The organism is Trichococcus sp., from assembly GCF_055118575.1.
This window is the reverse complement of sequence record NZ_JBSQPW010000022.1, coordinates 1-45,474: the sequence shown is the minus strand read 5'-3', so window position 1 is coordinate 45,474 and position 45,474 is coordinate 1. Positions and strand designations below refer to the sequence as shown.

Below are 45,474 nucleotides of genomic sequence, written 5' to 3'. Positions count from 1 at the left end.
ACACCCTTGTCATTCGCTAACAGTTCCTACTGCAAAGCCTGTAGTGGACTTTCACCACCAAGTTATCACCCATGCCGGGCGCACATCAAAAAAAGCGGGAATGCATAATGCATCCTCGCTTTTTTGGCAGTTGTAAAGTTGATTAAGTTAATGACATTGCTATTTCAGCACCACGTTTTTTGCAATCAAATTTTCGGTTCAGTTTGGACAGCCTCGTTCGCTCTCGCTGGTTTTGATTTCAGCGTCAACAGGAACACAGTCGACAAGATCAAGGCAATGCCGATCAGATCCGTCAAATGCAGACTGGTCCCGAGCCAAAAAACGGAAAGGAAAGTGGCGGAAAGCGGTTCGGCCGATGAGAGCAGGCTTCCGACCGTTGCTCCGATGCGATGTACCCCTTCCAGATAGAGACTGAAGGAAATGACCGTCCCAAAGAGGATGATGACAATCAAGGCAGCAAATGCCGCTAGGTCCCAAGTGCCGATGATCCGCCAAGGCTGATACACTATTGCGAGCAGCACGCCCCCGATCAGCATTCCCCATCCCAACGAGAGCAGCGTCCCATAGGTTCTGATCAGTCGGGCAGGCTGGAGATTGTAGATGACAACGGACACAGCCGATAATAGTCCGTACAGCAACGCTTCCTGCGATATGGCCAGACTATCGAACCGACCATGTGTGGCCAATAGAAAAATACCGACGACCGCAAAAATGATGGCCGCCATTTCAGCTGGCCGCGGTAAATGTTTATTTTTGACAGAAAGATAAACCATGATCAGAACAGGGGCCAAAAATTGCAGAACTGTAGCCGTTCCTGCATTCGAATGGCTGATGGTCGCAAAATAAGTGTATTGGCAAAAAGACAGTCCCAAAGCTGCGAAAAGCACCAAATCTCTGCGGTCCTGCTTGTCTTTCCAGACGCGGAAGATGGCGTCCTTTTCTTTTTTGTAGCATAGCAACAACAAAATCAAGCCAGCCATCAGCATCCTGACGGCAACCAGCCAGCCGGATGTCAACCCGCGTTGTTGCAGTAGAAACTGTCCACTGGTCCCCGAAATCCCCCACAACAGGGCTCCTACAACGGTGAACAACACACCGGATTTATATTGAGACATTCCATCTCTCCATTCCTTATCATTTTTCAAATAAAATCATTATATGCGATGGCACGGCAAATAGAAAGCTGATAATTTTACTTTGTCCGAAGAGCGATTTTGTGGGATACTGATAAGCGTGAAAACAAACGGAGGTAGAACAATTTGATACGCATTAAAGAAGCCATTTTACACATTTTGGACATCAATACGAATGAACCGATTTTTTCCTATGCCGGTCTGGATACATCAGAACGCATGATGATTGAATACATCGAAGCGATGGTCGCAAAGGTAGAAGATTCCGACAGCATGAAGGACGGGATCCTGGAGGAGGACAATCCGCTGGCTGCCCTGTTCAAGAATTGCCAGAGCGATTTCGTTGAAGGCACAAAAGCCTTGGCGGAAAAGTTCTTCAACCTGACGAAATTGAATCCCGAAATCCCGCCTGCGGATCTGCTGATCGCATATTTTGAATTGGATGAAGTACCTTGTCTTGGGGTGTTCAAGCTGAATTACTCGGACAGCTATACGCACTTCGTTTCCTACGAAGGGGACCTTTTGACCAACCAGATTATCTTGAATCGCGCCATCCTGCCTTCGCAAAGACAAGCTATTCAGGAAGGCCTTGTCGTGAATCTGGAGCAGATGGTCTACCATGTCATCGAGAAAAAACACATGATCGCCGAACTGGGCGAAAAGGTGAATTACTTCACGGAGATGTTCCTCGAAGACACGCCGAAACCGAGTCTGAAGGAGAATATCTCGATCATCAAAAAGGCTGTCCAAAAGACAAGTAAAGCCTTCAACGACGAGGAATTCCAGGTATTGGCCGAAACGAAGGAAGCCATCGTCACGAGCATGCAGGAAGACAACCTCATCGACAACGAAAAAATCGCTGAAGCCTTGTTCGGCGATAACTTCGCCAAAAAACAGAAGTATTTCGAACAGGTCGAGGAACTGGGCTACGTCGACCGGGCCCCTGCGGAAGCGGCAGTCGCCGGTCCGAAATATTCCAAACAAAAATTCCGTCTCGACAACGGCATTGAAATCAGCATTCCGCTTGAGCTTTACAAAGACCCGGATGTCGTGGAATTCATCAACAATCCCGACGGCACAACATCCGTGATCATCAAAAACATCGAGAAAATCAAAAATCTTTTCTGATCAACAAAGAACCGATGGCCTCGCATGGAGTGCCATCGGTTCTTTGCTTATTTCGCTTTTCTGGAGATGTTCAGGATAGACAGCCCGTAAAGCACCAATGCCGTTCCGATCAGGATGAGGATGCTGGTGAAGGGGGTCACTGCGGATTCCCCGAAGCGGATAGTATGGCCCATCATCAGTTTGAAAGCATCCACCCCTTCAACCGGAACACCCTCGAACGAGATTTTCAAAGGTTCCTCCATCATCACTTGCCTCATCAAGGAAGCTGAATAGGTCATCGGAAAAAGTTTGATGATTGTCTGCACACTGTCCGAGAACTGTCCGATCGGCACATAGACCCCGGCAAGGAAGCCGATGATGGTGCCGAGGATTGTGCTGGCGGTCGCGAAAGCGTTTTGACTTTTGAAGAAGGAAGTCAGGAAATAGACCATCGCACTGCTTGTCAACACGGTGAGCAAGATCAGTCCGAGCATCTTCAGCATAGCAACCAGAGCCAGCAATTCTCCACCGTTGAGGAAGATATAAGCTTCGGCCAACACGAACGTGACGAGGCTCATGATGAAGCCCACAACCACCGAACTCAGAATATAGGCTGCCGCCAATTTGCTTGAACGGATCGGCGATACCGTAAAGTCCTTCAATATTTTATTGGCCCGGTCATCGATCATGACAGCGAATGCCCCCATCGTCGTTGTCACACCAGAAACCGAGATGACACCGGACATGATCCAGCTGTCCATGACGTACTGCGCACCTGGCGAATCCCCTAAACCACTAGTCAAATTCTTGCCCAGGAAAAAGACGTAGAGTCCGATGATGATCAGCACTGCCAACAAGGAAAAGAAGACGTTCGCCTTATCCCTGAAAAATATTTTAATGTTGCGTCCGACAATCGGTATCATTCCTGCACCTGCTTTCCTGTGATCGCAATGAAGGCATCATCCATCGAACCCGCCACCACTTCAAAATAAGTAAGGTAAGGTTTGCATTGCGCCAGAATGGGTAGGGCCTCCAATGTTTTGCCTAATTTCACACGGAAAAGATCTTGTTGCAGCTCATACTGCATCTGATGCGCATCCAAAATACGGCTCACTTCGGAAATAGCTTCCGTCCGCATCTTCAATACGTCAGAGCTGTACCTTTCCCGCAACGCATCCGGGGTCCCTTCCGCGATGATTTCGCCTTCATCGATGATGACGACATAATCTGCGCTGGCCGCCTCCTCCATGTAATGGGTCGTCAGAAAAATCGTCATCCCGTGTTCCGCTTGGAGTTTCCGGATCGTATCCCAAACATTCTTGCGGGTTTGGGGATCCAATCCAGTCGTCGGTTCGTCCAAAAAAAGAATCTTTGGCGTATTGATCAAGGCCCGCGCGATATCCGCGCGCCGCTTCTGGCCCCCGGACAACTTTCCGTAGGGCCTATCCAAAAACTCCGTTACTCCTGCAGCCTGCGTTGCTCGAAGAAAAGCCGGCTCCCAATCCGATTTGGACAGTCCGTAAAAGCTCCCCCTCACCACAAGGTTTTCCTTGACCGTTAACAGTTTATCCAACAAATTTGTTTGGAAGACGACGCCTATATCGGACCTGATCGCAAAGTCATCCTTCCCCAAAGTATAACCGTTAATCCTGACTTCACCGCTGTCCGCCTGCAGCAGCGTGCAGATGATATCGATTGTCGTTGACTTTCCTGCCCCATTCGGTCCCAAAAAAGCAAAAAGCTGACCGGCATTCACGTGGAAATCGATATCCTTGACCGCCTGCACATCTCCGAAACGCTTTGATAAGCCTTTGACTTCAATTATTTTTCCCAACTGAAAAACACCCTCTCTGATAACACAGCGCTGCCCATCCAGAATATAAGAAACTTCTTTATGTTCAGTGTATCAGAATGGAGAATGAAGACAAAATAATTGTCTGTTGGAGGACGGTATTCATTTTTTGATGTGTGCTCCGGCGAGCGGAGGCTTCGCCGGAGTTCGGCCACATTCTGAGTTGTTTCCTCCGATGAAAGAAGCCTCTCCGGAAGTGCGGCTGAAAGCTACCGATCAGCTCCGGGCTGGGGCCCTTCGCCGGAGCTGAGGGTGCTTACCCAGAGATTGTCCGATAACCCGACTGAATCGACCTGAGACCGGTATGATCGCTCTCCTCGCAAAAAGAGGGCCATCTCACATGAGACCAGCCCTCTCTTCTATTATTTTCGTCATATGCTCTCGCAAACGCGTTCTGATTCCCAGAAATCTCCGCCTAAGCTGATATTACGTCACGGCCAAAAAACGGCCGTTCTCGTAATATCCTCTTAGTGCTCGATTTCTACCCGGGATTCATCACGCTCTCTCGTAAACGCGTTCTGGTCTGCAGGGGGTTGCGCTTAAGCTGACAAGCGCACATGGTCAAAAAGCGACCACTTTGCGCTTGTCCTCTTAATGCTCCCCCCTACCGCAGACCATCACGCTCTCTCGTTCTATCTGCTCTTAACCAATAGGTTGATTGCTTGTTGAACGCTTTCTTCTTTGGAAATATTGTCTTTTTCCTGGTCATTGACACAGGAAACCAGATTTTCCGCAACGATGATGCCCATTGCGCGGTCGATGCTGGATCGGACTGCTGACAACTGTGTCACAACGTCGGAACAGTCCTTTCCGTCCTCCATCATGGCAAGGATGCCGCGCATTTGTCCTTCCGCCCGCTTAATGCGGTTGATTATATTTTTGTTGTATTGATTCACACAACTTCACCCCTCCAGGCCGAAATGCCTCCCATCACGTTCGTCACTTTGTAGCCCTTTGAAGCAAGATATTGGCAAGCTGCCGTTGAACGCGCACCGCTCAAGCACATAACATAGTAATTTTCATCTTTTTCCAGTTGATCTGCAGTGTCTTCCAGACCGCTTAAAGGCATAGAGATGGCGCCATCGACGTGCGCATGTGCAAATTCATCTGCTTCTCGTACGTCCACTAGTTTGACAGGAGTTTTTTTCCATAATTGTTCGAATTCCGGCATTGTAATTGATTGATACATATTATTTTACCACCTTTTCTGGTCTGACGGTTGCATATAAGCTAAATGCACCATCTAAATTTTTTACTGTAAAGCCATTTTGCTTCAAGATACGTTCAGCGATGTAGCTGCGCAATCCACTCAGACAGCTGACGATGATTGGTGTTTCTTTTGATAATTCCCCGATTCGTGCACGCAAGTCGTCGACAGGGATATTGATGGCGCCATTCAAGGCACCTAATCTGTCGATTTCAGCCTCACCGCGGACGTCCAACAATTGATAGCCTGCTTCCTGCATCTTTTCCAGTTCATACCATTGGATGGATTCAGAAACACCTTCGATGATGTTCGTGGCAGCATATCCAGCCATGTTGACCGGATCTTTGGCTGATCCGAACGGCGGTGCATAAGTGAATTCCAATTCTGGTAAATCCTGGACCGTCAAGTTGCCTTTGATTGCTGTAGCGATGATGTCGATGCGTTTGTCTACGCCATCCGCACCAATAGCTTGCGCTCCAAAGATTTCACCTGTTTTCGGATGAAAAATCAATTTCAGGACGATTGCGGATGCGTTAGGATAGTATCCGGCATGGCTCTTTCCTTGGACATGCACGACTGCGTACTCTTTTCCTGACAGTTGCAGTTGGCGTTCGTTCAGGCCTGTGGAAGCCCCGGCCAAACCGAACACACGCACGATTGCGGTTCCGATGCTGCCTTTATTTTTTCTGTTCAAGCCGCTGATGACGTCAGCTACTTGGCGTCCTTGGCGGTTCGCAGGCGAAGCCAAGGCAATCATGGTGTCTTCACCGGTGATCTGTTGCTTCACGATGATTGCGTCTCCGACTGCATAGATGTCTTTTTTGCTTGTTTCATAGTTTTCATCCACCAGAATACCGCCGCGCATGCCTGTTTCAATGCCCGCGGAAATTGCCAAGCTATTTTCAGGTTGGACGCCTACTGACATGATGGTCAAGTCGCTTTCAAGTTCTACACCGTTTTCCAGGATAATTGTTTTGCCTTCATTCTGGAAAGCTGTAGCCGCAACGCCTGTATACAGTGTCACGCCATTCGCTTTCAACTCATCCGCCAAGTAGGCAGCCATTTCTTCATCGAAAGGAGGCAACACATGCGGTGCTTTTTCGACGATCGTCACAGCCAAGCCGCGGTGCGCTAAGCTCTCAGCCATCTCAAGACCGATGAATCCTGCTCCAATAACAACCGCTTTTTTCGGTTTATGTTCAAGGATGAAACCTGTGACAGCATCCACATCCGGCACATTGCGCATCGTGAAGATATTTTTGGCTTCAGACAGACCTTCTGCTGGTGGTACGAATGGTTTCGCGCCTGGGGATAAAATGACTTTATCATATGCCAGTTGGTATTCGCCCTCTTTTGAACGGACTGTCACTTCTTTTTTGTCCGGATCGATTGCGATCGCTTCGCTGAAAGGACGGACATCCAAATCAAAACGAGCGCGCAATTGCTCAGGAGTTTGTACCAAAAGATCGCTGCGTTCTTGGATATCGCCTGAAACGTAGTAAGGCAAACCGCAGTTCGCAAAGGAAACGAAAGGTCCTTTTTCCAATACGATGATTTCTGCATCCTCATTCAATCTTCTCAAACGTGTTGCAGCGGACATGCCGCCTGCCACTCCACCGATAATAACAATTTTCATCATAGTTTTCCTCCTCTTGTAGTACCTGACCATGCGGACATGCCACCTTTGACATTGACTACATCGTAGCCTTTAGATTTTAAGATAGTCGCTGCACGTTTGCTGCGAGCACCTGATTGGCAAATTACATAAACTTTACCCTTAGGGGTATATGATTCCACTTTTCTCAACGGAACATTTTTTGCTCCCGGAATATGTCCTCCGATGAATTCGTTCGGTTCACGGACATCGATTATTTGTGGTTTTTCGGTTAATTTGGCTTCCAATTCCTTTGTGGAAACGGAAGGCATACTGTTGAATAAGTTAAATAGCATACTTGGCTCCTTTTTTGTAAGTAGTATCAATCGCTTATGGACTTATAATACCCTATGGGGTATATTTTGTAAACCATTTTTATTCAAAAAATATAAAAATGTCCAAAATTCCTGATACATAACCATTTCCGACCCAAGCAAGGTACAAAAAAGACCGCAAGAATTGCTTAGGAACGCAACTCTGCAGTCTTTCTACTTATTGATTGCTTTTCTTCTCTGCACGTAGGCGTTCGATAAAGCTTTTAATGTGTTCGAATGCTTCCTTCAGCTCTTCGATGGAATAAGCGTAGGAAATGCGGATAAAGCCCTCTCCGCTCTCTCCGAAGGCGGATCCGGGCACAACAGCCACTTTCTCCTCCAAGACCAAGCGGGTAGCAAACTCTTCAGAAGTCAGGCCGAATTCGGTTATGTTCGGGAAGATATAAAAGGCGCCGTAAGGTACAAAACACGGCAATCCCAAATCTTTCAGAATTTTCATTAAATAACGGCGACGTTGATTGTAGCTTTCGCGCATCTCGGCAACATTGTCATCGCAGTTCCGCAACGCAACGATACCGGCGTATTGGCTTGTTGTCGGTGCGGCCATGATGGCGAATTGATGAATTTTGATCATCTGCTCCATAATGACTGGCGGAGCAGTTGCGTAGCCCAAACGCCACCCCGTCATCGCGAACCCTTTCGAGAATCCGTTGATATATACGGTCCGTTCCTTCATCCCCGGTAAAGAGGCGATACTGACGTGATCTCCATTGTAGGAAAGTTCACTATAGATTTCATCCGTGATGACGAAAAGGTCATTGGCGATTATGACTTCGGCGATTGCTTCCAGATCCTCTTTGGACATAACGGCGCCGGTTGGATTGTTGGGATAAGAAAGGATCAGTACTTTTGTTTTCGGTGTAATCGCCGCTTCCAATTCTTCTTTTGTCAAACGGAATTGGTTTTTCTCCTGCAGCGGGATGGCGACGGGAACCCCATCAGCCAGCACGATGCACGGAAGATAGGAAACATAGCACGGTTCCGCATAAACGACTTCATCACCCGGATCCAACATGGCACGTAAAGCCAAATCGATGGCTTCACTTCCGCCAACCGTAACGACCGTTTCATCTTCGGGGGAATAGTTCAAATTGTAGCGACGTTCCAGATAGCGGCAGATTTCTTGGCGAAGTTCTGCCAGTCCGGCATTTGCAGTGTAGAATGTACGCCCTTTTTGGAGGGTATACATGCCTTCATCACGCACAATCCAAGGGGTATCAAAGTCGGGCTCACCTACCCCCAAAGAAATTACTCCAGGTATCTCATTCGCAATATCAAAAAATCTCCGGATGCCGGAAGGTTTGATTTCCCGCACCTTAGCATTTATCGGATTTCTCATGGAGTCAGCACCATCCGTTTGTCGTCACCCTCATCCACGAACAACGTGCCGTGATCTTTATAACGTTTCAATACAAAATGAGTAGTGGTTGATTGTACTTCATCGATGACAGATAGGCGTTTTGCGACAAACAGCGCAATTTCCTTCATCGGTGCTTTTTTCAATTGCACCATAAAATCGAAACCGCCGGACATCAGAAAAACGGTCTCCACTTCCGGGAATTGATAGACTTTTTCCGCAATTCGGTCAAAGCCGGATCCTCTTTGTGGATTTACGCGCAGCTCGATGATGGCAGAAACTTCGTCATCGCCGGTTTTGTCCCAATTGATCAAAGTATGGTAGCCGCAGATGATTTTGTCCGCTTCCAGCTCTTTAACTGCAATCGCCACTTCTTCTGTGTCAACACCCAACATGACCGCCACTTCTTCGTCAGTTAATTTGTTGTTTTTTTCGATAATCTTCAGAATCTTTTCTTTCAATTCATTATTCATCGTTTTGCCTCCTCTGGCTTTACGCATTCGGGCCGTTTCCAGGCTCTATTATTCATTTTTTGCTAAATGAATTTGCTTTCATTTTATCACCACTGCCATGCACTTGCAAATATGTTTTCAGGAATGGAGGTTGGCGGGACAGTGCATCAACACTAAAAAAAACTCCACAGGCCCGCGGAGCGCGAACTTGTGAAGCTTTTACTTATCGATTAATAACGCGTATCCAAGAATCCGCAGAACGCGTCAACTGGAGAGACGCCAGTGAATTCGGAACGGCCAACCATTTTATTGACTAAGGCTTGCAAAGTGAAGTCTTTGCTGTCGTAAGTATTGATGTATGTTTGTACTTGCGGCACGTCAGCCAAATGGTTCGGTGCTTGGACAGAAACAAAGATTGTCGGGATTTCATGGACATAGAAAGGAATGTCCGGTGTCCCTTTTGAAGCAGGCCATTGAATGCGTTGATCCGTGTTCGGTTGAACAGAAGCTACGTTGATTACCAAATCGTAAGCCGCAATCAAATCTTTGATCGGACGTTTTTGAGCGTACACGTTCGCAACGGCAGCGGCCCTTTCTTCTTCCGGCAATTTGTTGATGCGTTCTTCTGTAGATTCCCAGATAGAAACTTCAAAGCCTTCCGCTTCCAGGATGCCTTTCAATGTATCGACAGGGCGGACAGCTTCTCCGCCGATCATTGCGCCGAATCCGCCTTTATGGCCTTCAACATTGACCAAAAGGACACGTTTTGTTTTTTCCGGCGAAATCGGGAAGATATTTTGGTTGTTTTTGACCAAAGTGATCGCTTTGTCGGCAACCTCAACTGCAATTGCTTTATTTTCAGGCAAACCGATTTTAGCCATCGCTTCTTCTTTGGAAGGCAAGATTTCTGTTTTCGCTTTTTTGTGCAAGCCCAGAGCAGCTTTTGTGCCCAAGATACGCGTTAAAGCTTCTTCCAAACGCTCGTCCGTGATGACGCCGTTTTTGTAGCCATCCAACATCCATTGGAAATCTTCGTCCGGATCGTTGAAGAACAAGAATAAGTCAGAACCTGCTGCGATAGCTGTCGGCAGCATATCTTGACGTTTCATGGCGGAAGTCATCGCAACCATGTGGCTGGCATCGGTAACCACAAGACCGTTGAAGCCCATTTTATCGCGCAACAGATCAGTGAGGATGTATTTGTTCAAAGTAGCCGGCATAATTTGTTCTTGAACGGTAGCTGCCGGATTGAAGTGTTTCACGTATTCAGGCAAGGAGATGTGACCAGCCATGATGGAAGGCAAGCCGGCATCGAACAAAGTGCCGTACACTTTACCGAAAGTAGCGTCCCATTCTTCAGTGGAATATGGATTTACGCTGAACGATAAATGTTGGTCGCGCTCATCGATTCCGTCCCCAGGGAAGTGTTTTGCCGCTGGTGCAATGCCGCTCTCTTGGATACCTTTCATGTAAGCCAAAGACATTTCGATGGTTTTGTCGACATCGCCGCTCCATGTGCGGGTTGCGATGATCGGGTTGCGCCAGTTGCGGTTGATGTCCACAATCGGAGCGAAACTCCAGTTGCAGCCGATAGCAGCAGCTTCAACGCCGGAGACGCGCCCCATTTCATAAGCATACTTCGTATCATTTGTGGCAGCGATTTTCACTTCAACACCGACATACGTGCCGTCTTTACATGCGCCGTTGCCGCCTGCTTCCGTGTTGGCAGCAATCAACAAAGGAATTTTGCTGTTTTCCTGCAGAATTTTATTTTGCTCATATACTTCTTCTGCCAAGCCTGGATTGTAGCGGACTCCGCCGATGTGATAGTTATTCAATACGCCCGTCAAATATTCCTCCGTGCGTTCTGATCCCATGTTGATGAACAATTGACCAATCTTCTCTTCGACAGACATGCCGGCAATCGTATCTTTGACCCACTTGATTCCCTCGGCATCCAAGTTGTAAGGTTTAGTAGTTAAATCGACTCTCATGATTTGTCCCCTCTCAAAATAGTTCTGGAACAGATCGATACTGTAGCGCGTTGGCGTCAGCACCGTCTTTCCTACAAAAGCAAGTATAGGCATTTTATCAAAAAAAATGAAGGCACTTACAGCCAATTTTCAAAAGGTTCGGATTCTGTTCAAAATTGAACTGTTGGACAAAACCAGGCAGTGGCAAGCCCTATTTCTGCTCACAAATCGCGCTGTGAAGCCATTTCGATTGATCAAAAACCACTTTCTAAAATCCCGATGAATCTAAAGAAAGCCTTCTTGGATTGTCATTTTTTTGTCACAGTATCCGATCAACAAGAAAACGGAGCTCTCTATACGGAAGGCTCCGTTTTCACTTCAAGATTCTAAAAATCACTCGACAAACTCGCCAACAATCGGCAGGCCCTCAAGAACCTTTATGCCATGAGGGGACTGGTTGGTGATTTCTTCTGTCCATTCATTCCCGGCTGTCAGCCCCTGTTTGTGTTCACCGTCTTTCCAAGCCTCCACGTTTGTGACGTCATAGACTACCCCATCGACGGCTACATAAGCCGGCTGCCCATCCTTACCGTTGTATTGGCTGAGTTCCTCAAGCGTGAAAGTGCGCATTTCCATGGCGGAACTTCCGCTGGCCGACTCTTCAGCGGAACTGCTTATTGATACGACTTCGGAGCTCGTTGATGCACTGTCTTCGACAGTGCCAGGTGCGCATGAGACCAACAGCAGGCCGGCTATCCCAGCTTCCAGCATCAAGCTCAATTTTCTTCTCGACATGGTCGATTCCTCCTTCATCATAAACCAAATGTTTCATAATGGATGCAGTCTTTGGAAACATCTTTTTTAAGCAAAGCTGCTTCGACTGCATTCATGAATGGCGGCGGTCCGCACAGAAGGTATTCTGCGGCCTCAAAGCGGATCTCATTGTCCTGGAGAATTTTCTCGATTTTCCCTTCATCCAAGAAGCCGCTCTCATTGGCAAAGAAAGGCACTAGGCGGAAATCAGGCAGCTTTTCCTTGAGCGCTTGCAATTTTTCGCTAAAACCATACTCATCTTGATTTTTCAGGCTCCAGACCAACACCATCCTGTTCGGGAATTGCAAGCGTGCGCTGTTTTCCAATACCCCCAGCATCGGCGTGATTCCGATGCCTCCCGCAAACATGACCATACTGACAGCTTTATCGTGCATGCCTTCCTGGACGTGCCACATGCCGCCGTATGGGCCTTCAAGCGAGGCTTTGACTCCTGGCTGCAGCGTTTGGAACTGGTGGGTGTAATCCCCGGAATCCTTGATGGCCAGCGCGACTTCATCGCGATCCTGTGGGGCGCTGATCAACGAGAACGGATGCTCTTCCGATGAATACTGGGCGTCATAGAGGCGCAGAAAGATAAACTGTCCGGCTTGGTATGGAAATACTTCGCCGTTATCCGGCTTCAGATGCACTTCCAGAACATTGCCTTTTTCGGGCTTTGTGGCGGTTACGGTGAACAAGTTTTTCTTAAGTCTGGCGGGTTTGATGAATTTGTGGTTGGCGTACAGGCTAAACGCCAAAGCGAAATAGCCTCCGAAAATGGCTGCGGCCAGATAATCCTCCTGCACAATCACAGTCATGGTCAAGACATGGATAGCCAAAAATGCGGCAGCGAGTATATTGAAATTATGGACGACTTTCATCTTCTCATAGTTGGCGATAGGATATTTTTTGAGGGTTGTTTTGGCCGTTTTGACAATTTTTTTTCGCCCGAACCAGTTCGTCATGATGAGGGCAGAAAGGACAGCGATGGTCAAAAAAAAGGTGATGGCCAAGTCCCCGAAGATGGTCGAGAACCGATAAGCCCAGCCCCAAAGAGCAGTTACCCATAATTTATGCGTGACTCCGATCGCCAAGGCAATGATGGCCATGATGGCATGGAATCGATTCAGTTTATCCAGACTGAAGTAGTGCTCGATAAATCTCGGCCGGGATGCGATGATGACTCCCATCAAAAGCCAGGTATAGGACACGATCCCCAAAAAAGGCGGACCTGCGGAAAGGAAGTTCCTGTTCCTGAGGGATACTGCGGCGATAAGCACAGGGAGAAGAATATAAGCGACAACAATCAGCATGCGCATCAGTTTTCTGTTCATTGCGGAGACCTCTTTTCTTCTGTTGGTTTCGGCGGACAGATGCAAGCAGCGTTTCCTTCGGGTAGGAATCCAACCTCTTGAGTCCATTTTATAACGTTATGCAAACGGTTACAAATCGGAGCTCCTGAACAACAAAATGCAAAGGCAGCAGGAAGTCACTATCAAATCCGAAAGCTATGATACAATGGATAAAATAATACAAGCAAGGAATGATACTATGGACCAGACAAAAACAGAACTGACCTGCAACCAGACGCGGAACGTCCGCACAGCGTTCGTGTCCTACAGCGATTTGAACGATAAAGATACCCTGTTTGGCGGCGAAATCATGTCGCACTTCGACTCAGCCTGTGGAAGAGCCGTATTCAACTTCGTCAAGCGGCCTTCCTTCACCGCGACTGTCGATTTAGTCGCATTCATCCAGCCTGTCCGAAAAAATGAAGCCATCTATGTGGAGGCGTATGTTTCTGGCTGCGGAAATACTTCCGTGGAGGCCTTCGCCAAGCTGACCGCCACAGATGTCCGCACAGGCGAAAGCCGCATCTGCGCATATGCTTTCCTGACTTTCGTCATTACCGAAAGCTCGGATCCGGACTTTGTGATGCCGCTGATCCGGCCCGAGTCGGATGAAGAAAAGATGATCTGTTCCGGCTACGATGAGCGCAGAATCAGTAATCTGGCCAAACGCAATCAGAACAAACAATTGCTTTCAGGGCTTTCCACCAAACAGATTTGGGACGCTTGACAAAGGATGCGGATCAGAGCCCAACTTGCCGGCTATCCGGAGAAATGCAAATATTTCAGGATCTGAAGCAATAAAAGCTCCAAGCGCACCGATAAGGTATGCTTGGAGCTTTTATTTCATTTCGGATGCTTATTGCACATCGATGGATACTTCGATTGTCTGCAACGGAACATCGTAGAATCTGTCTTCTCTGCGTCCCAGGAAGTCTTTTGCTTGTTGCGGGAACAAAGCATACATCAATACGTCTTCCGTGGATTTAGCGTATTGACTGATCTCTTTTTCAAATGTAGGCATTTGCGGCAAGATCAGATCGGCAGGTCTCACTGTTGTGATGCCTTCGTTGCCGATGATTTTTTTCGTGATTTCAGCAGAAATCGCTACTGGCGGTTTGCCGTATTGACCTCTTACATATTCCTTGATTTCGTTGGGCACAAGCTTGTAGCGCTCGCCTGAGATGACGTTCATCAAGGCTTGTGTACCGACCATTTGCGATAACGGGGTAACCAACGGAGGATAGCCTAAGTCCGCACGCACTTTCGGAACCTCTGCCAATACATCGTCATATTTGTCCTGCAGGCCTTGTTCCGTAAGTTGGCTCAATAAGTTGGAAAGCATACCGCCCGGCACTTGGTATAGCAAGGTTTTCGGCTCAACGTCCTTCACTTTCGGGTTCAGGATGCCCTCGTTACGGAAGCGATCCCGGATCGGTGCAAAGTGATCGGCAATTTCTGCTAGTTTGGTCATATCAAGTTGAGTGTTGTAGCCCAACCCTTCCAACGCGATTGCGACGGATTCAGTAGCCGGTTGGCTTGTGCCGCCAGCAAACGGAGAGATGGCTGTATCGATGATGTCAGCACCGGCTTCAACAGCTTTCAGGTATGTCATTTCAGCGATTCCGCTGGTCGCATGTGTGTGGACTTCCAACGGCAAATCAACAGCTGCTTTGATTTTGCTTACCAGTTCGAAAGCGACAGCTGGCGTCAAGACGCCTGCCATGTCCTTGATACAAATGGAATCTGCACCCATTTTAGCCATTTCTTTCGTCAAGTTGACGAAATAGTCGACCGTGTGGAATTCGCTGGTTGTATAAGATATGGCAGTCTGGCAATGTCCGCCAGCTTTTTTGGTGATATCGATGGCTGTCTTCAAGTTGCGCAGATCATTCAATGCATCGAAGACACGCACAACATCGATACCGTTCTGGATTGATTTTTCGACAAATGCGCTGACGACATCATCGGAATAGTGTTTGTATCCCAATAAGTTCTGGCCACGCAAAAGCATCTGCAGTTTTGCATTTTTGACTTCTTTACGGATCGTGCGCAGACGTTCCCAAGGATCCTCGTTCAAATAACGGATACAAGAATCAAAGGTAGCGCCTCCCCACATTTCTATCGAATGGTACCCTGCTTCATCCATGCTTTTGATGATCGGTAACATATCTGATAGTGGCATACGTGTTGCAATCAAACTTTGTTGACCATCACGCAAGACCGTTTCCATAAAACGGATTTCTTTAGTCATGTAATTGGTCACTTCCTTCTTGTATTATGTTAGAAATAGTATGTTGCATTTCTTCAATGGTATGGCGACGGCTGCGGCCGCAATCTTTTGCATCACGATTACAGATGAAGCAACGCCTTGTATTCAGGCCTAATTCCGTTCGGCTGATACTCTTAAGATCATTGCCTTCCATCCAAAGAACATCCAAGTCGAACAAGCGGCCAAAAGGATGCGTTTCTTCAATCATCACCATTTTTTCCTTCAGCTGTGCAGGCGTCAATGGCGAAAGTAAAAAATATTCCGCCCCTGTCTTCAAATTCCGGTAGAGGGAAGCTTGCGGCAGATCATTGCCCAACACTTCTTCGATGCGTTCCAGAACTTCAGTAAAAACTGCTTCCAATTGTGGATTGTTTTTTATCGGGCCCGGGATATTCATGAGTGCCATCAAAAGACTGTCCTCTTTCTGGCTGCTCAATAATTCCCTTTGGATGGCGACACGTTTTTCCCGCACAGCCAACATTTCTTCCAGAGTGACAGGTTCTCCTTCATTAAATAGGGCTAGTTTAAACATTTTTTACCACATCGATTATCGTGCCATCACGGTATTCAATCAAAGCAACGACCTTGTCGCCGTATTCGATCGGATCCGGAGATCCTACGATGGAATAGGCGATATCCTTCAGTTGATTGATCGTGAATTGAGGAACATCCAATGTCTTAAAGTGTTTGATCAAGTCCTCTCTGGCAGGGTTGATGGCGATACCTAATTCGGTAACGACTACATCGACGCTTGACCCAGGTGTGACTACCGTATTCACAGTATCAACGATTGTCGGGATACGGCCACGGATCAGCGGAGAGATGACCAAGCTCATTTTGCAGGCAGCACTTGTATCAGAGTGGCCGCCGGAAGCGCCACGGATAATGCCGTCGGAACCAGTGATGACGTTTACGTTGAAGTCTGTATCGATTTCCAAAGCAGATAAGATAGCTGTATCCAATTGGTTGATGACAGAACCTTTGCTTAATGGAGACGCGTACATGATTGCATCGATTTCATAGTGGTTCGCATTTTTTCCCAATGAAATAGCAGATGGGTGATCGAAATCCTGCACGTCGATGACTTTCTCGACAAGGCCTTCTTCAAGCAGTTCTACCATTGCGTTCGTGATGCCACCCAAAGCAAAACTTGCCGTGATGCCGTCCTCGATCATGGACTCTTTCAAGAAACGGGATACTGCCAATGAAGCACCACCGGTACCGGTCTGGAAAGAGAAACCTTGTTTGTAGTAGGGAGAATTCGTAATCACTTTTGCAGCATATTCCGCAATCAAAAGCTCTTTAGGGTTTTTCGTGAAGCGGGTTGCACCTTTAGCGATTCCTTCAGGGTCACCGATTGCGTCAACGACGACTACATAATCCACATCCGTTTGCGGGATGCTGATCGGAGTATTCGGGTAAGGCATCAAGGAGTCGGTGATGACGACGACCTGGTCTGCGTACTTCGCATCCACCATTGCGTATCCCAATGAACCGCAAGCTGTTCTGCCGTGAGATCCGTTCACATTGCCGTATTCATCGGAACTTGGTGCTCCCAGGAAGGCCACGTCGATATGGATATCTCCGCGTACGATTGCCCGTGCGCGTCCGCCATGCGAGCGGATGACAACCGGGTTGTCCAGAATGCCTTCAGATATAGCGGCACCGACTTTGTCACGCAAACCGCTTGATGTGATGTTTGTGACAACGCCCTTTTTGATGTGGCCGATCAAAGGTTCGTGGATGTTGGCGATCGAACTCGGCGCGATCGATAGGTTTTTGAAGCCCATTTTAGCGATTTCTTCCATAACCATGTTGATGACGAAGTCGCCCTCACGGAAATGATGGTGGAAAGAAATCGTCATGCCGTCTTTCAAGCCTGTTTTTTCGATCGCTTCGCGCAAGCTCCCAAGCAATTTCTTGTCGCGCGGTTTCACCGGATGGATTTTGCGTGTGGACTCTTGGTAGTCATTGATGTTCGCTAATTCTCCATTGAAGACACCGTATTGCTCCGCATACATTTCAGGTATATCTTTACCAACTTTATTGACAGTCATGATTAAATATCCTCCTCGCTAATAAGTTTTGCGGCCTTAGCTAAAGCTATGACGCGTTCAGCGCGTTCAACAATCGGTTTATCGACCATCTTACCCTTCAAGGAGATGACGCCTGAACCTTTCTCTTCAGCTTCTCTGATAGCCCAAATAACTTCTTTAGCATGTTGAATTTCTTGTTCGGTTGGTGCGTAAATATGGTTGACGATCGGGATTTGACGCGGGTTGATGACAGATTTCCCGTCGAAACCAAGCTGTTTGACAAGTTCGACTTCGCGAGCGAATCCGCCGACGTTTTCAACGTCCGAGTAGACCGTATCGATTGCTGCGATGCCGGCTGCACGGGCGGAGTGAAGAATATAGCTTCTTGCGAAGAACAATTCCTGGCCGTCAGGGTAGCGCTTTGTTTTCATGTTGGTTACGTAGTCTTCCGCACCTAAGGCAATCCCGATCAAGCGAGTGGATGCTTTGGCGATTTCGCGCGCGTTCAGTACGCCTTCAGCGGATTCGATGGCAGCCATCATTTTTGTTCTGCCGACTTCGATGCCGTATTTTGTTTCTACTTCAGTGATCGCTTCATCCACATCCACGATGTCTTGCGCTGTTTCCGTTTTCGGAAGACGGATAACATCCACGCCTGCCAAAACCATCGCTTCGATATCCAATTTACCGACTGTTTCCAAGCTATTGATACGTACAACTGTTTCGGACTTGCTGTAATCAAATGTCCGCAATGCGAAATGCACCAATGTGCGGGCAGAATCTTTTTCTTTCAGGGAAACAGCATCCTCCAGGTCAAACATGATCGAATCCGCACCATACAGGGGTGCATCCCTAAGCATTGCCGCATTTGCGCCAGGGACGAACATCATCGTTCTTCTTAAACGTTCCATGAGTCCATCTCCTTCCAGTTGTAGTCGTCTTTTTCGGCAGCACGGTGGATGGCCGTTACTGTGCGCGCTTCGATTGTGCAATCCAATGCGCCTTTGTCGACAGCCGATACTTTCGCGCTTGTGATGCCCAGATTTTTAAGTGTTGCGATGATGACTTCTTCGATACGATCGCCATATTGTTTTTCTACGCTTGAGTTAAGAGTCACTGCGACTTCATTGTTATCGCTAGGTTCAACAACGATCATGATATCACTTGATTCAGTCGTTCCAGCCACTGCATATTTTTTAATTTCCACTTTTTTCACCTCTAAATTTGTCTTTTCCATAATTTTCTGCCAAATAAATATAAGTTGTTGGTGGTACAAGTTTTTTAATTGTTTGAAAATCATCTTCTTTCAATGCTTTTCGTACACGTGTAGCACTGATGACCTGACCGTCCAGTTCAATCCGGGGAACGACCTGAATGGCAAGCGTATCAGAAAAAATCTTACGCATACTCTCGTTATAGACCTCTGTAACGGGGGATAAGGGTTCTTCCCCTACAAAGCGCGTTTTGATTTGGAGAGCAGGCGCGATCCTCTCTTTGAACAAGGTTGCATCCAGTGTTGCCTGTACGCGGGCTATGCTTTCTACCGCCTGATCCTTCAGAAAGTAGGCTGGGAAAGTAGCGGATGACACTTGATAATCCCTTGTGGGGAGGATGACCACATTCGGAAGGTGCTGTGTGCCCGCCTCGACAAGTTCCGACCGCTCTGTCGTTGAAAATTCGGAGCGATCATCGGATAGGACAAAAAGATAGAGAACATCAACTTGCGCAGCAGCCCTTTCGACTAAATACAAATGACCTTTTGTGAATGGATTAGCATTCATTACGATAGCCCCGGCATGGTTGGCCGACTTTTTGCGGCTCTCAAGCAGGGCCAGGTAATCCGAAAAATCGGGAGAGCCTTGCTCCATGAAGAGAATCGTGTCTGTGCGGATGATTTCTTTGAAACCAAGAGAGGCAAAGGAAACCGCCACGCAGGGTTTCGTGTACAAAAAGAAGTGGATAATGCCGTCATCGTGAAACTTGGAAGATAGGGCCATCACGATTTTTGTCAATAAATTTTCGCTTTGATACTCAGGATCGACAGCAACCAGTTTAATGATGTTTTGATAAGTCGATCCGGTAGCGACTAATTTGTTTCGGTCATAGAGGCCTACTGTATAGTCGACTTGCTCGTCCGGGACCAGTCCGCCTAAGGATAGTAGAGCTTCCCAAGCTTTTTTGTCCGCTGGAACACGGGTTATCCAGATTCTTTTCAGTTCATACATAGATAAGCCTTCTTTGTCTTAGTTTTAGGCCGGAAAACGTTTGATCAACACAATCGACACAACATACAGGAGGAATAGCACCAGGAAGATGCCGCCCATACCGAAAATCATCAGTTCAAATGCAATTTTTAAAGCTTCTGGATCAAAAACCATAATTATATCTCCTCTCAATGAACCTTCTTAACTGAAGAAGGCAAGTACTAGACCACCAGCGATAACAGATGCAATCTGTCCGGATACGTTCGCACCGACAGCATACATTAAAATAAAGTTTTGAGGATCTTCGTCAGTAGCCATCTTTTGGATAACACGGCTTGACATTGGGAATGCGGAAATACCGGCACCACCGATCATCGGATTGATTTTTGTGGTTCTGAACAGGTTCAGGAATTTGGCGAACAACACGCCGCCGACAGTATCCATGATGAAGGCAACCAAACCAAAAGCGATGATCATCAATGTTTGCAGATTCAGGAACAGATCAGCCTGCATTTTGACGGAAATCGTAAGCCCCAACAGGATACTGATGATGTTTACCAATTCGTTTTGGGCAGTCAAGGAAAGTCTGTCCAGAACGCCACATTCGCGCAACAAGTTACCGAACATCAAGAAACCTACCAGCGGAAGAGAAATTGGTGCGATAAAACCGGCAACGATCGTAATGATGATCGGGAAAAGGATTTTTGTCATTTTGGATACGCCTTCCGCTTTATAAGTCATGCGGATGCGACGCTCTGCTTTGGTTGTGACAGCTTTGATCGCAATCGGTTGGATGATCGGAACCAGTGCCATGTAAGAATAAGCAGCTACCGTGATCGGTCCCAGAAGATTAGGCGACAATTGATTGGATACGAAGATGGCTGTCGGGCCATCAGCTGCACCGATGATACCGATTGAAGCTGCTTCCCGGATGTCGAATCCGAAGAAGATGGCGACAACGATCGTAAAGAAGATACCGAATTGAGCGGCTGCACCGAATAATAACATGAATGGGTTTTGCAACAGCGGTCCGAAGTCGATCATGGCTCCGATACCGATGAAAATAAGCAATGGGAACAGCTCAGTGCTGATACCTGCTTCGAAAAGAACATCCAAAACACCTTCTGATTCAGATCCGTTGACCATTTGCGTCAGAACACCTGTACCTGGGAAGTTGACTAGGATGGTACCCAGTCCCATAGGCACTAACAATGTAGGTTCGTACTCTTTTTTGATTCCTAAATAAATCAGGACAGCCCCGATGAGCATCATCACGATTTGGCCCATCGTAATGGATGTAATTCCTGCTAATAATGTCTCCATTTATTCACTTCCTCCTAAATATAATAATTATGCGATGGTGATTAATGCATCGCCGGCATTTACGACTTGACCTTGGTTCACATGGATTCCAGCTACTTTACCAGCGTGGTTTGCCACAACTTCATTTTCCATCTTCATCGCTTCAAGGATCATCAATGGCTGGTTTTCTTTTACTTCATCGCCGATGTTCACTAACACTTTTAGGATCGTTCCTGGCATTGGGGATGTCATTGCGTCTCCTGAAGCTGCGGAAACTGGCGCTGCAGTTGGTGCAGGTGCTGCCTGTTCTGCTGGTGCCGCTACTGGAGCTGCCGGTGCTGCTGCAACTGGTGCTTGAACCGGTTGTTGCACGCCGCCGATTTCTTCCATTTCCACTAAGTATTCCTTACCATCGATTGCGATCTTGAATTTTCTTAACATTTATAATTCCTCCTTATTATTTAACCTGACTTATTTTTTTTACGACAAATTTACTTTCAGGCATAGTGCCTGCCGCAAGGCTTGCGGAAATCAGCGAAACAAGATGAGCCTCGGGATTACGCTTCATAATATTCTTTACCACAAACTGCGATTTAGGATGATCTCCTGCAGCGATAGCTGTCGCGATGACACTGACTAATTCATATTCATTCGGATCAGTGGGTATAAAAGCTGGAATTTCAATCAGGTCATTCACGGGTGCATTTGCAGAAACAGTTGCTGACGGTACTAGCGCGGGTACTATTGTGTCCTTTTTCCCAAAGAAACCTTTGAAAAAAATCATTTTCTCACGTCCTTTCTATGGATTTAATCCCATTATAGAAATTTCTCTCATTAAAAACAGACCATTAAGTCTGTTTTATTGTTTTTTTTATGTTCTCAAAATCGAAAAAACACCAAAACCATTGTTACATCAACGTTTTCGGTCATTTAAGTCTTTTTTAATATTTGATTAAGCTGCATTTAAGAAAGCGTTTCAATTCCGATGTTTTTTTTGTGTGTTTTAAAAGTAACGGCTTTCAATTGACTTGCAAAGTAACTATTATTGCTTTTAGAGAGACACCCAAAGCAACTTCGGGATTTTTAAATTAGAAAAAATGTGAATTGATTCACTTTCTCCTTTAATTACCGAAGCGTAAAGGCGCTCTTAAAAAAACTTTTTTATAGTCGGAAGGAGAAAGAAAATGTTACTAACAGTTTTATCTTATGCAATGATTGCGATCTTCATGTTCGTTATCATGAAGAAAAAATTATCACCGTTCACCGCATTAGTTATCATCCCGCTTGTTTTTACGCTCATCGCTATGGCAACGGGTGTTACCTCAGGAAACATCGGTGAATTTGTTTTGGAAGGGGTAAACACAACCTCTAAAACAGGTATCATGTTATTGTTCGCAATTCTATACTTCTCAATCATGTTGGATACCGGTCTATTCGACCCTATCACAAAAAAAATGATCCACTTCGCTAAGGGCGATCCAATGAAGGTCTTGATGGCAACTGCTGTTGTCGCTGCCACTGTTTCCCTGAATGGTGACGGAACAACAACAACTTTGATCTGCGTTTCAGCGTTTCTTCCTATCTACAAGAAATTGAACATGAACGTAATGAACTTGGCTGTGCTGATCATCTTGCAGAACACAATCATGAACTTGCTTCCATGGGGCGGCCCGACTGCTCGTGCGATGGCTGTTCTGGAAGTTGATGCAAGTATCCTGTCTTACCTGGCTCCTGGTATGGTTTTGGCTTTACTGTATGTTATTTTCTGGGTTGCTCCACATATGGGCCGCAAAGAACGCGCTCGTCTGGGCGTTAAAGTCCTGACGGATGCGGAAATCGATGAAATGACGACTGTAACGGATCCTGAAACACAAGAAATCCGTCGTCCACAAAACTTCGTATTCAATGCCATCCTTACAGTAGGACTGATTGCATGGTTAGTGTCCGGATCATTCATCGAAGCTATCTCAATGCCGCCATTGATGTTGTTCTTGGTTGGTACGTGTATCGCTCTGATGGTGAACTACCCTGCTCTTAAAGATCAATCTTCCCGTATCGGTGCAAACGGCGGCGACGCTGTTCAAGTAGTTATCCTGGTATTCGCAGCTGGCGTGTTCATGGGCTTGTTCCAAGGTTCCGGAATGGCTACTGCTTTGGCAGAAAGCTTCGCAACTATCATTCCTAAACAATTGGCAGGTTTCTGGGGAATCATCATCGCCCTTATCTCTGCACCAGGTACTTTCTTCATCTCCAATGATGGCTTCTACTTCGGTGTCTTGCCTGTATTGGCTGAAGCTGGTCGCTCTTACGGATTCACAAACATGCAGATGGCTTTAGCTTCCCTGATGGGTCAAGCATTCCATTTGTTGAGCCCACTGGTTGCCTTCATTTACCTGTTGCTTCGTTTGACTGGTTTGGATATGGGCGCTTGGCAGAAAGAATCTGCAAAATATGCGTTGGGAATTTTCGTGATTTTCTTAGTGACAATCGTATTGTTCGGCCAAATGCCGCTTTACATCCCACAATAAACAGACGTATACTCCTTATAAGAAATCAAAAAGCCGAGCAGATTCGCTCGGCTTTTTGATATAAAGGCATTGGCCTCATGAATTGCTAACCAAAAATTAATCAAAAGATAATAGGATGAAGGGGAAAAAGATGAGCACTATAATCAAAGCAGTCAGCAAAAATTTGGACCTTAGTCAAAACATGCCACTTAAAGACCTGATTTACGAAGCTTTCCGCAAGACCATCATTTTAGGCGAGATTCCGGCTGGAGAACGCATCAACGAAAAAGAGTTCTCCGAGAACATGAACATCAGCCGCACACCCATCCGCTACGCTCTGAAAAAGTTGACCGAAGAAGATCTAGTGAAACATGTCCCCGGAGTCGGCGTCGTGGTGAGGGGAATCAGCATTAAAGATGCTTATGAAATTTATGATATCCGCAAAGCGCTGGATACCCTCGCGACAACAACAGCCATGAAGCTGATGACAGCCGAGGATTTCAAAGCGATGCGCTTGCATTTGGAACTTTGCGAAGTGCTGAATCAAGAAGATAAAGTAGAGGAACTGCAGCAGAAATTTTTTGAATTCAACGATTTCATATACGATAAAAGCCAGATGCAACGCTTGAAGTCCATCGTTTTGAAACTTTCGGAATATCTGATGTACTTCAGGGACATCTCGATCAGTTCGAAGGAACGGCGTGATTTTGCACTCGCGGAACACTGGTTGATTTATCGCGGGATGAAGACACAGGATGCGCTCCAAATCCAACTCATCACCCACGAGCATTTGGACCGTTCGCTGAATTTTATCGTCAAAGAAATGGAGAAACGTAAAATTGACTTTGAAACCAATGAATGAGTTGCTTGTCGAAATTGCCGGACAAGCCGAGAGAGCTCTCCTTTATGAAGTAGCATTGACACCCAAACCCGGTCTGGTGGACCGCAACAACAGCGGCGCCCATTCAGACATGGACTTCTTCACTTTTATGGACAGCATCGTCAGCCTGAGCCCTTACCTGTACCAATATGTAAAATTAGGGATCGAGCATGATGGAACCGCGAAAGAGTTGTTCCAGAAAGTCCGTTCGATGGGCGTCCACGCTGAAAAGGCGATGCTGGCTGCCACCAAAAATGTCAATACGCATAAAGGAGCCAATTTTTCATTTGCTGTCCTGTTGGGGGCGACCGGTGCCTGCATCGGTTGTGGTCTGCAGCCTCCTTTCACACAAAATGATACGCAAGCAGTGCTTTCCTATGCCCAAAAAATGAGTCATGGATTGGTGACGGATGATTTTGCCGATCTCGCTGCCAAAACCTCCTTGACATATGGAGAAAAATTATTCCTCAGTTATGGCATCTCCGGCATCCGTGGCGAAGCCGAAGCCGGCTACCCTGCCTTGGGCGAACTGCTTTTGCCGTTTTTCCGGGCGAATCAGGACCGGCCAACAGAAGTCGTTTTGCTTGAGGGACTCCTGCTGCTGATGGGCGCAGTCGAAGATGGCAACATCATCCATCGCGGCGGTATCGAATCCTGGCAGACTGTCAAATCGGAAGCAAAAAAACTCCTGCAGGCTTCAACGGAAGACAACCTGAAAGAGTTGATGTACAGCTATGACTTGGTGTTGATAGAAAGACATTTGAGCCCTGGCGGAGCTGCCGACCTTTTATCCTTAGGTATCTTTTTTGCAAAATTAGAGAATCTGTTCTGATTTTTTATTCGCCGTCGGGGCTGAACGTATAGCCAATTCCCCAGACAGTCTTCAAATAGCGCGGCTTTTTCGAGTCGTCCTCGATCTTGTTACGCAAGTAGCTGATGTAGACCATGATCAGGTTGTTGTCTATTTCCCCATCGTTCCAGACATTCGCATAAATCTGTTCCTTTGAAAAAACTTGATTCGGATTTTCCAGGAAAAACAGCATCAATTGAATCTCTTTGGATGAGAGGGCGATATCCTGCCCTCTTTTTTGCAGCTGATACAGATTTTTGTCGAAAGTAAAATCACCCACTTTGATGGTGCGACTATTGGGATTTGTTTTTTGTGACTGAATGGTCTTCATTCTTTGTAGGGTACTCAAAATCTGAGCCCGCAAAAGATTTGGCGAAAAAGGCTTCGTAATATAATAGTCCGCACCTGTTTCGAGACCATTGATGATATCGGTCTCGCTTTTTTTGCCGCTTATAAATATAATAGGGGTCAATGGGTAATCAGCGCGGATAAGCTGAGCCAAATGATAGCCGTCATTCTCATATTCCAGACTGATATCCAACAGAAAAAGATCAAACGTCACACGGGTCATGATATCCAGTGTTTTTTCAATGGAATCACTTTGGTAAATAAGAACGCCCGTTGATTGCAACGACTTCCAGATAAGACGCCGGATTGCGATATCGTCATCAACGACAAGTATTTTTTGATTGTTCATATTTTTCCTCCTCAATGTTCTCTAGTTTCGCAAGCAGAACATCGTTTTGTCAAGTAATTATTTTGATACTACGCACTTATCCAGAAAGGGTTTTCAAGATGGAAAACAAACCGACGACACGTATCATCAACATCATCATGACAGGATTATTCATCATCATCGCGATTACCTTGATCACAATTGCGGGCAGCTTCTACACTGTGGAACAGAATGCAAAAAAAAGCGGTCAGGAACAATTGATGCGCACCTTGAATTATGTGACCAACAACCTGAAGCTTGTCATCGAAAACCGGTCCCTGTCGCTTCAACATTTCTCCCATGAGCTGACTTCCGATAATCACCCGGAAGCGTCACTCTCCGAAGCCGATAAAGAGGCGATCATCGCCGCTTACTTGGAGTCCCATGAAGATCAGACAAATCTTTTGATCCAGCTTGACAGCTCAGGTGTTTTTGCGCAAGGTTGGCAGATCAATGACGGCATCATTCAGGACCTTTCTGAAGAAAGCGCCGAAACTTATCTGCAAGCGGACCCTAGTCTGGAATCATTACGCACCAGCGGCTCGCTCATCCAAAACAGCAGCGACTATTTTCTGGAGAACCAGTCTTTCGTCAATCTTTATTCCCCCATCGTTGCGCTCGATGGCCAAATCACTGGTTATTTCATCGCACCATTGAATCTTGAAAATATGTTCAAGGCGGAAATATTCAGTGACACGAGCGACTACAGCGGCTATCCATTGGTGAAGAATGCCGATATGGAAGTCGTCATCCATCCTGTCGAGAGTCAAGTCGGTCTTGATATCATCTCTGGCCGCCAAGAACAGTTCCCAAAACTGGATCTTTCCGATTTAAGACGCTTGGAAGAAGCCCAACTCACCCAAGAAGAAGGTACGCTCAGCTACTATTCCTATTGGTGGGATGAAGAAAATCCGACAAAGGTACTGAAACTGGGTGCCTTCGAGTGGATCGACATCGGCGCAGCCCACTGGGTCGTCGCCCTGAACTCGGATTTCTACGAGCACAACCGCGTCCCTATTCAAAACAATTATATCCTATTGAGTTTGTTATTGCTGATTTCTGCCATCATTCTCATTTTTATTCTGTTGATAAGAGGCTACAACAAGAAAAATCAGGCTTATGAAGAAAGCCAGCGCCTCATCGAAAAACAAAAATTCGAAAATGAGCGCCACCAACTGGAAAAAAGGATCCTGAAAGAAAGCAAACTGGAAGCCATTGGCCTTTTGACCACGACCATCGTTCACGACATGAACAATTTCCTGACGCCTATCCTGGGGAATGCCCAGTTGTTGATGGAAGACTATGCTGAGAATGAGGAATTGGTCAGCGAACTGAAGGAAATCTACCTTGCGGCAGAAAAAGGCAAGGATCTCTCAACAAACGTATTGCGTTTTTCCAAAGTCAGCGAAGGACAACAAGATACCGCGCACAATCTTTCAAAGGTACTCCAAGACACTATTTCCGAAATCACGATCCTGACACCGAAAAGCATCAAGGTTGAGAGTGATATCGCTCCCGGCATTTTGGTTGAAGGCTTCGACAAGCAGGACTTGCAGGTGGTCCTGTATAACCTTCTGACAAACGCCTTCCAAGCAATCGACAAGCGTCCCGGCCATGTCTCGATCAGACTGAAGAAAGCGGACGCTGAATGTAATGCCGAACTGCAGAAGCGCTCGATTGTGACCAAGGACAAGAATTTCGCGGTCTTATCCATCACTGATGATGGCCCCGGAATCGCGGAAGAATTGGAAAGCACTAACTTATTCGATCCCTTCTTCACCACAAAAGGCAGCAACGGATCCGGATTGGGATTGTTCGTGGTTTCTTCCATCGCCGACAAATATGACTGGCAAGTCAGACTGGACAGAGCCCAAAAAGGTCTGACTGTCCTGGTCAACATCCCCCTCCAGAAAAACTGATAACGCAATAAATGAAAACCAACAGCATTAGTCCTGATTCACGGGGAAAATGCTGTTGGTTTTTTCGTTTTAGAATTTGCGACACTTACAAAGACTGGACAACCCGATCAAACGCATGGATGGCCTCATCCGGAAGCGGATAGTCCGGGTTTTCTTGGTTGAACGTCTGCAGGAACGCCATGCGCATCGCCATCCGTTCCTTGACCAGCTTTTTGTAGTTTTCTTCTTCCAACGGTGGTTCGTAGCCAGGAACCTCCAGGTACGCCAATCCGGTCCCATCCCCGAAAGCTTTGAACGTAGCAGTCTCTTCGACGATGCTTTCGATCACGCCTAGAGTAACGTCTTTGGTGATGTCTTTATCCAGGAATGCTCCGGTGTTGATGATATAACAGTCCACGGCCTCTTTGCTCAGCAAAGCCCGGAAGTCTTCGTAATCTTCGATCAACGGATAGACGCGGAAGGGATTGGCATACGGTTCGATAACCAATCGATCCCGGTCCTCGCCCTTTCTTGCCGTTTCCGCAGTCGACCGCTTCGTCGCCAATGTCGCTCCGAAAGTGGCGGCAAGGATCGGATCCTCGATTCTGACGAGCGGCGGTAAGGAATCATCTTTCATGATCCAGTAGATGCCCTCGATCGGCGAATGGAATTTGTCCACTCTGTCCGGCGTCACATAACGCGACTTGACGGTGCGGCCATTCCCGTTTCGGATATCCTCCGTCACCAAGACCCGTTTCCCCTCCATATCCTTCGTCACGCCTACGTTCTGTGCCGTCAGGAAATATTCCTGTTCCGGATGATCAGCCGGATAATCCTGAGTCTTGTCGAAATAAGCCGGTTCCAATGCAATCGATGAACCGTCGAGCAGATCGATGATGAAGGCATCATCATGCAATACCTTCACTTTGTATTTTCCGTTGTGCTTCGAATGCGTCAGGGTCGATTTCCCTGAACCGGACAAGCCGAAGAACGCAAAGACGCGCTTCTTGTCTTCCAATACAAATTTCTTCAGACCACCATGGCAGGAAGCATAGCCGTTGCGATGCGCGGTCCCCCAAGCCAAAGATAGCGTGCCTTTTTTGAATTCCCCAAAATACTGCATGCCCAAAATGCAGGCAACGTTGTGATCGGGTTCAAAGTAAGCCAGGCCCAGCGGATAATCAGGATGGCGCCAATCGGGATCCGTATAGATGTAGATATCCCCTTCATCGTATTTTTTTGAATGCGCGTACAATTCATTGTACATATCATTGGCCCACTGGAAGTTCAACAACCAGGAATAAAGATTATTTTCGTTCCCTTCCGGAAAGGCGATATGCGCTTTGATGATGAACTCTTCATCCAAGCCGACATAGCCGATAGTCTGATGGTATTTCTTCGTACGGTTCTCGTAGATGACCTCACGGACAATCGCAATCAATTGTGCATCTTCCGCCTTGTCCTCGCCGACGATCCTTCTTGCTTTAGCGGTCCGGCCGACTATTTTGCCGCCGTTCTCGACCAGCACTTTGGCATCTTCAGGCAGACCCAGTTTTTCCGTCTCCTTGATGGGAAGGTCGGTTACGATGACCCCAGGGGATGCTTTCGCCAACTCATAAGCTTCGGCAAGCGTTTTTACTTCATGCATATTGCTGCCGTAGAAAGCAGTTTCGACTGTCGTGCGTAATTTGGTTAACAATGGATTGTTTTTTTTCAATGCGACTCTTTGATATGTTTCGATTGTAGCCATATGCGACCTCCGTAATTTTTATGCTTTCATTATAGTACGCTTTTCTGTATTTGTGCCGATTACAAGGTGTACTTATGCTGTGCTTCACATTTAAAACATAAAAAAAACACTAGCCTGGTGTGTGGCATCTTCGACGCCTTATCAGTGTTTTTTCTCTGTACTATGTCTGAGAGTACACAAAAGAAACACCACAGCCTTAAAACTTAATGCTACTATATATTCAACTAAACAAGTAACAACGGAGGGACAAAACATGCTTACCGTAGCCGAAGCAGTCAAAATACTCAGCAAAAAGAATATTACTCATTCAGAAGAAATGGTGCGCCGATGGATCCGCAAAGGAAAAATCAAGGATGCCGTGAAATTCAGCAATAAAGAGGGGTGGTTGATCCCAGAAAATTCACTGGAGGAAGTCATCGCAGCCAAAACCTATATGAACAGCGGCATCAAATCCACCAAGGAATACCGTAAAGGCTACCAGGATGCTTTGGCTTACATAAAGGAACGGGATTACGAGCTCATCAAACAATCTCCTCCCGTTTATGAGAAAGAATTCACGATTTACCGCGAGAATGCCTTGGACTTGGCTGAGGACATGCTGCCGGAAGAGCAGTTGGTCAATCCTTTCAAAAAATTCGTGGATGATACGCTGTTCAAGTGCAGCAATGCAGAACCGCTGTCTTCCATCGTCGTGAAAGTACTGAACAATTGGGTGCTTGTGGAAGATACAAACGACATCTACAATATCTCAAAACTGCCGAATCTGAATGTGACATTTGAAGACCACCTGACGCGCGCTCTTCTGCGCGACCAGTTCAACACATTCAAGAGAACGAACTTGGCAGTCTGAGTTCAATTCCATTAGGAGCTTGTCCGATAACCTATAAGTATCGGACAAGCAACGCTCAATCTCATCCGTGGTTGGCCGATTTCCCGCAAGTATCGGATAACACCAGTAGCGTGCTCACAAAAAAATCAGGGAGTCTACCCTCACTTTCGAGGCAACTCCCTGGTTTTCTTTTGCTGTTAAGTGTCGCGAATCGGCAGAACCGCCCGCATGGTTACATTTCTGAAAGTCTGTCCTTCACACTTTCATATTCCTCCTGCGTGATGAGTCCTTCCGCCAAAATTTCTTTTAAGCAGTTGATTTCCGCATCCAAAAAATCGGGTTGCGGATGCATTATGGAAGTTTCCTGCTCATCAGACTGGAGCGCTTGAATCTTATCCAAGACGACATGGAAATGAGGCTCTTGCTTCGCGTGACTGTTGGTGGACATTTCCACAAACCAACCATCAAACTTCATCCTCAGTTCCTCTTTCCGCATCTGCGTGTACTGGATGCTGAACACATCCTCTTTATGCCTGTCTTCTTCCGCCATCACTTTGGATTTGATCAGGTATATTTTTTCGTTGGTCACCAATACGTATTTTTTCGGATTCTCTTTCATTCCGAAATGAAGGTACTCCCCTTCAGAACAATATTGCTCAGCTAATTGCAGAATAACATCTTGGCACGTTACGGACACAACTGTCTTCTCACCAATCTTCACCATGTTAACACCCCTTCTGCTTCATCCCCGGGATTTTTCCCATCACTGATTTGCTCCCCCAACAGGCCTCAATCCTGAACCTGCGGCTGAAGTCCTATACCTCTATTATCGCATCCGGAGCAGGAAAAGTGCTGTTCTTCCGGTGTGCTTCGGCAAGTATTTCCGTCACGGAGCAGTATGACTTCCATCAAAAAAAACAGCAACGCAGAGGATCAAAAAATAGGCCTCGCGTTGCTGTTTCATTTATATTTTTTTCAATCCAGAATTGTTGGGAATCACATTATCGAAAGCCGGTTTTCACTTTCGCAGAACATCTTCCGCCGGCTCATTTCTTCTACAACAGCGGTCAAAAACTCCAGACGCTGCACAATGGAATCCAGCTCCACATACTCATGATCCGTATGAAAACCGCTGCCGACCAGACCGACGCTGCAGACCGTCGGAACCCCGACACTGGTCGTGAAGTTGGCGTCGGATACGCCTCCCGATTTCTTGAACGAAACGAACGTGTCAGTTTGCTTGCCGACATCTTCGAAGACGCTACGCAATGCTTTGGCTCCCGGTACGTCGACCATTGGCGGCCGCTTGCCGATCACTTCGATTTCAGTTTTGATTTCCATTACTTCGGCATGAGCCTGCAGTTCCTCCAGCATATCAAAGAAAGTTGTGACATCAGCAGGATTTGAGTAACGGTAGTCCAACTCCATTTGGGCATGCTCGGGGACGACATTCGGCACGCTGCCACCCTGTATGGTGCCCGCATTGACCGAAACGCCGGCATCGTAATCGATCAAAGTGTTCATACGTACGATCCAATGAGCCAGTTCGTTGATGGCGCTGCGCCCTTCCTGGGGAGCATCCCCGGCGTGGGAGGGTCTGCCCTTGAAATGGATCTTCAGTTTTTCGATGCCTTTCCGTTCTTTGATCATCGAACCGTCCGCTTCGCTCGGCTCCATGACGAAGGCGAACTTAGCCACTTTCGCCTTCTCGATGATCACTTCCCGGGAATAAAAGGAACTGATCTCCTCATCCGGATTGTGGATCACACAGATATTGAGGCTTCGCTCCAGTTCGGCGGACAAGTTTTCCATCAGATAGGCCGTCAGCAGGCTGCAGCCTTTCATGTCATAGACACCAGGCCCGTAAATCCGTTCTCCTTCAATCGTGAAAGGCCGTCTGCCCGCTTCTCCATCCAGGAACACAGTATCAGTATGGCCGATGAAGAGCAGATCGATCGGTTCGTCCGGTGCGTTTGTCGCCACCAAAACAGGTCCCACCTCCGGACCTACCGAAACCAGCTCGGTCAGAAAACCTTGCTGCCTATATTTCTCTTCCAAAAACGCCGCCACTTTTCGTGTGCCCGCAGGATTTCTGCTGCCACTGTCAATATTGACAATCGTCTCCAGTTCGCGTAAATACTGATTCCTATCGAAGTCCATTGCAATTCCCCCTTGGCGAAATTATAGCATCCACCTTAGCTCAAAATATACTATTTTTTTCAAGCGTTCTCAAATTAACCCTGACATTGGTTGTAGCCTTACCTGACGAAGCGGAAACCATCCGCTTGATTGTAGGCGAACATCTGAACCATTTTCCCTTTGCCCCGATTCCTTTCTAAGCTATTTTTACTTTTCAAGGTATATCCTTTTACATCCTCCCCCAACTGTTCTAAACTGGATAATAGTAAACGTTATCATATCAGGAGGTAATTCAATGACAAAGAAAGACGTATTCACTTTTTACAATGGTGTGACCATTCCTGCAATCGGTTTCGGGACTTGGCAAATCCCCAACGAGGAAGCCTATGAAGCAGTGACGATGGCTTTAAAGAACGGTTATACGCATATCGATACAGCGCATGCCTATCACAACGAGGAAAATGTCGGAAAAGCGATCCGCGACTTCGGCATTGCCCGCGAAGAAGTGTTCGTGACCAGCAAGTTGCCTGCGCAAATCAAGGATTTCGACGGCGCGCTGCAGCATTTCGAAGAAACCATGCGTAATCTCGGTTTGGAGTATTTGGACCTTTATCTGATCCATGCGCCATGGCCATGGAATGAGATCGGCAAAGACTGCACCGAAGGCAACATCCAAGTTTGGAAAGCCATGGAAAAGCTCTATGACGAAGGACGCATCCGCGCAATCGGTGTTTCAAATTTCTCCATCAAAGACCTGCAAGCGATCCTGGACAACTGCGACATCGTGCCGATGGCGAACCAGATCCCATTCTACATTGGCCGTGACCAGAAGGACTTGCTGACTTTCTGCAAGACGCACAAAATCGTTGTCGAAGCCTATTCGCCTTTAGCTACAGGTGCTATTCTGGATAGTCCGGAAATCAAGCAAATGGCTGACAAATACGGCGTGACCGCAGCGCAATTATCCATTCGTTACTGCCTGGAGAAGGATACTTTGCCATTGCCGAAATCAACGCATGAAGCGCGCATCATCGAAAATGCACAGCTGGACTTCACCATTTCGCCGGAAGATGTGGCGATTTTGGATGCGATGAAAGATGTCCGCGCAAATTAAATAAACAACAAAAAAATCCTTAAAATGGTTATGAGTGCCCATTTTAAGGTTTTTTCTATTTTTGCAGATGATAATTTTTACGAAAAATAGCAATCAATGCGCGTGTGCAGCTCCGGTGAGGCGCACACTGACCGAAGTTCTTCGGTAACTTTCAGCCGCAACTCCGGGGAGGCTTCCCTCATCGGAGGACGCCAGCGGAATGTTGACCGATCTACGGCGAAGGCACCGTTCACCGGAGCTAGGGCCCCCGCTGGCTTCAAAACCTTCGAAAAACGATTACCGGACAAACGAAAAAAAACAAAGAACCCAGTGTCCGCCTCCCTATGAGGCAGACACTGGGTTCTTTCATTATCATACTCCTTAGACCATACCCTCAATCCCTGTTTCGATGATTTCCATCTGCAGCAGGGTCTCCTCGTCCTTGGTGACTTTTTCCGCACCGTTCACGATTGCGTTGTACAGATCATCATAGACTCTGGCGTAATCGCCTTTCTCGGAGACAACTTTTTCTTCATGGTAGACACCTTCATCATCCATGTACGTCAGAACCCCGTAATGTTCCGGCAGGTCGACACCGAAATCGGAATTGTTCGGCATGTGGAATAGTTTCAGATGCTCTTCTTGACGGTCTCGGGTCTGTTTCACAAACATGCCCTTTTTGCCGTAAGCGACAAAGCTCGGACGCTCCTTCAACCTGAAGAAGCTGGATTTGATGGAAACCTTCAGATTCTGATAGTGGAAATCCAAATCGAAGTAATCGTTCATCCGGCCCGGCCCTAGCAATTGCCGCACATCATAATGGATTTTGTCAGGCTTGCCGAAATAGGAAAGGACCTGATCGATAGTATGGCTGCCGATTCCGTACAGGTAGCTTGTATCCTTTGTGAAGCTGTCGATCGCTAAAGGAATTTCCGGACGATAATAATCGATTGCTATCTCGACTTCCAACAGATCGCCTAATTTCCCGCTTTCGATGACTTTCTGCGTCGTCAGGAAGTCCGAATCGTACCGTCTGTTCTGGTAGCACTGGACCAGCAAGCCCTTTTCTTTCGCGTATGCAAAAATGGCGGCCGCTTCTTCGGAAGTTGGCATGAACGGTTTTTCGACCAGCACATTTTTGCCGTGATCCAAAGCTTGTTTGGCGAACTCGTAGTGGGAATTCGTATGCGTGCAGACGACCACCAACTGGATGTCCTCATCCTCCAAAATATCTGCAATATTCCCCGTGTACTGGATGCCTTCGATTTTTTCCCAATCGCTCTTCTCCGGATTCCGGCTATAGATTGTTTTGACTTTGATGTTGCTTCTTGATAAAGAAAACGGCAAATGATATCGGTTTGTGCTTTTTCCGTTTCCGATGTATCCGATTGTAAGCATACTATTTCCCCCTAAATGACTGAATCTTCTATCTATCATTGTAGCAATATTAAATATGATGTAAACCAATCAGAGTTCAATCGGTACAAAAGTACAGATTTTTTTGGGTCGGATGCGTACTTCTGGACCAAATGTTCAGTGCGGATTGTTCCATTGGTGTATTTTCTGTTGCAATGTTTGCTGATTTTAGTAAAATTGAAAATAAATATTGTGAGAGCCGCTCCGTCCCTGTATAATTAAATGTAAGTTACCGTTTACATAAGTTTGTAAACTTGGTTTTTCATCGTAGAGACAAACAGCAATTTCCATACTTCATTTTCATTAAACAGTTTTGACACTATAAGATTGGGGGAAACTTATGATACAGAAAAGACAGCCTACTATGAGTGGCGCAGAGGAACTCTCCGAGCGATTAAAATACGGTTTATTGGCCGGTTTTGCCTTATTGATGGGAGGTGTGGCCTTCCTCTTCAACAGTCCACGGGAGATTTATGAAGGCAACCTCACCATCCTGGCCTCTCCGGCTAACCTGCTGACGGACTATATGGCTTTGACGAATGTCGGATCGGCTTTGTTCAACGTTTCGCTGATGACGCTGCAGGCCATCTGGATAGTCAAAATGGCGGATGCCAAGATAAACGGCCCGATTATTGCTGGTATTTTGACGATTGCGGGCTTCGCCTTTTTTGGTAAGAATTTATTTAATTCCATGCCGATCAGCATCGGTGCCTTCACTTATGCAAAAGTCACAAAAGTACCGATGCATAAATCGTTGCTGGCTGCTCTTTTCGGGACCGCCTTGGCACCGTTGGTCAGCGAACTCTCCTTCAATCTCGGAATCGGTCAACCCTACGGTGTGTTTTTGGGGCTGGGCGCCGGTTTTGTTTCCGGCTTCCTGATTCCCCCACTGGCGCATCATTTCGTCACCTTCACAAGAGGATTCAGCCTCTATAACGTCGGATTCACCTGTGGCATCATCGGAACGGTCTTCATCTCCCTGATGCGCAACTTCGGCTTCGAGATTGAAACAGTGAATATTCTTTCCAGCGGCTACAACGGCCCCTTTTCAGCGCTACTCTACTCACTGTTCAGCAGTATGTTCCTGATCGGTTTCTGGTTCAACAGATGGAGCTTCCATGGATTGAAGCGGATCATGCGCCATTCGGGCCAACTTTCCACTGATTACCTGGAGCTTGGCGGTTTGGGTGCGACGCTCATCAATATGTCCTTGCTTGGTTTCCTTTCAACAACTTACATTCTGTTGATGGGTGGAGAAATAAACGGTCCGGTTTTGGGCGGAATCTTCACAGTCGTTGGTTTCGGAGCCTTCGGGAAAAACGTCAAGAATGTCCTGCCGATTCTGATCGGAGTCACTCTGATGGGAAGACTCAACTATCAGGACAACCAATCAACCATCGTCCTGATTTCGGCACTATTCGGAACAACCTTGGCGCCGCTGGCCGGCCGCTACGGGAACATAGCGGGCATCATTGCCGGCGCCATGCATCTGACGTTGGTCATGAATATCGGTTATCTCCACGGAGGAGTAAACCTCTACAACAACGGCTTTTCCGGCGGACTTGTCGCTTCGATACTGGTCCCCATTCTGGAAGCCTTCCACCTTCATCGGGATAACCAGCGGGCGTTGCGTGGGCCAGTAGATCCAGCTGATGAAGTCGAGATCGATCAAGCCAATTAACAGAAAAATGCCTTCAGTTTTTTAGGATTACGAGAGAGATGCCTCATGACGGAACCAAAATCCGTTCATGAGGCATCTTTTTTTCATATGAACAGACGGGTTGCCGCAATCGCCGTCATGATCATGATAATACGTTTGTACCATGTCTCATTGATTTTCCTGACAAATCTGATTCCCATCCAACTGCCGAATGCGATGAACGGAATCATCAGCACCATGTAGCTTAGCGTCCCCCAAGTGACGGTCCCCCACATAAAGATGTGAAAAGGTAATTTCACGACGTTCATCAGCAGAAAGAACCAGGCTGTCGTTCCGATCATTTTGTTCTTCGTGAGATCTTGCGAAAGTAAATACACATTAAAAATAGGCCCTGCGGCATTCCCTACCATCGAAGAAAAGCCACTGACAGCCCCCACCATCCAATGGAAAAACCGATTTTTGGGAAGCGGCAAAACTCTTTTGGCCACTTCTCTGTAGACCAACAACCCCAAACAAATCAAAACGACGATACCCAGTAAGGCTTTGAATTGCTTGTCATCAAGATAATTGCCCGTGACGGCCCCGACGGCGATGCCGATTACCACTGCTGGTAACAATTTCAGGACGTCACTGAATTTACCCTTTTTGCCGTACTGAAAGATGGCAATCAGATCCCCAAGCATCAGCATGGGCAACATGATTCCGGCTGATGCCTTCCCGCCGAACAGGACCGCAACGAGCGCCACTGCCGGTATTGTCGCACCCTGTATACCAGTCTTGGAAAAACCTATAATGATCGCCGCAACGATCAGCATCATCCATTCGATCCCGTTCAAACCCAGCATTGTATAAAAACCCCCTCCAACTATTCCTTTCATTTTACCGATTATACCCAAAAATGACAATGACTCAGAGACCACAGACAAGAAGACGCTTCATCTTCTTGTCTGTATGGAGAAAAATAAGCATTAATCGGGTTTGGCAGTCAGACAAACCTCGCATTTACCAACAGAAAGTGGTAAAATGTAAGCAAATACAAATACCCGCAATGACTGTTTCCCCCATCGCTCTTCAACGGGCCCACTTTTTTATTCAACAATTATGTAACCGCCTTCATCTCCTGACTTCTGACGCTTATACAAGGATTTTCACCTTCTCGAGGCTTTCCGGAATACGTTCGACTCTTCTTCAAGGTGATCTTTCTTTGTGTATTTTTCAGATCCATCACCTTTTTGCGCCCAAAACTCAAAAAAATTTGTAAAGGGTGTGACACACCATGATCGTCAACCGCAACACAATCAGAGAACAAAACGAAACCATCGTTTTGACAGCAATCATCAATCATCCCAATACTTCAAGAGCGGCCATCTCTCATGACTCCGGACTCAACAAGGCAACCGTATCCGAAATTGTCAAAAAACTTCTTAAGGAAAAACTTGTCGTCGAACTAGGTACAGGTCAAAGTTCCGTCGTTGGCGGCAGAAAACCGGTATTATTGAAGGTGAATGCGAATGGCGGATACGCGATGAGTTTGACCATTACACAAACAAAGATTTCTTCGCTCGTCTGCAATCTGCAAGGCAAAATTGTCGCCCAGTATGATTTGGTGAGGAAAGTGGAAGCAAGCAATATCATCGACAGCATCGAGGAAGTGGTTGTTTACCACAGGAAGAGCCTCGCTAAGACGCCGTTCCGCTTCGTGGGCATCGTTGTGTCCATCAACGGTTTTATGCATGAGGATGAGATAGTAACATCGACTAACAAAATGTTGGAGCATCTGACTGCCAAACATCTGGAGAGCGACGCCATTGACTGCCCGATCTATCTGGAGAACCAAAATAGCCTGGCTGTGATAGCCGAAGCGGTGTTTGCCCACTCTCCAGGGAATATCATCAGTATCAATCTGGATGAAGACATCGGTTCTGGAATCCTGTTGCAGAACCGATTGTTCCGAAGCAAACACAGCCTGGCGGGCAATCTGGGCCACACGATCCTCTTTCCGTTCGGGAAAGATTGTGATTGCGGCAAACAGGGCTGCCTGAACCAATATTGTTCAACGGCTGCTTTGGTTGCAGAAATCAGGGACCTGAGGAAGGATTCTTCACTTCAACTGGCCGATCTGATTGCATTGTACAAAAGCGGTGATGAAGAAGCCCAAAAAGTACTGAACCATCTTGCCCTGCATATGAGCATCGCAATCAGCAACGTCATCAGCCTGTTCGATCCGGAAAAAGTTTATCTGAATGGCGAGCTTTTCCGTGCTTTACCTGAATGTGTGACAGCAATCCAAACGGAATTGAACCGGCAATCAGAGCAAATAGTTCCAGTGAGCTTGTCCACACTTGGGGAAAATGGAGCTCTCCTAGGCGGAATCGCGTTGGCACTCCAGCATTTCTTCCAAGTGCCGCAACTACAACTGCATTTTGATGATTGAAATTTTGAATATGAATTAATTTTCGGAAAAATTAATCAGCCTCTTTCTATCGTCACATCCTCACGGGTGTGACATTTTTTTTGACACTCTATTGCTTTTTGTTGATTATTAATATAAAATTTTAGATGCAGATGCATGTATTCGGTTTCATGAAACGACATTCCATATTGTGGGATGCCTTTTTGTTATACGGAAAGTCTGATGTGGATCACATCCACTTATTACGATGTAGAAAGGAACTATCATATGACTTTACGCCACTATCTATCCTTTTTTTCTGCGGCCTTTTTGATCATGGCCATGTACATTGCCGGTAACGCGGTCGGTTTCTTCGTTGAGCTAATCACTACGGAACTGGGCTTTACCCGCAGTGCCTTTTCACTTTACATCAGTCTGTCGACTTTGACCGGCGTTTTCGTACTTCCCTTGATCGGGCAGTTTCTGCCAAAATTTGGTGCCAAACGCTTGCTGATCGGAGGACTCTGGGTTTCATTAGGATTTGTCTGGTTGGCATTCGCCACCCATTTATGGCAATTTTATTTGGGCGGTATTTTCCTAGGTTTGTTCATGATGCCGATCACTATGTTTTTGGCGATTTTATTGATCAACAATTGGTTCTCTGCCAAAAAAGGTTTGATGATGGGCTTATTGAATGCCTCCGGAGGACTTGCGGGAGCCATCGTTGCAATGATCATGCCGGCATTTCTGGATAATTTTGGTTGGCGCATGGGCTATTTTTTGATTGCGGGTCTTTTTGCGCTTTTGACTGTTCCGAACGGCCTCTTTTTGCTGGTTGAAAATCCCGGCACTATCGGCCTAACCGCTTATGGGGCTGAACCATCCGTTCAAACCGAGAGCAATGAACCTTTTCATGATTTGTCCATCCCTTATGAAGATGCCAAAAAGATGAAACCGTTCTACATTCTGTTCGCTGGAATCTTTCTTTCCGCATTCGGAGGCGGGATGATGCAGCACTTGCCGGCGCACTTCAGTGGGATGTCCTTCACATCCGGACAGGTTGGTACGCTGTTCTCGCTCGTCATGGCCGGCATGATCATCGCCAACATTTCGGTCGGGGCTATCAATGACAAAATCGATTCGACAATCACCATCACAGTTGTCGTTGCGTGCATGGTGATTGCCTTGTTCTTCCTTGCGACCACTCGTTCATTCCTGGCTTTAACGATCGTCATGTTCATCCTCGCGTTCGGACTCGGCGGACCAGCTGTGTTGACTCCCTTGGTTGTGAGCGAAGTCTTCGGTATCGGGGATTACCCGCGTATCTGGTCTATCCTCGGTATGGCGCCTTCCATCGGGATGTCCATCTCCGGTCCGCTTTGGGGAGCCGTTTACGACGTGACCGGCTCTTACGCAATCGGCATGTTTACGATGATGGGACTTACCATCATCTACGGCATCTGTTACCTTTTCGCACTGAAAAGAGGGCCGTTGAAACAGCCCTTGAATGTATCCGGCATCTAAAATCAGGAATTTTGAAATCACGTGCAGTCAGCCGACTGTACGTTTTTTTTTGCATAGACCAACTGGATTACGGGATTCCGGAATTCCGCCTTCTCCGGCGAGTAGTATCCTGGCCGCAAGAGAGACTGCCTTCTACCGGTGTTCTCCGGTGAGAGTGTTCTGACCGGAGTTCCGGCCTTTTTCTACTGGTATTCTCCGGGGGAGCCTGTGTTAACCGGGGTTACGGTCCCAAAACGAAACCGCAGACCATTTTTCATGTCCGCGGTTTTGTTTTTTCTATTTTTTCAGCCATTTTTTCAATGGGTTGCTTGTCTTCAGACTGTCCAATACCTCTTTGATGTCCTGATCCTTGCTTCCCATTTTCAGCCGTTCCTGCATTTTTTCGCGCATCAGCATCTCGATGTTGCTCAAATCAGGGTATTTGCCGTCTTTTTCTCCTTTGGCCACGACTGTAAGCACTTCGATGTAGCTCATTGCCAATGCGGTTGTCAGGACGGCAGCCGTCGCGCCGCTGATGACCCCTCCGACGATAGTCCCCGCACCGGGGATCAGCTTCAGCAAGTTGGAAACGATATAACGGCCCAGATAAGTGGCGCCCCCTGTTCCGCCTACAGCTCCGATCACACTTGTGATGGCGGCTTTATCCATCGAAATGCCGAAGATCGCGGTGATGTGGGCCAGCATGCCGATCTGCATCGGAACTAGGACAGTCGCATCGGAAAAAGGGATCGGTGTGAAACCGACACCGAATGTGGTCGCAATGTATTTAGTAGCCCAACTTCGGGATGCTTTCGCTTTCCGCGCGATATCCACCTGTTGGGCATTGTTAAAAGCCTCTTTCGTCTCCTCCGGAAGCACTGCAAACGTACGCTCGATCAGTTCCTTCAATCCGTTCTGCGGAATCACCAGTTCATCCGTTATGGCGTACGGTTCCGCCATAACGTTCAACACCCCAGCAATCGGCAAGTTCAGATTTTCGATGTATTTCTTCAGCTCGTTCGCTGGTTTTCCAATCGATTGCGTCAGGACGACCAACACCGGCAACAACGCGGCAAGTTCTTCCATAAAGGCGATCTCCGATTCCTCAATGCGCGAGGAATGCGCATTGATGCAATAGTAGACCAAATGGATTGCCTTATCGGATCCTTCCTTTTGGCTTTGCTTGATGGCCTCGATAATTTCCTGCTTTACTTCGGTCTGGATTGGATGGCTCAATTCCAGCCCACGCGTATCGTACAACACGATCGGCATGCCTTCCTTCGCGATCCTGCGCAAATGTTTCGTTACGGGTTTGCCGATGCCGGTCTCAGCCATCCTTTCCCGGAAGACATTGTTGATGAGCGTACTCTTCCCGACACCCGTCTTCCCCGCCAAGAGGATATTGACGGGATGCATATTTTCCACTTCTTCTTTTGTCTTATTCAGTATCTCCTGGACCACATTCAAATCAAGGTTGCCTCTCGCCATGACGTTTCCTCCTGTCGCTCAACCGCAAAAATACTGTTTTTGCAGAACGATTATGTTCCCCTGGTTATTTCCACCATGCTTTGGGAAATGAAATAATACCCATATTCTCCCATCCGTTCCGGCGAATCTTTCATACCGCTCGTCACCCATGAGTAGATCATTCCTTGATATGCGAACGAAACGGCTGTTATCCAATGTTCATAAGGTATGACGGTTTTGTTCGACCGGATCTGTTGCTCCAGCCGTCCCCTCAAGTAGGTATTGAATTTGAGCGGAAAAGAATAGCTGCTTCTCCCGTTGAAAAGCACACGGAAGAAGCGTTCATTTTCTTTGATGTAATTGAAGATATCCGTGAATGCTTCAACTGTCTTTTGCCTGAATTCCGTTTCCGATACACCGGACAAAGCCGTTTTCGTAATGGCTTTCCCTCTGTCCTGAAGTTCCAAAATCAGTGCATCAATATTTTTCTCCAACAAATCATGTTTATCTATATAATGCAGGTAAAAAGTACCCCGATTTACTTTTGCTCGCTGGGTGAGCTCCCTTACCGTCACTTCTTCTATGGATTTTTCTTCCAACAATGTTATCAACGCATGCAGAAGGTTTTTCTTTGTGGCTATGACGCGCTTATCTTGAGATTGTTTATCAGGATTCATTATTTGCTCCTACTTTCAGAGTTTGATTAGGGAATCTTTGCTGATATAGACTTCCAAAATACTAACATTATTATAGTATAGCCACTCCGAGATAACAAGTTTAACGACCGCTTTTCAGTAGCTGCTGCACGTCAAAAAAACTGCTCGGGCCGTTTGAATGGACTCGAGCAGTTTTTTCGGATAGAAAACGAGCCAACGCCGTTTCCATCAATTAATCGTCATTGTTTCCACCGCCGAAAAGCAACAACAGACGGAGCAGTTGCAGGAAGCTCATGAAGGCTGCCGCGACATACGTCATGGCTGCTGCGACAAGAACTTTGCGGGCTTTCGGCACTTCTTGCGCATTCAGGATGCCGCCATTCGACAGGATCTTGAGCGCGCGTCCGGATGCATTGAATTCGACAGGCAGTGTGACCACTTGGAAGAGGAAACTGAACGAGAAGAAAAGGATCCCCAAATTAAGGAACGTCTGGTTCATGCCTGCGAACACGCCAATCATGATCATCGGCATGGAAAGCGCCTGACCAAAATTGGCAGCCGGAACCAAACCTGCACGCAAGCGCAACGGAATGTAATTTTTTTGGTCCTGGATTGCGTGACCGACTTCATGGGCTGCAACGCCGATAGCCGCAACCGAGGTCGAGTTGGCTGTCGTGTCGGAAAGACGCAACACTTTAGCGCGCGAATCGTAGTGATCGGTCAGATCCCCGCGGACGCGTTCAATCTGCACATCATGGATGCCCGATTGCTCCAGGATGAAGCGCGCTGCATCCGTAGCGGTGTAACCGTTTTGGCTTTTCACTTGGTTATAGGTATGGAAGGTACGTTTGACGAATCCCGAAGCGATCATGGAAACCACGATACCGAGGATGATCAATATATAGGTGCTATCGAAGAATGGATACAACATGTTTCATCAACCTTTCTTTTTGTTACTCTACAGTATAGCATCTGATTGTGAAGAAAAGATGAAGGATGCTTACACAATTTCAATTTTTATGAAATTCTTTAGATATTTAGATATTTAGATATTCGGCCTGACTAAAACATGCCAGCAGGAAGAGAAAGAGAGAGAGAGACCCTCAACTCCGGTGAGTGAACCTTTCATTGGAGGACACCGGTATCTCCTATCTTCAACTTCGACAAAACCTCCTTCATCGGAGAACAGATGTAAAAATGTAGGCTGAACTCCGGCGAAGCCTCCTTTCACCGGAAGAAAAACAAGGGCCGCCTCGAAAAAATGAGACAGCCCCAATCTTCTATCCTTGTTTCCGGTATTTTTTCATGACTGCGACTAGGCGCTCCATCGCTTCCATCAGCGTTTTCGTAGGGGCGCCCAGGCTGATCCTTTCATAGCCACGGCCCTCGTCCCCGAAGATGTAGCCTTCATCCAGGAACACTTGCGCCTCCTGCTCCATGATTTCTTCCAACTGCTTGTGCGACAGACCGAATACACTGAAATCCATCCATTGCAGATACGTCCCTTCCAGATCGAAGACAGTCACTTCCGGCAGTTCCTTCGCCAGAAAATCTTTCAGCGTCTCATGGTTATGCCAAATCAAGGCTTTGAATTCTTCCAGCCAATCCGCGGCGGACGTGTAGGCGATCTCTGTCGCCTTCAAGCCGATGACGTTGGTCCCACCGCCGATGCCGGTCATTTCCATATCCATCCGGAAAGCCGTTTGTAGCTTCGGATTCGAAATGATGACATTGGAATTGCGCAGGCCCGCAATATTGAAGGATTTGCTGGCGGCGGTTGCCGTGATGCAGATGTCCGCTGCCGTATCGGATACGGTTGCCATCGGCGTGAAGACATGGCCAGGCATGATCAGATCATGGTGAATTTCATCCGCCAAAATCAAAACATCATTGGCCGCACAAATGGTGATGACCCGCTCCATTTCTGATTTTGTCCAGACACGGCCGACCGGATTATGCGGGTTGCTGAAGAGCATAAGCTTCGTTTTCGGATCCTTGGCTTTCTCGGCCAAGCCATCAAAATCGATTTCGTAGCGATCTCCGTTGCGGACCAATGAATTGTTGATCAGCGTCCGTTTTGTGTTCTTGATCGATTTCATGAACGGATAATAGACTGGTCCCATGTAGAGAACCCCATCGCCCGGCTCGGTGTAGGCCCGGATAGCGGAATAGAAAGCCGCAATGATGCCCGGTGTACAGATGATCCATTCCTTTTCGATATGCCAAGCATGGCGCTTTTCCATCCATCCGATGACTGCCTGATAATAGTCTTCCGTAGGGAGATCATAGCCCATCACGGCTGTTTCGATATATTCCTGCAGTCCTTTAACGATCTGCGGTGCTGTCTTTATGTCCAAATCCGCTACGGAGAAAGGAAAAACATCCTTTCCCACACTTGGATTGCTTCTGTACATGGCTGCCCATTTTTCGGACCCGGTGTTGCTCCGGTTGACGGGTGTTTCAAAATCATAATTCATCTATTCATCCTCCCAAGCATTTGACTTACTTTTCATTCTAACATTTGATTTGACAATTACCACACCTAATCAGATTTTAATCAAAAAAAATGGAGACTCCCGACTTTTACAGTTTAATCAATCAAAAAGTGCTAGAAACGTTAATTTTATAATGTTTCTAGCGCTTTTCACTTGTTTTTATATTGTATATATGGAT

At 46.9% G+C, this 45,474-nt stretch carries 43 protein-coding genes; 11 read left to right on the top strand and 32 right to left on the bottom strand.

What is annotated here, in order from left to right:
* Positions 1 to 185: 185 nt before the first annotated feature.
* Positions 186 to 1,115 carry a DMT family transporter gene (locus ACTCCX_RS07655; RefSeq protein ID WP_463275445.1) on the bottom strand — a complete coding sequence of 310 codons (930 nt, stop codon included), beginning with the start codon at positions 1,113 to 1,115 and terminating at the stop codon, positions 186 to 188.
* A 144-nt stretch (positions 1,116 to 1,259) separates the two neighbouring features.
* Here ACTCCX_RS07655 and ACTCCX_RS07650 point away from each other — a divergent pair, with 144 nt between their 5' ends.
* Entirely contained in the window at positions 1,260 to 2,261 is a 1,002-nt protein-coding gene (locus ACTCCX_RS07650) for a nucleoid-associated protein (protein ID WP_463275444.1), read from the top strand.
* Positions 2,262 to 2,308: 47 nt separating this feature from the next.
* Here ACTCCX_RS07650 and ACTCCX_RS07645 read toward each other — a convergent pair whose 3' ends face one another.
* The 11 genes from ACTCCX_RS07645 to ACTCCX_RS07595 form a co-directional block, all read right to left on the bottom strand.
* Entirely contained in the window at positions 2,309 to 3,163 is an 855-nt protein-coding gene (locus ACTCCX_RS07645; RefSeq protein WP_463275443.1) for an ABC transporter permease, read from the bottom strand.
* Positions 3,160 to 4,074: an ABC transporter ATP-binding protein gene (locus tag ACTCCX_RS07640; RefSeq protein ID WP_463275442.1), complete on the bottom strand. Its 915-nt coding sequence runs from the start codon at positions 4,072 to 4,074 to the stop codon at positions 3,160 to 3,162. Before ACTCCX_RS07640 ends, ACTCCX_RS07645 begins: the two co-directional genes overlap by 4 nt.
* Positions 4,075 to 4,724: 650 nt before the next feature.
* Positions 4,725 to 4,988, bottom strand: a complete 264-nt coding sequence (locus ACTCCX_RS07635) for a metal-sensitive transcriptional regulator (RefSeq protein ID WP_463275441.1) — start codon at positions 4,986 to 4,988, stop codon at positions 4,725 to 4,727.
* Positions 4,985 to 5,281: a rhodanese-like domain-containing protein gene (locus ACTCCX_RS07630; RefSeq protein ID WP_463275440.1), complete on the bottom strand. Its 297-nt coding sequence runs from the start codon at positions 5,279 to 5,281 to the stop codon at positions 4,985 to 4,987. Before ACTCCX_RS07630 ends, ACTCCX_RS07635 begins: the two co-directional genes overlap by 4 nt.
* Before the next feature lies 1 nt (position 5,282).
* A complete protein-coding gene (locus ACTCCX_RS07625) occupies positions 5,283 to 6,935 on the bottom strand; it encodes an FAD-dependent oxidoreductase (protein ID WP_463275447.1) in 1,653 nt (550 codons plus the stop codon).
* Positions 6,935 to 7,249: a rhodanese-like domain-containing protein gene (locus tag ACTCCX_RS07620; RefSeq protein WP_463275439.1), complete on the bottom strand. Its 315-nt coding sequence runs from the start codon at positions 7,247 to 7,249 to the stop codon at positions 6,935 to 6,937. The genes ACTCCX_RS07625 and ACTCCX_RS07620 overlap by 1 nt, the downstream gene beginning before the upstream one ends.
* Positions 7,250 to 7,445: 196 nt before the next feature.
* Positions 7,446 to 8,627 carry an aminotransferase class I/II-fold pyridoxal phosphate-dependent enzyme gene (locus tag ACTCCX_RS07615; RefSeq protein WP_463275438.1) on the bottom strand — a complete coding sequence of 394 codons (1,182 nt, stop codon included), beginning with the start codon at positions 8,625 to 8,627 and terminating at the stop codon, positions 7,446 to 7,448.
* Positions 8,624 to 9,118 (bottom strand): Lrp/AsnC family transcriptional regulator, encoded by a 495-nt coding sequence (locus ACTCCX_RS07610; RefSeq protein ID WP_319216579.1) that lies wholly within the window; start codon positions 9,116 to 9,118, stop codon positions 8,624 to 8,626. Before ACTCCX_RS07610 ends, ACTCCX_RS07615 begins: the two co-directional genes overlap by 4 nt.
* 209 nt (positions 9,119 to 9,327) lie before the next feature.
* Positions 9,328 to 11,091 (bottom strand): glycoside hydrolase family 3 protein, encoded by a 1,764-nt coding sequence (locus tag ACTCCX_RS07605; protein ID WP_463275437.1) that lies wholly within the window; start codon positions 11,089 to 11,091, stop codon positions 9,328 to 9,330.
* A gap of 372 nt (positions 11,092 to 11,463) precedes the next feature.
* The gene (locus ACTCCX_RS07600) at positions 11,464 to 11,706 is read right to left on the bottom strand and encodes a cytochrome b5 domain-containing protein (RefSeq protein WP_463275446.1); all 243 of its coding nucleotides are present in this window, start codon (positions 11,704 to 11,706) and stop codon (positions 11,464 to 11,466) included.
* Positions 11,707 to 11,882: 176 nt separating this feature from the next.
* Positions 11,883 to 13,217 carry a ferredoxin reductase family protein gene (locus tag ACTCCX_RS07595; protein ID WP_463275436.1) on the bottom strand — a complete coding sequence of 445 codons (1,335 nt, stop codon included), beginning with the start codon at positions 13,215 to 13,217 and terminating at the stop codon, positions 11,883 to 11,885.
* Positions 13,218 to 13,434: 217 nt separating this feature from the next.
* On the opposite strand from ACTCCX_RS07595, the gene ACTCCX_RS07590 reads away from it, so the two are divergent.
* Positions 13,435 to 13,962 (top strand): acyl-CoA thioesterase, encoded by a 528-nt coding sequence (locus ACTCCX_RS07590; protein WP_463275435.1) that lies wholly within the window; start codon positions 13,435 to 13,437, stop codon positions 13,960 to 13,962.
* 129 nt (positions 13,963 to 14,091) lie between these two features.
* Here the strand turns inward: ACTCCX_RS07590 and ACTCCX_RS07585 are convergent, their stop codons facing one another.
* From ACTCCX_RS07585 to ACTCCX_RS07540, 10 genes are read right to left on the bottom strand one after another with little or no spacing between them, the layout of a single operon-like run.
* Entirely contained in the window at positions 14,092 to 15,486 is a 1,395-nt protein-coding gene (locus tag ACTCCX_RS07585; protein WP_463275434.1) for an oxaloacetate decarboxylase subunit alpha, read from the bottom strand.
* Complete coding sequence (citX, locus tag ACTCCX_RS07580; protein WP_463275433.1) at positions 15,479 to 16,036, bottom strand: citrate lyase holo-[acyl-carrier protein] synthase; 558 nt, start codon at positions 16,034 to 16,036, stop codon at positions 15,479 to 15,481. Before citX ends, ACTCCX_RS07585 begins: the two co-directional genes overlap by 8 nt.
* Positions 16,029 to 17,561 (bottom strand): citrate lyase subunit alpha, encoded by a 1,533-nt coding sequence (citF, locus tag ACTCCX_RS07575; RefSeq protein WP_463275432.1) that lies wholly within the window; start codon positions 17,559 to 17,561, stop codon positions 16,029 to 16,031. The genes citX and citF overlap by 8 nt, the downstream gene beginning before the upstream one ends.
* A gap of 2 nt (positions 17,562 to 17,563) precedes the next feature.
* Positions 17,564 to 18,451: a citrate (pro-3S)-lyase subunit beta gene (gene citE / locus ACTCCX_RS07570; protein WP_463275431.1), complete on the bottom strand. Its 888-nt coding sequence runs from the start codon at positions 18,449 to 18,451 to the stop codon at positions 17,564 to 17,566.
* A complete protein-coding gene (citD, locus tag ACTCCX_RS07565; protein WP_068624828.1) occupies positions 18,439 to 18,747 on the bottom strand; it encodes a citrate lyase acyl carrier protein in 309 nt (102 codons plus the stop codon). The genes citE and citD overlap by 13 nt, the downstream gene beginning before the upstream one ends.
* Positions 18,737 to 19,765 (bottom strand): [citrate (pro-3S)-lyase] ligase, encoded by a 1,029-nt coding sequence (gene citC / locus ACTCCX_RS07560; RefSeq protein WP_463275430.1) that lies wholly within the window; start codon positions 19,763 to 19,765, stop codon positions 18,737 to 18,739. Before citC ends, citD begins: the two co-directional genes overlap by 11 nt.
* Positions 19,766 to 19,789: 24 nt before the next feature.
* Entirely contained in the window at positions 19,790 to 19,918 is a 129-nt protein-coding gene (locus tag ACTCCX_RS07555) for an OadG-related small transporter subunit (protein WP_086626833.1), read from the bottom strand.
* A gap of 27 nt (positions 19,919 to 19,945) precedes the next feature.
* The gene (locus ACTCCX_RS07550; RefSeq protein WP_463275429.1) at positions 19,946 to 21,067 is read right to left on the bottom strand and encodes a sodium ion-translocating decarboxylase subunit beta; all 1,122 of its coding nucleotides are present in this window, start codon (positions 21,065 to 21,067) and stop codon (positions 19,946 to 19,948) included.
* 27 nt (positions 21,068 to 21,094) lie between these two features.
* On the bottom strand, positions 21,095 to 21,487 hold the full coding sequence (locus ACTCCX_RS07545; protein ID WP_463275428.1) for an acetyl-CoA carboxylase biotin carboxyl carrier protein subunit: 393 nt from the start codon (positions 21,485 to 21,487) through the stop codon (positions 21,095 to 21,097).
* Between the two features lie 16 nt (positions 21,488 to 21,503).
* On the bottom strand, positions 21,504 to 21,830 hold the full coding sequence (locus ACTCCX_RS07540) for a hypothetical protein (protein ID WP_463275427.1): 327 nt from the start codon (positions 21,828 to 21,830) through the stop codon (positions 21,504 to 21,506).
* Between the two features lie 400 nt (positions 21,831 to 22,230).
* Between ACTCCX_RS07540 and ACTCCX_RS07535 the strand changes: the two genes are divergently transcribed.
* The 3 genes from ACTCCX_RS07535 to citG all read left to right on the top strand — a co-directional run bounded on the left by ACTCCX_RS07535 (position 22,231) and on the right by citG (position 25,265).
* Complete coding sequence (locus tag ACTCCX_RS07535) at positions 22,231 to 23,574, top strand: CitMHS family transporter (RefSeq protein ID WP_463275426.1); 1,344 nt, start codon at positions 22,231 to 22,233, stop codon at positions 23,572 to 23,574.
* A gap of 130 nt (positions 23,575 to 23,704) precedes the next feature.
* Positions 23,705 to 24,415, top strand: a complete 711-nt coding sequence (locus ACTCCX_RS07530) for a GntR family transcriptional regulator (protein WP_463275425.1) — start codon at positions 23,705 to 23,707, stop codon at positions 24,413 to 24,415.
* The gene (gene citG, locus ACTCCX_RS07525) at positions 24,393 to 25,265 is read left to right on the top strand and encodes a triphosphoribosyl-dephospho-CoA synthase CitG (RefSeq protein ID WP_463275424.1); all 873 of its coding nucleotides are present in this window, start codon (positions 24,393 to 24,395) and stop codon (positions 25,263 to 25,265) included. Before ACTCCX_RS07530 ends, citG begins: the two co-directional genes overlap by 23 nt.
* Positions 25,266 to 25,269: 4 nt before the next feature.
* On the opposite strand, the gene ACTCCX_RS07520 is transcribed toward citG, so the two are convergent.
* The gene (locus ACTCCX_RS07520) at positions 25,270 to 25,980 is read right to left on the bottom strand and encodes a response regulator transcription factor (RefSeq protein ID WP_463275423.1); all 711 of its coding nucleotides are present in this window, start codon (positions 25,978 to 25,980) and stop codon (positions 25,270 to 25,272) included.
* Between the two features lie 98 nt (positions 25,981 to 26,078).
* On the opposite strand from ACTCCX_RS07520, the gene ACTCCX_RS07515 reads away from it, so the two are divergent.
* Positions 26,079 to 27,917: a sensor histidine kinase gene (locus ACTCCX_RS07515; RefSeq protein WP_463275422.1), complete on the top strand. Its 1,839-nt coding sequence runs from the start codon at positions 26,079 to 26,081 to the stop codon at positions 27,915 to 27,917.
* Between the two features lie 85 nt (positions 27,918 to 28,002).
* On the opposite strand, the gene ACTCCX_RS07510 is transcribed toward ACTCCX_RS07515, so the two are convergent.
* Positions 28,003 to 29,646: a phosphoenolpyruvate carboxykinase (ATP) gene (locus ACTCCX_RS07510; protein ID WP_463275421.1), complete on the bottom strand. Its 1,644-nt coding sequence runs from the start codon at positions 29,644 to 29,646 to the stop codon at positions 28,003 to 28,005.
* Between the two features lie 253 nt (positions 29,647 to 29,899).
* On the opposite strand from ACTCCX_RS07510, the gene ACTCCX_RS07505 reads away from it, so the two are divergent.
* Positions 29,900 to 30,496 (top strand): helix-turn-helix domain-containing protein, encoded by a 597-nt coding sequence (locus tag ACTCCX_RS07505; protein ID WP_463275420.1) that lies wholly within the window; start codon positions 29,900 to 29,902, stop codon positions 30,494 to 30,496.
* Between the two features lie 211 nt (positions 30,497 to 30,707).
* Here the strand turns inward: ACTCCX_RS07505 and ACTCCX_RS07500 are convergent, their stop codons facing one another.
* Together ACTCCX_RS07500 and ACTCCX_RS07495 are read right to left on the bottom strand one after the other, a co-directional pair.
* Entirely contained in the window at positions 30,708 to 31,199 is a 492-nt protein-coding gene (locus ACTCCX_RS07500) for a hypothetical protein (protein WP_463275419.1), read from the bottom strand.
* A 272-nt stretch (positions 31,200 to 31,471) separates the two neighbouring features.
* Positions 31,472 to 32,635, bottom strand: coding sequence for a M20 family metallopeptidase (locus ACTCCX_RS07495; RefSeq protein WP_463275418.1), 1,164 nt, complete (start codon positions 32,633 to 32,635; stop codon positions 31,472 to 31,474).
* A gap of 274 nt (positions 32,636 to 32,909) precedes the next feature.
* On the opposite strand from ACTCCX_RS07495, the gene ACTCCX_RS07490 reads away from it, so the two are divergent.
* Positions 32,910 to 33,728 carry an aldo/keto reductase gene (locus ACTCCX_RS07490; RefSeq protein WP_463275417.1) on the top strand — a complete coding sequence of 273 codons (819 nt, stop codon included), beginning with the start codon at positions 32,910 to 32,912 and terminating at the stop codon, positions 33,726 to 33,728.
* Between the two features lie 360 nt (positions 33,729 to 34,088).
* Here the strand turns inward: ACTCCX_RS07490 and ACTCCX_RS07485 are convergent, their stop codons facing one another.
* Positions 34,089 to 35,105: a Gfo/Idh/MocA family oxidoreductase gene (locus ACTCCX_RS07485; RefSeq protein ID WP_463275416.1), complete on the bottom strand. Its 1,017-nt coding sequence runs from the start codon at positions 35,103 to 35,105 to the stop codon at positions 34,089 to 34,091.
* A gap of 358 nt (positions 35,106 to 35,463) precedes the next feature.
* On the opposite strand from ACTCCX_RS07485, the gene ACTCCX_RS07480 reads away from it, so the two are divergent.
* A complete protein-coding gene (locus ACTCCX_RS07480) occupies positions 35,464 to 36,804 on the top strand; it encodes a DUF1576 domain-containing protein (RefSeq protein WP_463275415.1) in 1,341 nt (446 codons plus the stop codon).
* Positions 36,805 to 36,887: 83 nt separating this feature from the next.
* On the opposite strand, the gene ACTCCX_RS07475 is transcribed toward ACTCCX_RS07480, so the two are convergent.
* Entirely contained in the window at positions 36,888 to 37,628 is a 741-nt protein-coding gene (locus ACTCCX_RS07475) for a sulfite exporter TauE/SafE family protein (RefSeq protein WP_463275414.1), read from the bottom strand.
* 431 nt (positions 37,629 to 38,059) lie between these two features.
* On the opposite strand from ACTCCX_RS07475, the gene ACTCCX_RS07470 reads away from it, so the two are divergent.
* Entirely contained in the window at positions 38,060 to 39,217 is a 1,158-nt protein-coding gene (locus ACTCCX_RS07470; RefSeq protein WP_463275413.1) for an ROK family transcriptional regulator, read from the top strand.
* A gap of 246 nt (positions 39,218 to 39,463) precedes the next feature.
* A complete protein-coding gene (locus ACTCCX_RS07465) occupies positions 39,464 to 40,699 on the top strand; it encodes an MFS transporter (RefSeq protein ID WP_463275412.1) in 1,236 nt (411 codons plus the stop codon).
* Between the two features lie 276 nt (positions 40,700 to 40,975).
* Here the strand turns inward: ACTCCX_RS07465 and ACTCCX_RS07460 are convergent, their stop codons facing one another.
* The 4 genes from ACTCCX_RS07460 to ACTCCX_RS07445 form a co-directional block, all read right to left on the bottom strand.
* Complete coding sequence (locus ACTCCX_RS07460) at positions 40,976 to 42,166, bottom strand: YcjF family protein (protein WP_463275411.1); 1,191 nt, start codon at positions 42,164 to 42,166, stop codon at positions 40,976 to 40,978.
* A gap of 50 nt (positions 42,167 to 42,216) precedes the next feature.
* Positions 42,217 to 42,822 carry a TetR/AcrR family transcriptional regulator gene (locus ACTCCX_RS07455; protein WP_463275410.1) on the bottom strand — a complete coding sequence of 202 codons (606 nt, stop codon included), beginning with the start codon at positions 42,820 to 42,822 and terminating at the stop codon, positions 42,217 to 42,219.
* 211 nt (positions 42,823 to 43,033) lie between these two features.
* Complete coding sequence (locus tag ACTCCX_RS07450) at positions 43,034 to 43,732, bottom strand: zinc metallopeptidase (protein ID WP_463275409.1); 699 nt, start codon at positions 43,730 to 43,732, stop codon at positions 43,034 to 43,036.
* A 349-nt stretch (positions 43,733 to 44,081) separates the two neighbouring features.
* The gene (locus tag ACTCCX_RS07445; RefSeq protein ID WP_463275408.1) at positions 44,082 to 45,278 is read right to left on the bottom strand and encodes a MalY/PatB family protein; all 1,197 of its coding nucleotides are present in this window, start codon (positions 45,276 to 45,278) and stop codon (positions 44,082 to 44,084) included.
* Positions 45,279 to 45,474 lie beyond the last annotated feature (196 nt).

Excerpts from the sequence above, each read along its gene's own strand:
- citF (WP_463275432.1), bottom strand. The coding sequence starts at position 17,561 with ATGACTGTCAATAAAGTTGGTAAAGATATACCTGAAATGTATGCGGAG.
- ACTCCX_RS07455 (WP_463275410.1), bottom strand. The coding sequence starts at position 42,822 with ATGAATCCTGATAAACAATCTCAAGATAAGCGCGTCATAGCCACAAAG.
- ACTCCX_RS07550 (WP_463275429.1), bottom strand. The coding sequence starts at position 21,067 with ATGGAGACATTATTAGCAGGAATTACATCCATTACGATGGGCCAAATC.
- ACTCCX_RS07500 (WP_463275419.1), bottom strand. The coding sequence starts at position 31,199 with ATGGTGAAGATTGGTGAGAAGACAGTTGTGTCCGTAACGTGCCAAGAT.
- ACTCCX_RS07475 (WP_463275414.1), bottom strand. The coding sequence starts at position 37,628 with ATGCTGGGTTTGAACGGGATCGAATGGATGATGCTGATCGTTGCGGCG.
- ACTCCX_RS07620 (WP_463275439.1), bottom strand. The coding sequence starts at position 7,249 with ATGCTATTTAACTTATTCAACAGTATGCCTTCCGTTTCCACAAAGGAA.
- ACTCCX_RS07465 (WP_463275412.1), top strand. The coding sequence starts at position 39,464 with ATGACTTTACGCCACTATCTATCCTTTTTTTCTGCGGCCTTTTTGATC.
- ACTCCX_RS07480 (WP_463275415.1), top strand. The coding sequence starts at position 35,464 with ATGATACAGAAAAGACAGCCTACTATGAGTGGCGCAGAGGAACTCTCC.
- ACTCCX_RS07485 (WP_463275416.1), bottom strand. The coding sequence starts at position 35,105 with ATGCTTACAATCGGATACATCGGAAACGGAAAAAGCACAAACCGATAT.
- ACTCCX_RS07510 (WP_463275421.1), bottom strand. The coding sequence starts at position 29,646 with ATGGCTACAATCGAAACATATCAAAGAGTCGCATTGAAAAAAAACAAT.
- ACTCCX_RS07655 (WP_463275445.1), bottom strand. The coding sequence starts at position 1,115 with ATGTCTCAATATAAATCCGGTGTGTTGTTCACCGTTGTAGGAGCCCTG.
- ACTCCX_RS07605 (WP_463275437.1), bottom strand. The coding sequence starts at position 11,091 with ATGAGAGTCGATTTAACTACTAAACCTTACAACTTGGATGCCGAGGGA.
- ACTCCX_RS07595 (WP_463275436.1), bottom strand. The coding sequence starts at position 13,217 with ATGAACAGAAAACTGATGCGCATGCTGATTGTTGTCGCTTATATTCTT.
- ACTCCX_RS07450 (WP_463275409.1), bottom strand. The coding sequence starts at position 43,732 with ATGTTGTATCCATTCTTCGATAGCACCTATATATTGATCATCCTCGGT.
- ACTCCX_RS07490 (WP_463275417.1), top strand. The coding sequence starts at position 32,910 with ATGACAAAGAAAGACGTATTCACTTTTTACAATGGTGTGACCATTCCT.
- ACTCCX_RS07530 (WP_463275425.1), top strand. The coding sequence starts at position 23,705 with ATGAGCACTATAATCAAAGCAGTCAGCAAAAATTTGGACCTTAGTCAA.
- ACTCCX_RS07505 (WP_463275420.1), top strand. The coding sequence starts at position 29,900 with ATGCTTACCGTAGCCGAAGCAGTCAAAATACTCAGCAAAAAGAATATT.
- ACTCCX_RS07495 (WP_463275418.1), bottom strand. The coding sequence starts at position 32,635 with ATGGACTTCGATAGGAATCAGTATTTACGCGAACTGGAGACGATTGTC.
- ACTCCX_RS07625 (WP_463275447.1), bottom strand. The coding sequence starts at position 6,935 with ATGAAAATTGTTATTATCGGTGGAGTGGCAGGCGGCATGTCCGCTGCA.
- ACTCCX_RS07520 (WP_463275423.1), bottom strand. The coding sequence starts at position 25,980 with ATGAACAATCAAAAAATACTTGTCGTTGATGACGATATCGCAATCCGG.
- ACTCCX_RS07540 (WP_463275427.1), bottom strand. The coding sequence starts at position 21,830 with ATGATTTTTTTCAAAGGTTTCTTTGGGAAAAAGGACACAATAGTACCC.
- ACTCCX_RS07585 (WP_463275434.1), bottom strand. The coding sequence starts at position 15,486 with ATGACTAAAGAAATCCGTTTTATGGAAACGGTCTTGCGTGATGGTCAA.
- ACTCCX_RS07645 (WP_463275443.1), bottom strand. The coding sequence starts at position 3,163 with ATGATACCGATTGTCGGACGCAACATTAAAATATTTTTCAGGGATAAG.
- ACTCCX_RS07600 (WP_463275446.1), bottom strand. The coding sequence starts at position 11,706 with ATGGAAATGCGCACTTTCACGCTTGAGGAACTCAGCCAATACAACGGT.
- ACTCCX_RS07630 (WP_463275440.1), bottom strand. The coding sequence starts at position 5,281 with ATGTATCAATCAATTACAATGCCGGAATTCGAACAATTATGGAAAAAA.
- ACTCCX_RS07590 (WP_463275435.1), top strand. The coding sequence starts at position 13,435 with ATGGACCAGACAAAAACAGAACTGACCTGCAACCAGACGCGGAACGTC.
- ACTCCX_RS07535 (WP_463275426.1), top strand. The coding sequence starts at position 22,231 with ATGTTACTAACAGTTTTATCTTATGCAATGATTGCGATCTTCATGTTC.
- citE (WP_463275431.1), bottom strand. The coding sequence starts at position 18,451 with ATGGAACGTTTAAGAAGAACGATGATGTTCGTCCCTGGCGCAAATGCG.
- citC (WP_463275430.1), bottom strand. The coding sequence starts at position 19,765 with ATGTATGAACTGAAAAGAATCTGGATAACCCGTGTTCCAGCGGACAAA.
- ACTCCX_RS07515 (WP_463275422.1), top strand. The coding sequence starts at position 26,079 with ATGGAAAACAAACCGACGACACGTATCATCAACATCATCATGACAGGA.
- citX (WP_463275433.1), bottom strand. The coding sequence starts at position 16,036 with ATGTTTAAACTAGCCCTATTTAATGAAGGAGAACCTGTCACTCTGGAA.
- ACTCCX_RS07615 (WP_463275438.1), bottom strand. The coding sequence starts at position 8,627 with ATGAGAAATCCGATAAATGCTAAGGTGCGGGAAATCAAACCTTCCGGC.
- ACTCCX_RS07545 (WP_463275428.1), bottom strand. The coding sequence starts at position 21,487 with ATGTTAAGAAAATTCAAGATCGCAATCGATGGTAAGGAATACTTAGTG.
- ACTCCX_RS07470 (WP_463275413.1), top strand. The coding sequence starts at position 38,060 with ATGATCGTCAACCGCAACACAATCAGAGAACAAAACGAAACCATCGTT.
- ACTCCX_RS07555 (WP_086626833.1), bottom strand. The coding sequence starts at position 19,918 with ATGGTTTTTGATCCAGAAGCTTTAAAAATTGCATTTGAACTGATGATT.
- ACTCCX_RS07610 (WP_319216579.1), bottom strand. The coding sequence starts at position 9,118 with ATGAATAATGAATTGAAAGAAAAGATTCTGAAGATTATCGAAAAAAAC.
- ACTCCX_RS07445 (WP_463275408.1), bottom strand. The coding sequence starts at position 45,278 with ATGAATTATGATTTTGAAACACCCGTCAACCGGAGCAACACCGGGTCC.
- ACTCCX_RS07460 (WP_463275411.1), bottom strand. The coding sequence starts at position 42,166 with ATGGCGAGAGGCAACCTTGATTTGAATGTGGTCCAGGAGATACTGAAT.